General features: G+C 57.1%; 58 protein-coding genes and 4 tRNA genes. 7 read left to right on the forward strand and 55 right to left on the reverse strand.

Features of this window, described 5'->3' with window-relative positions:
• Positions 1 to 409: Lhr family helicase (locus BFP90_RS00085; protein ID WP_141688877.1), on the forward strand; the 409-nt coding region annotated here is incomplete at its 5' end.
• A gap of 111 nt (positions 410 to 520) precedes the next feature.
• Here BFP90_RS00085 and BFP90_RS00090 read toward each other — a convergent pair.
• Positions 521 to 2,602 (reverse strand): mechanosensitive ion channel family protein, encoded by a 2,082-nt coding sequence (locus BFP90_RS00090; protein ID WP_065891613.1) that lies wholly within the window; start codon positions 2,600 to 2,602, stop codon positions 521 to 523.
• A 188-nt stretch (positions 2,603 to 2,790) separates the two neighbouring features.
• Here BFP90_RS00090 and BFP90_RS00095 point away from each other — a divergent pair, with 188 nt between their 5' ends.
• Genes BFP90_RS00095 through BFP90_RS00110 form a run of 4 tightly spaced genes read left to right on the forward strand, consistent with a single transcriptional unit; the run spans position 2,791 to position 6,695 of the window.
• Entirely contained in the window at positions 2,791 to 3,717 is a 927-nt protein-coding gene (locus tag BFP90_RS00095; RefSeq protein WP_065895685.1) for a DUF72 domain-containing protein, read from the forward strand.
• On the forward strand, positions 3,714 to 4,490 hold the full coding sequence (locus BFP90_RS00100; RefSeq protein WP_065895686.1) for an endonuclease/exonuclease/phosphatase family protein: 777 nt from the start codon (positions 3,714 to 3,716) through the stop codon (positions 4,488 to 4,490). The genes BFP90_RS00095 and BFP90_RS00100 overlap by 4 nt, the downstream gene beginning before the upstream one ends.
• Positions 4,487 to 5,749 (forward strand): cardiolipin synthase ClsB, encoded by a 1,263-nt coding sequence (gene clsB / locus BFP90_RS00105; protein WP_065895687.1) that lies wholly within the window; start codon positions 4,487 to 4,489, stop codon positions 5,747 to 5,749. The genes BFP90_RS00100 and clsB overlap by 4 nt, the downstream gene beginning before the upstream one ends.
• The gene (locus tag BFP90_RS00110; protein WP_065888406.1) at positions 5,739 to 6,695 is read left to right on the forward strand and encodes a lysylphosphatidylglycerol synthase domain-containing protein; all 957 of its coding nucleotides are present in this window, start codon (positions 5,739 to 5,741) and stop codon (positions 6,693 to 6,695) included. Before clsB ends, BFP90_RS00110 begins: the two co-directional genes overlap by 11 nt.
• Positions 6,696 to 6,699: 4 nt before the next feature.
• Here the strand turns inward: BFP90_RS00110 and BFP90_RS00115 are convergent, their stop codons facing one another.
• Positions 6,700 to 7,455 (reverse strand): alpha/beta hydrolase family protein, encoded by a 756-nt coding sequence (locus BFP90_RS00115; RefSeq protein WP_065895688.1) that lies wholly within the window; start codon positions 7,453 to 7,455, stop codon positions 6,700 to 6,702.
• On the reverse strand, positions 7,445 to 8,554 hold the full coding sequence (locus tag BFP90_RS00120; RefSeq protein WP_065895689.1) for a DUF3182 family protein: 1,110 nt from the start codon (positions 8,552 to 8,554) through the stop codon (positions 7,445 to 7,447). Before BFP90_RS00120 ends, BFP90_RS00115 begins: the two co-directional genes overlap by 11 nt.
• Positions 8,555 to 8,803: 249 nt before the next feature.
• On the opposite strand from BFP90_RS00120, the gene BFP90_RS00125 reads away from it, so the two are divergent.
• Positions 8,804 to 9,367 (forward strand): cysteine hydrolase family protein, encoded by a 564-nt coding sequence (locus BFP90_RS00125; RefSeq protein ID WP_065891607.1) that lies wholly within the window; start codon positions 8,804 to 8,806, stop codon positions 9,365 to 9,367.
• Positions 9,368 to 9,383: 16 nt separating this feature from the next.
• Here the strand turns inward: BFP90_RS00125 and tam are convergent, their stop codons facing one another.
• From tam to BFP90_RS00140, 3 genes are all read right to left on the reverse strand, one after another.
• A complete protein-coding gene (gene tam, locus BFP90_RS00130) occupies positions 9,384 to 10,145 on the reverse strand; it encodes a trans-aconitate 2-methyltransferase (RefSeq protein WP_065895690.1) in 762 nt (253 codons plus the stop codon).
• Positions 10,146 to 10,238: 93 nt separating this feature from the next.
• Positions 10,239 to 10,754 (reverse strand): single-stranded DNA-binding protein, encoded by a 516-nt coding sequence (locus tag BFP90_RS00135; protein WP_003232445.1) that lies wholly within the window; start codon positions 10,752 to 10,754, stop codon positions 10,239 to 10,241.
• Between the two features lie 9 nt (positions 10,755 to 10,763).
• Positions 10,764 to 12,158, reverse strand: a complete 1,395-nt coding sequence (locus tag BFP90_RS00140; protein WP_065895691.1) for an MFS transporter — start codon at positions 12,156 to 12,158, stop codon at positions 10,764 to 10,766.
• A gap of 178 nt (positions 12,159 to 12,336) precedes the next feature.
• On the opposite strand from BFP90_RS00140, the gene uvrA reads away from it, so the two are divergent.
• Positions 12,337 to 15,171 (forward strand): excinuclease ABC subunit UvrA, encoded by a 2,835-nt coding sequence (gene uvrA, locus BFP90_RS00145; protein WP_065888412.1) that lies wholly within the window; start codon positions 12,337 to 12,339, stop codon positions 15,169 to 15,171.
• 65 nt (positions 15,172 to 15,236) lie between these two features.
• On the opposite strand, the gene bfr is transcribed toward uvrA, so the two are convergent.
• The 49 genes from bfr to birA form a co-directional block, all read right to left on the reverse strand.
• On the reverse strand, positions 15,237 to 15,701 hold the full coding sequence (gene bfr / locus BFP90_RS00150; RefSeq protein WP_003176400.1) for a bacterioferritin: 465 nt from the start codon (positions 15,699 to 15,701) through the stop codon (positions 15,237 to 15,239).
• 155 nt (positions 15,702 to 15,856) lie between these two features.
• Positions 15,857 to 17,305 (reverse strand): catalase, encoded by a 1,449-nt coding sequence (locus BFP90_RS00155; protein ID WP_065895692.1) that lies wholly within the window; start codon positions 17,303 to 17,305, stop codon positions 15,857 to 15,859.
• 235 nt (positions 17,306 to 17,540) lie between these two features.
• Complete coding sequence (gene rplQ / locus BFP90_RS00160; RefSeq protein ID WP_007918448.1) at positions 17,541 to 17,927, reverse strand: 50S ribosomal protein L17; 387 nt, start codon at positions 17,925 to 17,927, stop codon at positions 17,541 to 17,543.
• Between the two features lie 41 nt (positions 17,928 to 17,968).
• The gene (gene rpoA / locus BFP90_RS00165) at positions 17,969 to 18,970 is read right to left on the reverse strand and encodes a DNA-directed RNA polymerase subunit alpha (protein WP_003176403.1); all 1,002 of its coding nucleotides are present in this window, start codon (positions 18,968 to 18,970) and stop codon (positions 17,969 to 17,971) included.
• 22 nt (positions 18,971 to 18,992) lie between these two features.
• Positions 18,993 to 19,613, reverse strand: coding sequence for a 30S ribosomal protein S4 (rpsD, locus tag BFP90_RS00170; protein WP_003210056.1), 621 nt, complete (start codon positions 19,611 to 19,613; stop codon positions 18,993 to 18,995).
• 18 nt (positions 19,614 to 19,631) lie between these two features.
• Complete coding sequence (gene rpsK / locus BFP90_RS00175; RefSeq protein WP_002555466.1) at positions 19,632 to 20,021, reverse strand: 30S ribosomal protein S11; 390 nt, start codon at positions 20,019 to 20,021, stop codon at positions 19,632 to 19,634.
• 30 nt (positions 20,022 to 20,051) lie between these two features.
• Positions 20,052 to 20,408 (reverse strand): 30S ribosomal protein S13, encoded by a 357-nt coding sequence (rpsM, locus tag BFP90_RS00180; RefSeq protein WP_003210063.1) that lies wholly within the window; start codon positions 20,406 to 20,408, stop codon positions 20,052 to 20,054.
• Between the two features lie 129 nt (positions 20,409 to 20,537).
• Positions 20,538 to 20,654, reverse strand: coding sequence for a 50S ribosomal protein L36 (rpmJ, locus tag BFP90_RS26925; protein WP_002555468.1), 117 nt, complete (start codon positions 20,652 to 20,654; stop codon positions 20,538 to 20,540).
• 28 nt (positions 20,655 to 20,682) lie between these two features.
• Positions 20,683 to 22,011 (reverse strand): preprotein translocase subunit SecY, encoded by a 1,329-nt coding sequence (gene secY / locus BFP90_RS00185; protein ID WP_003194637.1) that lies wholly within the window; start codon positions 22,009 to 22,011, stop codon positions 20,683 to 20,685.
• Positions 22,012 to 22,449, reverse strand: a complete 438-nt coding sequence (gene rplO / locus BFP90_RS00190) for a 50S ribosomal protein L15 (protein ID WP_003176407.1) — start codon at positions 22,447 to 22,449, stop codon at positions 22,012 to 22,014.
• Positions 22,450 to 22,452: 3 nt separating this feature from the next.
• Positions 22,453 to 22,629, reverse strand: coding sequence for a 50S ribosomal protein L30 (gene rpmD, locus BFP90_RS00195; RefSeq protein WP_003176408.1), 177 nt, complete (start codon positions 22,627 to 22,629; stop codon positions 22,453 to 22,455).
• A 2-nt stretch (positions 22,630 to 22,631) separates the two neighbouring features.
• Positions 22,632 to 23,132: a 30S ribosomal protein S5 gene (gene rpsE / locus BFP90_RS00200; protein WP_003176409.1), complete on the reverse strand. Its 501-nt coding sequence runs from the start codon at positions 23,130 to 23,132 to the stop codon at positions 22,632 to 22,634.
• A 3-nt stretch (positions 23,133 to 23,135) separates the two neighbouring features.
• Positions 23,136 to 23,486: a 50S ribosomal protein L18 gene (gene rplR / locus BFP90_RS00205; protein WP_017135964.1), complete on the reverse strand. Its 351-nt coding sequence runs from the start codon at positions 23,484 to 23,486 to the stop codon at positions 23,136 to 23,138.
• A 10-nt stretch (positions 23,487 to 23,496) separates the two neighbouring features.
• Positions 23,497 to 24,030, reverse strand: coding sequence for a 50S ribosomal protein L6 (gene rplF, locus BFP90_RS00210; protein WP_003176412.1), 534 nt, complete (start codon positions 24,028 to 24,030; stop codon positions 23,497 to 23,499).
• Positions 24,031 to 24,042: 12 nt separating this feature from the next.
• Complete coding sequence (gene rpsH / locus BFP90_RS00215) at positions 24,043 to 24,435, reverse strand: 30S ribosomal protein S8 (RefSeq protein WP_003176413.1); 393 nt, start codon at positions 24,433 to 24,435, stop codon at positions 24,043 to 24,045.
• A 209-nt stretch (positions 24,436 to 24,644) separates the two neighbouring features.
• On the reverse strand, positions 24,645 to 24,950 hold the full coding sequence (gene rpsN / locus BFP90_RS00220; protein WP_003176414.1) for a 30S ribosomal protein S14: 306 nt from the start codon (positions 24,948 to 24,950) through the stop codon (positions 24,645 to 24,647).
• 13 nt (positions 24,951 to 24,963) lie between these two features.
• Positions 24,964 to 25,503, reverse strand: coding sequence for a 50S ribosomal protein L5 (gene rplE / locus BFP90_RS00225; RefSeq protein WP_003176415.1), 540 nt, complete (start codon positions 25,501 to 25,503; stop codon positions 24,964 to 24,966).
• Positions 25,504 to 25,523: 20 nt separating this feature from the next.
• Positions 25,524 to 25,838, reverse strand: coding sequence for a 50S ribosomal protein L24 (gene rplX, locus BFP90_RS00230; protein WP_003176416.1), 315 nt, complete (start codon positions 25,836 to 25,838; stop codon positions 25,524 to 25,526).
• 11 nt (positions 25,839 to 25,849) lie between these two features.
• Positions 25,850 to 26,218: a 50S ribosomal protein L14 gene (gene rplN, locus BFP90_RS00235; protein WP_002555479.1), complete on the reverse strand. Its 369-nt coding sequence runs from the start codon at positions 26,216 to 26,218 to the stop codon at positions 25,850 to 25,852.
• 23 nt (positions 26,219 to 26,241) lie between these two features.
• A complete protein-coding gene (gene rpsQ / locus BFP90_RS00240) occupies positions 26,242 to 26,508 on the reverse strand; it encodes a 30S ribosomal protein S17 (protein ID WP_003176419.1) in 267 nt (88 codons plus the stop codon).
• Positions 26,509 to 26,510: 2 nt separating this feature from the next.
• Positions 26,511 to 26,702 carry a 50S ribosomal protein L29 gene (gene rpmC / locus BFP90_RS00245; protein ID WP_002555481.1) on the reverse strand — a complete coding sequence of 64 codons (192 nt, stop codon included), beginning with the start codon at positions 26,700 to 26,702 and terminating at the stop codon, positions 26,511 to 26,513.
• Positions 26,702 to 27,115 carry a 50S ribosomal protein L16 gene (gene rplP / locus BFP90_RS00250; RefSeq protein WP_003232424.1) on the reverse strand — a complete coding sequence of 138 codons (414 nt, stop codon included), beginning with the start codon at positions 27,113 to 27,115 and terminating at the stop codon, positions 26,702 to 26,704. The genes rpmC and rplP overlap by 1 nt, the downstream gene beginning before the upstream one ends.
• Before the next feature lie 12 nt (positions 27,116 to 27,127).
• Positions 27,128 to 27,814, reverse strand: coding sequence for a 30S ribosomal protein S3 (rpsC, locus tag BFP90_RS00255; protein WP_003176422.1), 687 nt, complete (start codon positions 27,812 to 27,814; stop codon positions 27,128 to 27,130).
• Positions 27,815 to 27,827: 13 nt separating this feature from the next.
• Positions 27,828 to 28,160 (reverse strand): 50S ribosomal protein L22, encoded by a 333-nt coding sequence (gene rplV / locus BFP90_RS00260; protein WP_003103908.1) that lies wholly within the window; start codon positions 28,158 to 28,160, stop codon positions 27,828 to 27,830.
• Between the two features lie 11 nt (positions 28,161 to 28,171).
• Positions 28,172 to 28,447, reverse strand: coding sequence for a 30S ribosomal protein S19 (gene rpsS / locus BFP90_RS00265; protein ID WP_002555486.1), 276 nt, complete (start codon positions 28,445 to 28,447; stop codon positions 28,172 to 28,174).
• A 16-nt stretch (positions 28,448 to 28,463) separates the two neighbouring features.
• Positions 28,464 to 29,288, reverse strand: coding sequence for a 50S ribosomal protein L2 (gene rplB / locus BFP90_RS00270; RefSeq protein ID WP_003176423.1), 825 nt, complete (start codon positions 29,286 to 29,288; stop codon positions 28,464 to 28,466).
• A gap of 14 nt (positions 29,289 to 29,302) precedes the next feature.
• Positions 29,303 to 29,602: a 50S ribosomal protein L23 gene (gene rplW / locus BFP90_RS00275; RefSeq protein WP_002555488.1), complete on the reverse strand. Its 300-nt coding sequence runs from the start codon at positions 29,600 to 29,602 to the stop codon at positions 29,303 to 29,305.
• Complete coding sequence (gene rplD / locus BFP90_RS00280; RefSeq protein WP_057014518.1) at positions 29,599 to 30,201, reverse strand: 50S ribosomal protein L4; 603 nt, start codon at positions 30,199 to 30,201, stop codon at positions 29,599 to 29,601. Before rplD ends, rplW begins: the two co-directional genes overlap by 4 nt.
• A gap of 12 nt (positions 30,202 to 30,213) precedes the next feature.
• Positions 30,214 to 30,849 (reverse strand): 50S ribosomal protein L3, encoded by a 636-nt coding sequence (gene rplC, locus BFP90_RS00285; protein ID WP_003194649.1) that lies wholly within the window; start codon positions 30,847 to 30,849, stop codon positions 30,214 to 30,216.
• 81 nt (positions 30,850 to 30,930) lie between these two features.
• Entirely contained in the window at positions 30,931 to 31,242 is a 312-nt protein-coding gene (gene rpsJ, locus BFP90_RS00290; protein ID WP_003186070.1) for a 30S ribosomal protein S10, read from the reverse strand.
• 159 nt (positions 31,243 to 31,401) lie between these two features.
• On the reverse strand, positions 31,402 to 32,595 hold the full coding sequence (tuf, locus tag BFP90_RS00295) for an elongation factor Tu (protein ID WP_003176426.1): 1,194 nt from the start codon (positions 32,593 to 32,595) through the stop codon (positions 31,402 to 31,404).
• Positions 32,596 to 32,625: 30 nt separating this feature from the next.
• Positions 32,626 to 34,731, reverse strand: a complete 2,106-nt coding sequence (fusA, locus tag BFP90_RS00300) for an elongation factor G (RefSeq protein ID WP_015886136.1) — start codon at positions 34,729 to 34,731, stop codon at positions 32,626 to 32,628.
• 30 nt (positions 34,732 to 34,761) lie between these two features.
• Positions 34,762 to 35,232 (reverse strand): 30S ribosomal protein S7, encoded by a 471-nt coding sequence (gene rpsG / locus BFP90_RS00305; RefSeq protein ID WP_002555493.1) that lies wholly within the window; start codon positions 35,230 to 35,232, stop codon positions 34,762 to 34,764.
• Positions 35,233 to 35,350: 118 nt separating this feature from the next.
• Positions 35,351 to 35,722: a 30S ribosomal protein S12 gene (gene rpsL / locus BFP90_RS00310; protein WP_002555494.1), complete on the reverse strand. Its 372-nt coding sequence runs from the start codon at positions 35,720 to 35,722 to the stop codon at positions 35,351 to 35,353.
• 216 nt (positions 35,723 to 35,938) lie between these two features.
• Positions 35,939 to 40,138, reverse strand: coding sequence for a DNA-directed RNA polymerase subunit beta' (gene rpoC / locus BFP90_RS00315; RefSeq protein ID WP_065888415.1), 4,200 nt, complete (start codon positions 40,136 to 40,138; stop codon positions 35,939 to 35,941).
• Positions 40,139 to 40,202: 64 nt separating this feature from the next.
• Positions 40,203 to 44,276 (reverse strand): DNA-directed RNA polymerase subunit beta, encoded by a 4,074-nt coding sequence (gene rpoB, locus BFP90_RS00320; protein ID WP_057724824.1) that lies wholly within the window; start codon positions 44,274 to 44,276, stop codon positions 40,203 to 40,205.
• A 219-nt stretch (positions 44,277 to 44,495) separates the two neighbouring features.
• Complete coding sequence (rplL, locus tag BFP90_RS00325) at positions 44,496 to 44,861, reverse strand: 50S ribosomal protein L7/L12 (RefSeq protein ID WP_003176432.1); 366 nt, start codon at positions 44,859 to 44,861, stop codon at positions 44,496 to 44,498.
• 78 nt (positions 44,862 to 44,939) lie between these two features.
• Positions 44,940 to 45,440, reverse strand: a complete 501-nt coding sequence (gene rplJ, locus BFP90_RS00330; RefSeq protein WP_056861893.1) for a 50S ribosomal protein L10 — start codon at positions 45,438 to 45,440, stop codon at positions 44,940 to 44,942.
• A 199-nt stretch (positions 45,441 to 45,639) separates the two neighbouring features.
• On the reverse strand, positions 45,640 to 46,335 hold the full coding sequence (gene rplA / locus BFP90_RS00335; RefSeq protein ID WP_003176434.1) for a 50S ribosomal protein L1: 696 nt from the start codon (positions 46,333 to 46,335) through the stop codon (positions 45,640 to 45,642).
• Positions 46,335 to 46,766 (reverse strand): 50S ribosomal protein L11, encoded by a 432-nt coding sequence (gene rplK, locus BFP90_RS00340; protein ID WP_003210097.1) that lies wholly within the window; start codon positions 46,764 to 46,766, stop codon positions 46,335 to 46,337. The genes rplA and rplK overlap by 1 nt, the downstream gene beginning before the upstream one ends.
• 116 nt (positions 46,767 to 46,882) lie before the next feature.
• Positions 46,883 to 47,416 carry a transcription termination/antitermination protein NusG gene (gene nusG, locus BFP90_RS00345; RefSeq protein ID WP_003176436.1) on the reverse strand — a complete coding sequence of 178 codons (534 nt, stop codon included), beginning with the start codon at positions 47,414 to 47,416 and terminating at the stop codon, positions 46,883 to 46,885.
• 9 nt (positions 47,417 to 47,425) lie between these two features.
• Positions 47,426 to 47,794, reverse strand: a complete 369-nt coding sequence (secE, locus tag BFP90_RS00350) for a preprotein translocase subunit SecE (protein WP_003194658.1) — start codon at positions 47,792 to 47,794, stop codon at positions 47,426 to 47,428.
• 45 nt (positions 47,795 to 47,839) lie between these two features.
• Positions 47,840 to 47,915, reverse strand: a tRNA-Trp gene (locus BFP90_RS00355).
• A 162-nt stretch (positions 47,916 to 48,077) separates the two neighbouring features.
• Positions 48,078 to 48,153, reverse strand: a tRNA-Thr gene (locus BFP90_RS00360).
• Positions 48,154 to 48,179: 26 nt separating this feature from the next.
• Positions 48,180 to 48,253: transfer RNA gene (locus BFP90_RS00365), tRNA-Gly, on the reverse strand.
• Positions 48,254 to 48,276: 23 nt separating this feature from the next.
• A tRNA-Tyr gene (locus BFP90_RS00370) sits at positions 48,277 to 48,361 on the reverse strand.
• 141 nt (positions 48,362 to 48,502) lie between these two features.
• Positions 48,503 to 48,949: a hypothetical protein gene (locus BFP90_RS00375; RefSeq protein WP_065891602.1), complete on the reverse strand. Its 447-nt coding sequence runs from the start codon at positions 48,947 to 48,949 to the stop codon at positions 48,503 to 48,505.
• Between the two features lie 7 nt (positions 48,950 to 48,956).
• Complete coding sequence (locus BFP90_RS00380) at positions 48,957 to 49,706, reverse strand: pantothenate kinase (protein ID WP_065891601.1); 750 nt, start codon at positions 49,704 to 49,706, stop codon at positions 48,957 to 48,959.
• Positions 49,696 to 50,655 carry a bifunctional biotin--[acetyl-CoA-carboxylase] ligase/biotin operon repressor BirA gene (gene birA, locus BFP90_RS00385; RefSeq protein WP_065891600.1) on the reverse strand — a complete coding sequence of 320 codons (960 nt, stop codon included), beginning with the start codon at positions 50,653 to 50,655 and terminating at the stop codon, positions 49,696 to 49,698. The genes BFP90_RS00380 and birA overlap by 11 nt, the downstream gene beginning before the upstream one ends.
• Between the last annotated feature and the right edge of the window lie 211 nt (positions 50,656 to 50,866).

Genomic DNA, 50,866 nt, shown 5'->3' on the forward strand with positions numbered 1-50,866 from the left:
GCGCCGCTATGGCGTGGTGTTCTGGCGCCTGCTGGAGCGCGAAGCGGACTGGTTGCCGAGCTGGCGCGAATTGCTGCGCACCTACCACCGCCTCGAAGCGCGGGGCGAGATTCGCGGCGGGCGGTTTGTCAGTGGCCTGGCGGGGGAACAGTTCGCACTGCCGGAGGCGATCCCGTTGCTGCGTGAAGTACGGCGCCGGCCCCATGACGGCAGCTTGATCGCAGTGTGCGGGGCCGACCCGCTGAACCTTGTCGGCACACTGCTGCCGGGAAGCAAAGTGCCGGCGGTGAGTGGCAATCGGATTGTGTACAAGGATGGCGTGCCGGCGGGGGTGATGGTGGGGGGTAAGCAGCAGGTGTTGCTGGAGGTGGATCAGCAGGCGATTCAGGAGAAGTTGCTCAGGCGGTGAGTTTGAGGGCCTCATCGGGGGCAAGCCCCCTCCCACACTGGATCTGCGAACACCGTTCAAATGTGGGAGGGGGCTTGCCCCCGATCGCGCCAGCTCAGGCACCCCAATCATTCACTCGGCACGCGGCTGCTCGGTCATCTCCACCTCATGCTCCTGCCCCACCCGCTTGGGCAACACAACCTGCTGTGGATAAGTCTGCGCGAAATGCACTTCGTCGCAGTTATCCACAAGCTTCTTCAAGCGCTGGTTAAACGCGCGGCTCACCGCATATTGCCCACCCGACACGGTACGGAACTGCGCCGTCAGTACCACGCCATTGAGGTCCATCTTGTCGACACCGAACACCTCCAGTGGCCCTTGCAGGTTGTACTTGAGGAACACGTCGTCGCGGATCGACTGGCCGGCCTCGCGGATCAGTTCCACGGCTTTGTCCACATCGGTGTCGTAGGTGAACTGCACTGAGAAAAACGCATACGCAAACTGACGCGACTGGTTGGTAACCGCCTTGATCTGCCCGAACGGCACCGAATGCACAAAGCCCTTGCCGTCGCGCAGGCGCAGGGTGCGAATAGTCAGGCCCTCGACCGTGCCGGCGTGGCCGGAGTCGAGTACCACCCAGTCGCCGATCGACAGGGTGTCTTCGATGATGATGAAGAGGCCGGTGATCACGTCCTGCACCAGTTGCTGCGAGCCGAAACCGATGGCCAGGCCGACCACACCCGCACCCGCCAGCAGCGGCGCGACGTTGATGCCCAGGTTGGCCATGGTGGTGATCGCACAAATCACCACCAGGATGATTTTCACGGCGTTGCGCAACAGCGGCAGGATGGTTTTCACACGGGTGCTGGGCTGGCGGCTGGAGCGCTTGTTCACCGGCGGTTTGAGCGCTTCCTGGATCGCCGTATCGAGCACCACCCAGAACAGCCAGGTCATCAGCAGGATCAAGCCGATGCTGCTGAGGGAATCGCTGATCGCCCGGCCCACCGAGTTGCGCTGGGCAAACTCGAACAACGACACGCCCCAGATACGCCCGAGGATTTCGATAAAGGCCACCGCCATGACGATGCGCAATATCGCGTGCAGCAGGCTGAGGAAGCGCTCCTTGTAGGCGCTGCTGCGCTGGATCGCCACTTGGCTGCGAGACTTGAACAGGTGTTGCAGCACGGTGCTGAGAAACACCGTGCCGATCAGCAGGATGGTGGTGAACAAGGCGCAGCGCAGGGCCTTTTGATTGTCGTCGCCGGCACCGATCAGGTTGATTGCCGAGACCAGCACCATCAGCAAAATCGGCCAGTACCAGAGCCCGGAAAATACCCGCAACGACTGCTGCAGCGCCGGATGCTTGAGACGCTGGGCCAGCGGCCGATTGCGGATCAGGTGCGCCACCGGACGGCGCAGACGCACCACCAGCACGCCAAAGATCACCGTCGCGAACAGGCCGGTAAACACCGCGATACTGCTGGTGATATTGCCGCCGAGCTGACGGGCGATCTGCGGGCTGGTCAACGCGTCACTGAGGGCGGCGAGGAAGCCGATCAGGAACAGCGGTTTGGGGCAATAGTCGCGGATCAACCGCACCGCCGGGCGCTTGTGGCCGAGGTTGAACATGACGATGACGCACAGCAGCATCGAGGTGGAGAAGATGCCGCTGCTGGTGGCGTAGGCAAAACACAGCGCCAGCGCCCGGCCCACGGAGGTGGCTAAAAAGTGGCTGACATACAGCGTCAACGGCAGGCAGATAATGGCCGGGAGGGTGTAGGGCACCACATACCCCAGCACCGCCAGCAGGCGCGCCCGGCGCTGGAAAAAACCCCGCAGGCCCAAGCGCCGCACGATAAGGCGGCCCACCAGCGTCAGCACTGCAAAGGCACCGATCCACACGGCCGACAGCAGCAGGAAATCTCCGGCCACGCTCCATGGCGAGCGCGCCGCCGTCTGGTCGACTAGACGCCCGACTTCATTCGCGGCCCGGTCGGCACGCAGGCGCCACTCGTCGATGAAATTCTGATTGAGGTCCAGCTTCTGTTGCACATCATCGATGCTGGAGCTGATGGCCCCGAGCAGGCCGCCCTCCACCAGTAATTCCGGCTTGGCCGGGGCTTCGGGTTCAGGCGCGGTGGCCGCGGCTTGCAGTGCGCCGTTGCCGCATAGCAGCAGCGCGACGAGCAGTAATGCAGTCTTTAAATTCAGCAAAACACCGGGCTCCTTCTGGGGGTCTGTAAGGAACTGACGGGTTTGAGCCGTGATCGTTCCCCTGATTCGCCCGGCCCCTGCCCCACCTCCTGCCCCTCTACCGCCTGTAGGAATGTGGAAACTTTCGGCCAAAGATCGTAGTCATCCCAAAACGCGGGGCAATCGGCCCTGGATCAACGGGAGTAAGCATGGCGGCGATTCACATCGGCATTTCCGGCTGGCGCTATACGCCCTGGCGGGGCGATTTCTACCCCGAAGGCTTGACCCAGAAACGCGAGTTGCAGTTTGCCTCACGCGCCGTCAATGCGATCGAAATCAACGGTTCGTTCTACGCGCTGCAAACCCCCAAGCGCTACGCCGAGTGGTATGCCGACACGCCCGAAGGGTTCATGTTCAGCGTCAAGGCCCCGCGCTATATCACCCACATCCTGCGCCTGCGCGATGTACACAAGCCCATGGCGAATTTCTTCGCCTCCGGGGTATTGGAGCTCAAGGACAAGCTTGGGCCGATCCTCTGGCAGTTCCCGCCCAGTTTCAAGTTCGATCCGCCGCTGTTCGAAGCCTTTCTGGCCGAACTGCCCACCACCACCTTGCAGGCCGCCGCCCTCGCCCATCAGCATGAGCCACGTCTGAATGGCAAGGCGAGCATGAAGGCCTACGGCAAGCAACCGTTGCGCCATGCGGTGGAAATTCGCCACAAGAGCTTTGCGGTGCCTGAGTTTGTGCAGTTGCTGGACAAGTACGGCGTCGCCCTGGTGGTGGCGGACACGGCTGGCAAGTGGCCATATGCCGAAGACGTCACCGCCAACTTCCTGTACCTGCGCCTGCATGGCGACAAGCAGTTGTACGCCAGTGGCTACACCGACGACGCCCTCGCGCGCTGGGGCGAGCGCATCGAGCGTTGGCAGCACGGCAAACAGCCCGCGGATGCGCAGTTGATCGACCCGCAACACAAGCCACGCACGCGCAAACAGCGCGACGTGTTCTGCTTTTTCGATAACGACATCAAGGTGCGTGCGCCTTTCGATGCCCGTCAATTGTTACAGCGTTTGGGTCTGGATGAGCACCTGGCGACAGCGCCGGGGCAACTGCCGGAACCTGGAGTGCTGCCATGACACAGCCGGAGTTGATTCCCATCACACCCACTGCCCCCATTACTCGCTTTACCGTGCTGACGGTCAATATCCACAAGGGTTTCACCGCCTTGAATCGGCGTTTCATCCTGCCCGAATTGCGCGAAGCCGTGCGCAGCGTGGGCGCCGACATGGTGTTCCTGCAGGAAATCCATGGCACCCACGAGCAGCATCCGCAGCGCTACAGCGACTGGCCGAAGATGCCGCAGTACGAGTTCCTCGCAGACAGCATCTGGCCGCAGTTCGCCTACGGGCGCAACGCGGTCTACCCCCATGGCGACCACGGCAACGCGTTGCTGTCGAAATTCCAGATCATCCGTCACGACAACCTCGACATCTCCCAGAGCGGCCACGAAAACCGCGGCCTGCTGCATTGCGTCCTGCGCCTGCCGGGCAGCGGGCAGGAAGTGCATGCGATCTGCATCCACCTGGGCCTGCGTGAAGTGCATCGCCAGCAGCAATTGCGCCTGCTGGAGCAACGCATCAGCGAGATCCCGGCCGACGCGCCAGTGGTGGTCGCCGGCGATTTCAACGACTGGCGCCAGCGTGCCGACCTGAGCCAAAGCGGCCTTGAGGAAGTCTTCATGCAGACCTTGGGCAAGCCGGCACGCACCTTTCCCGCGCGCCTGCCGTTGTTGCCGCTGGACCGCATTTATGTGCGCAATCTGAAGGTGCATAACCCCCGGGTGCTGACCACGCGGCCCTGGTCCCATTTGTCTGACCACGTGCCGCTGTCGGTGGAGATTGAGCTATGAACGTTGCTGTAGAACATATCGCCACCGATCAGCCGCCGGATGATGCCAAGGCGCGCGACCTCGACTACGGCTGGCAGAGCGGCAACCGCATCGAGTTGCTGGAAAATGGCGAGGCCTACTTTCCCAAGGTGTTCGAGGCCATGCGCGCGGCGCAGCGCGAGATTCTGCTGGAGACGTTTATCCTCTTCGAAGACAAGGTCGGCTTTGAGCTCAAAGCCATCCTGATCGAAGCCGCGCAGCGCGGAGTGAAGGTGGTGGCCAGCCTGGATGGCTTTGGTTGCGGCGAACTGAGCACGGCATTTTTGCGCGAGCTGGCCGAGGCCGGGGTGGTGGTGCAGATGTTCGATCCGGCCTCGAAGACGCTGGGTATCCGCACCAACTGGTTCCGTCGCCTGCACCGCAAAATCGTGGTGGTGGATGCCAGCGTGGCGTTCATCGGCGGTATCAACTTTTCCGCCGACCATCTGGGTGACTTCGGCCCTGAAGCCAAGCAGGACTATGCGGTGCAAATCGTTGGCCCGGCGGTGGCCGACCTGCACCACTTCGCCCTGGCGCAAAGTGGTCGCCAGGTGCGTACGCGGCGTGGATGGCGGCGGCGCCAGCAACGTCCTACGCCATGGGCAACGTCTGACGAAGACGGTCTGGTACGCCTGATTTATCGCGACAACGTGCAGCATCGCGATGATATCGAAGAAGCCTATATTCACGCCTTGAGCAAAGCGCGTACGCGCGCCGTGATTGCCAACGCGTATTTCTTCCCCGGTTACCGCCTGCTGCGTGAAATCCGCAACGCCGCGCGCCGTGGCGTGCACGTGCAATTGATCATGCAGGGCCAACCGGATGTGCTGCTCGCCAAGCTGGCGGCGCGCATGCTGTATGACTATCTGCTCAAGGATGGCGTGGTCATTCACGAGTACTGCCAGCGCCCGCTGCACGGCAAGGTGGCTTTGATAGACGATGACTGGAGCACCGTAGGCTCAAGCAACCTGGACCCGTTGAGCCTGGCATTGAACCTTGAAGCCAATGTGCTGATTCGCGACCGGGCGTTCAATCAGCAGTTGTACGAAAGCCTGGAAGCGCTCGCCAGGGACCATTGCCAGACCATGCCGGCAAAACGCAAACCGCGCCTGTGGTTATGGCGCCTGACCGTGGGCTTCCTGGTCTTTCATGTGATGCGTCACTTCCCCGCCCTCACCGGCTGGCTGCCGGCACACAAGCCGCGTTTGAAACCCATTGAGAGTCCGGCCCATGACCTCTGAAAAAAACGGCTCGCGGTTCCAGCGCTGGAAGAAGCCCCTGACCCTTGCGTTCTTTGTGCTGCTTATCGTGCTGTTCACCTTGCTTGCCCGACGCATCGACTGGAGCGAAGTGCTGCAGACGCTGAGTGAATTCAAGGTGCGCACCCTGTTGATCGCGGGCGCGCTGACGGTGTGCAGCTTTATTGTGTATGCCTGCTTCGACCTGATCGGCCGCACCTACATCCGCCAGCCCTTGCGCTGGAAGCAGATCCTGCCGGTGGGCATCATCAGCTACGCGTTCAACCTCAACCTGAGCGCGTGGGTGGGCGGCATCGCCATGCGTTATCGGCTGTATTCGCGACTGGGGGTGAGCACCGGCAATATCGCCAAGATCCTGGGGCTGAGCCTGGCCACCAACTGGTTCGGCTACATGGCGATCTCGGGGGTGATATTCAGCAGCGGCCTGGTCACCATGCCGCCGGGTTGGAAGGTCAGCACTACGGCATTGCAAGGCATCGGTGCGCTGTTGGTGCTGGCAAGCCTCGGTTACCTGGTGGCCTGCCAGTTTTCGAAAAAACGTGCGTGGACGATTCGCGGCATGGAAATCAACCTGCCGTCGCTGCGCATGGCGTGCTTGCAATTGATGTTGGGCGCGCTGAACTGGTCGCTGATGGCGGCGGTGATTTTCACGCTGTTGCCGGCGAAACTGGATTATCCGCTGGTGCTGGGGGTGCTGCTGATCAGCGCGATTGCCGGGGTGCTCACGCATATTCCAGCGGGCCTTGGGGTGCTGGAAGCAGTGTTTATCGGGCTGTTGCAGCATGAGGCGTCGCGCGGCAGTCTGCTGGCCGGATTGATTGCCTATCGGGCGATCTATTTCATTTGCCCGTTGTTGATCGCGCTGGTGATGTATTTGGGGGTGGAAGCGAAGGCCAAGGCGTTGCGGGTGAAGAAAACACCCGCTTAGCGCACTAGCGGGATTGAATGATGCTCAGCCGTTCACCCACCACCATCTCGGTAATCCAGTCCACCAGGATCGAGGTGTAGGCCTGTTGCGACACCGGGTCGCTCAATGAATGGTCGGCGCCATCGATGATGCGGTGGGTCAGGGAATGGGTGTTCTGGCAGGCCGCGCGGTAACTCATGATGGTGGCGTGGGGCACGTGGTCGTCGGTCTCCGATTCGACGATCAGCACATCACCGCTGAATTTTGCGCAGGCATGCAGGGCCCGGTTGGTTTCGGCCTGCACCAGCGTACTGCGGTAATCCATCAGGTCGGCTTTATCCAGGTCACGCTTGGGCTTGAGCCATTCCTGGTCGCGGTACAGCGCGGGCACCCGCAACGCCAGCCAGCGCACCGGGCGCAATGAGGTGAGGATCGCCGCCAGGTAGCCCCCATAGCTGGTGCCCACCACCGCCACCGCCGAGGTGTCGATGGCCGGGTGAGATAACAGCCGGTCGTAGGCGGCCAACAGGTCGCGCAGGTTGTCTTCACGGGTCACTCGCGAAAGCGGGATACCCGTGCCTGCATGGCCGCGCAGGTCGAAAGTCAAACACACGCAACTGAGCCCCGCGATGCCTTTGGCGCGCTCCAGGTCGCGCTCCTGGCTGCCGCCCCAGCCGTGCACGAACAACACGCCCGGCACTTTGGATTTGGGGCTGAGGAAGGTCCCGCTCATCTGTTCGTCGTCAATGTCGATTGCGATGCTCTCGCTTCTAGCCGTCATAAGCGTTAACCGTCACATATTTGAGGAGAAAGTCGCTGTTTTCAGCCGGGCCGCGGTACACCTCGATGGCGTCTGCCGGTAACGTCCGGTCCACATAGGTTTCCACCGAGGCCACTCGGATCGCGCGCAAGCCGGGGTGGTTGACGAAGCTTTGCAGCGCCGCGACTTCCGCGCTGCTGGCCCCGCCCATGCGCCAGGACTGTTCGAGCACGCCACTGCGGCGTTGGCCGTCGCTGTCCAGCCCCTGGGCGATGTCGTAGTTGCGCCGCGAGGCATAGAAGCCGGGGTAGGCTTCATCGGCAGCCTTGTCGAAGACCTGCGCTTGCCTGACGGCTTCGCGTACATCGTCCGGCAGAGCCAGAGCGAGCAAGTCGTCGTAACCGCCGGGCACCACCAGCAGTTTGGAGCCGCCGTAGACCTCTTCGCCCTGCCCGTCCCGGGTCAGGTATTGCTCGCCGCAGTAACTGATGACGTGATCGCCGATAAAGCTTTGGCCAACACTGTGAGTGACTACGTCCTGCAGGTCTTGTTCCAGCACCACCCCATCATTAAACATTGCGGCGGCTTCGGGACGCGCCAGCAGGGCATCGAATTCGTCGAGGCTGCGGATCACCTCTTGCCCGCGCCCCGCGCAGGCGTTTACGGGCTTCAAGCGAATCGGCCCGCTGTAGAGCAAACGGGTCGCGGCTGGCCGTGCATCTTCCAGCGCGAAGACACTCAAGCCATCGAGGACTACGTCGCGCACGCGCTCACAAAACAGCGGCGACCAGCCCTCGGGCGCCTGGGCTTGCGGGCTCAGCAGGCCATGAGTGATGGCTTTGGTACAGATGAACGCATGATCGACATAACCGCCCCACAGGTCTTGCGGGCCTTTGATATCGAGCGCTTGTGCCTGGGCGGCCCCGACCAGCGTTTGTGTGGGAAGCAGGTACAGGTCGTGGCCGGCGTGCTTGAGCGGATCGAAGCTGCCGCCGAATTTTAGCCCCAGTATCTGCGCGAGCCAGCGCGCCAGGGCGCGGTTGGTCTCCACTTCATGCTGGGGTGCGCCGCTGCGCGTTGAATGAGAGAGCACCAGCTTTTTACGTGAAATCGGGGTCATGCATCCCCCTTGGCATCCGGCCATGTGTGTAAAAGAAGCGTAGCAGGGATCAGGCCAAGCTCGCGTTGAGGAAGAGCGCTTGAAAATCAATCAGTTGCCGGACACGCAATAGCAGTTAGCCTGCGCCATTCTGCACGATGCGGCCTCGGGCACGCGGCGTTCTGCACGATTCACGTGTACGGCAGCCGATATCCGACGGCGGCGCCAGCTAAGATACTGGACCTATCAACCCATCACGAGGCAAACCACATGGCCAAGCAAGCACTCATCCTGATCGATATCCAGAACGACTACTTCCCCCAGGGCAAGTGGCCGCTTGACGGTGTGGAGGCCGCTGCGGACAACGCCGCGCAGGTGCTGAAGGCCTTTCGTCAGACCGGCGATGCGGTGATCCACGTGCGTCACGAGTTCGCGGACGATGACGCGCCGTTCTTCACGCCGGGCTCCGAAGGCGCGCAGTTGCATGCCAACGTGCTGAACCAGGGTAACGAGCCGGTGGTGCTCAAGCACTTTGTGAATGCCTTTCGCCAGACCAACCTGCGCGAGTTGCTGGAACGGCGCAGCATTACCGACGTGGTGGTGGTCGGCAGCATGAGCCATATGTGCATCGACGCTGTAGTGCGGGCGGCGGCAGACTTGGGCTACAAGGTCACGGTCATTCATGACGCCTGCGCTACCTGTGACCAGAATTTCAATGGGCAGGTGATTCCCGCCGCGCAGGTGCATGGCGCCTACATGGCCGCGCTGGCCTTCGGCTATGCGAGTGTGGTGTCGACGCAAGACTATTTGAAAGCCCAAGCGGCGGTGGCTTGACCGCCGCTTGGCGCGTTCAGCGCGTGGCGATGATAAACAGGCGTGGGAATGGCAGCAGTACCGTGCCATCCGCCAGGGCTGGATAAGCCTGGGTAATCCGTGCCTGGTACGCCTGCAGGAAAGCGGCTTTTTCGTCATCGTTCAGTGGCGCCAGGAAAGGCCGCAGCGCTGAACCCTTGAACCACTCCACCACTGCCCCGTGGTCTGCCAACGGATGGTGGTAGGTGGTACGCCAGACATCGACGGTGCTGCAATGCCGGTTCAGCAGTTCGAAGTAATAGCTCGCCGAATGCCGCTCGTTATGCTTGACCGCGCCGATCTTCGCGGCCCATGGCCCCTGCGCTGCGACCTCACGGGCGAGCCGGTGGGCAGGCTCGTCGAGGTTGTCCGGCGTCTGCACCGCCAGCGTGCCGCCGGGGGTCAGTTGGTTGACCAGGTGCGGATAGAGCGAGGCGTGGTCAGGCAGCCATTGCAGAGACGCATTGGCGAGAATCACGTCGAAGGGCTGCGCCGGACGCCAGGCGCCGATATCCGCCAGTTCGAAGCTCAAGGCCGGCAGGCGCTTGCGCGCGTCGCGCAGCATGTCATCGGAGCTGTCCATGCCGGTAATGTGGGCGTGTGGAAAGCGTTCGGCCAACACCTGGGTGGAATTGCCGGGACCACAGCCCAGATCAACGGCCGTGCCCACATCGGTATTGGGAATCGCGGCCACCAGGTCGCGGACGGGGCGCGTGCGCTGCTGCTCGAACATCGTGTACTGCTTGGCGGACCACGTCATCGGGTTCTCCTCTCTTGGTGGTTAAGCATCGCCCATAAAAAACCCCCGACGCCAGGGCTATCGGGGGTTTTGTTGTGTCTGGAGGTTTAGGCCTCAGAACGGGATATCGTCATCAAAGCTGTCGAAATCCGGAGCCGGCTGCGGAGCGGCCTGTTGTGGCGCCGGGCGCGACTCGCGCTGAGGCTGCTGGCTTGGCTGCGGACGCGATTGCTGTGGACGCGGTGCCGAGTTGGACATGCCGCCCTGGCCCTGTTGGTCGCCCTGTGGACGGCCGCCCAGCAATTGCATGGTGCCTTGCATGTCGACCACGATTTCAGTGGTGTAACGCTTGATGCCGTCTTTTTCCCACTCGCGGGTTTGCAGTTTGCCTTCGATGTAGACCTGCGAACCTTTGCGCAGGTACTCACCGGCGATCTCGGCCACTTTGCCGAACATCGACACGCGGTGCCATTCGGTTTTCTCGACCTTCTGGCCTGTCTGCTTGTCGGTCCACTGTTCGCTGGTCGCCAGACTCAGGTTCGTCACGGCGTTACCGTTAGGCAGGTAGCGAACTTCGGGATCCTGGCCGCATGTACCGACCAATATGACTTTGTTAACCCCACGGGCCATAACGTTCTCCTAGGCTGGGCGCGCTGTCGGCACTGGGTTGACCAGGTGCTCGAGCGTCGCGCGATCCAATAATTCGGTGTCCAATTTGATGTAAATCGCAGTTTCTTCTGCGACCACTACTGCGTCCGTTACTCCAACGACGGCCTTCAGGCGCTCGGCCAAGCCGGCTTCGCGCATCGCTTCAGGCGATAACGGCAGGCGTAGGCTCGTCACATACGGAGGTTCGCGCATGGTAACAGCAAAGACCAGCCAAAGTGCAGCCAGCCCGGCGCATCCGAGGAACACAACCGACAAACCGCCATGCTGGAACATCCAGCCACCCATGATCCCGCCCAGCGCCGAACCGAGGAACTGGCTGGTGGAATACACGCCCATCGCCGTGCCCTTGCCGCCGGCCGGTGAAACCTTGCTGATCAGCGACGGCAATGACGCTTCCAGCAGGTTGAACGCGGTGAAGAACACCACCGTGCCGATCACCAGCGCCCGCAGGCTGTCGCCGAACTGCCAGAAGAATAGTTCAGTGAGCATCAATGTCGCGACGGCGCCGAGCAGAACTCGTTTCATTTTGCGTTTCTTCTCGCCGTAGATGATGAACGGGATCATGGCGAAGAACGAAACCAACAGGGCGGTCAGGTAGACCCACCAGTGCTGCTCCTTGGGCAAACCGGCTTTCTGCACCAGCGCCAGGGGCAAGGCGACGAAGCTGCACATCAGCATTGCGTGCAACACGAAGATACCTAAATCCAGGCGCAGCAGGTCCGGGTGCTTGAGCGTCGGCAACAGCGCCTTGCGCGCGACGCCGGACTCACGGTGCTGCAGCGTGCCGGTCGAGCGCGGCACCATGAAGGCCACGATCACGATACCGACCAACGCCATGCCGCCGGTGGCCAGGAACAACCCGTGCAGGCCGAAAGCGCGAGTCAGCAGCGGGCCGACCACCATCGCCACGGCAAACGATAAACCGATGGTCATGCCGATCATGGCCATGGCCTTGGTGCGATGTTGTTCGCGGGTCAGGTCTGACAGCAACGCCATCACCGCAGCGGAAATCGCCCCGGCGCCTTGCAGGATACGTCCGGCGATCACGCCCCAGATCGAATCGGACTGCGCCGCGAGCACACTGCCGAGGGCGAACACGATCAGCCCCAGGTAAATCACCGGGCGACGGCCTATACGGTCGGAAATGATGCCGAACGGTATCTGGAAGAGCGCCTGGGTCAAGCCATAGGCGCCAATCGCCAGGCCGATCAATGCGGGGGTCGCGCCTGCGAGATCCATTCCATAGGTCGCCAGCACCGGCAACACCATAAACATGCCCAGCATACGGAAGGCGAACACCAGGGCCAGACCGCTTGCCGCTCGGGTCTCGCCGCTACTCATGCGTTCGCTGTGGGGATCGTGCATGGAAAAACCTCGTGTGAACCGGCGGCGATTCTACCAGTCCCATCGATTGAGAGGGTATATGCGGCGCTTTGCCGCGCAGCTTTCATGTAAGGCTGCAAGCGGCCTTTTGACAGTGTATATTCATCCAGTCTTTAGCCGTATACTCCGGCATTATTTACGCCCGCCGTGCGAGGCCATCTTGGACAAGATCCTGATTCGTGGGGCTAGAACCCACAACCTGAAGAACATCGACCTGACCCTGCCCCGGGACAAACTGATCGTCATCACCGGCCTGTCCGGTTCGGGCAAATCGTCCCTGGCGTTCGACACGCTGTATGCCGAAGGCCAGCGTCGCTATGTGGAATCGCTGTCGGCCTATGCCCGCCAGTTCCTGTCCATGATGGAAAAGCCCGACGTCGACACCATCGAAGGTTTGTCGCCGGCCATTTCCATCGAGCAGAAATCGACGTCCCATAACCCGCGCTCCACCGTGGGCACCATTACCGAAATCTACGATTACCTGCGTCTGCTGTATGCACGCGTGGGTATTCCACGCTGCCCGGACCACGATATTCCGCTGGAAGCCCAGACCGTCAGCCAGATGGTTGACCTGGTGCTGGCCCAGCCGGAGGGCGCCAAGCTGATGCTGCTGGCGCCCGTCATCCGCGAGCGCAAGGGCGAGCATCTCTCGGTCTTTGAAGAGCTGCGGGCGCAAGGTTTCGTGCGCGCCCGCATCAACGGCAAGCTTTATGAGCTGGATGAAGCGCCCAAGCTAGACAAGCAGAAGAAGCACTCCATCGACGTGGTGGTCGACCGTTTCAAGGTGCGTGCCGACCTGCAGCAGCGCCTGGCGGAATCCTTCGAGACCGCGTTGAAGCTGGCCGACGGTATTGCCCTGGTCGCGCCCATGGACGACGAGCCGGGCGAAGAGATCATCTTCTCCGCGCGCTTTGCCTGCCCGATCTGCGGCCATGCCATCAGCGAACTGGAACCCAAGCTGTTTTCCTTCAACAACCCGGCCGGCGCCTGCCCGACCTGTGACGGCCTGGGCGTCAAGCAGTTCTTCGACATCAAGCGCCTGGTCAACGGCGACCTGACGTTGGCGGAGGGGGCGATTCGTGGCTGGGACAGGCGCAACGTCTACTACTTCCAGATGTTGGGGTCGTTGGCGTCGCACTACAAGTTCAGCCTCGAAGTGCCGTTCAACCAACTGCCGGCGGACCAGCAGAAGGTCATCCTCAACGGCAGCGGCTCGCAGAACGTCGACTTCAAGTATCTGAACGACCGTGGTGACATCGTCAAGCGCTCCCACCCGTTCGAAGGCATCGTGCCGAACCTTGAGCGCCGTTACCGCGAGACCGAATCGGCCAGCGTGCGCGAAGAGCTGGCGAAATTCCTCAGCACCCAACCTTGCCCTGATTGCCGTGGCACTCGCCTGCGCCGCGAAGCGCGGCATGTGTGGGTTGGCGAGAAGACGTTGCCGGCGGTGACCAACTTGCCAATCGGCGATGCCTGTGAGTACTTTGGTGTGCTCAAGCTGACCGGCCGCCGTGGGGAGATTGCCGACAAGATCCTCAAGGAAATCCGCGAGCGCCTGCAGTTCCTGGTCAACGTTGGCCTGGACTATCTGTCGCTGGACCGCAGTGCCGATACCCTGTCGGGCGGCGAGGCCCAGCGGATTCGCCTGGCCAGCCAGATCGGCGCGGGACTGGTGGGCGTGTTGTACATCCTCGATGAGCCGTCGATCGGCTTGCATCAACGCGACAACGATCGCTTGCTGGGTACGTTGAAACACCTGCGGGATATCGGCAACACGGTGATTGTGGTCGAGCACGACGAGGACGCGATTCGCCTGGCGGATTACGTGGTCGATATCGGCCCTGGCGCGGGTGTGCATGGCGGACATATTGTCGCCGAGGGCACGCCTGCCGAAGTCATGGCGCATCCGGATTCACTGACCGGCAAGTACCTGTCGGGCCGCGTGAAAATTGCGGTGCCGGCCAAGCGCACGCCGCGCAACAAGAAGATGGCGTTGCACCTCAAGGGTGCTCGTGGCAACAACTTGCGCAATGTGGATCTGGAAATCCCCCTGGGCCTGCTGACCTGTGTGACCGGGGTTTCCGGCTCGGGCAAGTCGACGCTGATCAACAACACGTTGTTCCCACTCAGTGCCACCGCCCTGAACGGCGCTACCACCCTGGAAGCGGCGGCCCACGACAGCATCAAGGGCCTGGAGCATCTGGACAAGGTGGTCGACATCGACCAGAGCCCGATTGGCCGTACGCCGCGGTCCAACCCGGCGACTTACACCGGGCTGTTCACGCCGATTCGCGAGTTGTTCGCCGGTGTTCCGGAATCCCGCTCACGCGGCTACGGGCCGGGCCGGTTCTCGTTCAACGTCAAGGGCGGTCGCTGTGAAGCCTGCCAGGGCGATGGCTTGATCAAGGTCGAGATGCACTTCCTGCCGGATATCTATGTGCCGTGCGATGTGTGCAAGAGCAAGCGCTATAACCGTGAAACCCTGGAAATCAAATACAAGGGCAAGAACATTCACGAAACCCTGGAGATGACCATCGAGGAAGCGCGGGTGTTCTTCGACGCGGTTCCGGCGTTGGCGCGCAAGCTCCAGACATTGATGGATGTCGGCCTGTCTTATATCAAGCTGGGGCAGTCGGCGACCACGCTGTCGGGTGGTGAAGCGCAGCGGGTGAAGTTGTCGCGTGAGTTGTCCAAACGGGATACAGGCAAAACCTTGTATATCCTTGATGAGCCAACCACTGGCCTGCACTTTGCCGATATTCAGCAACTGCTGGACGTGCTGCATCGGTTGCGTGATCACGGTAATACGGTGGTGGTGATTGAACACAACCTGGATGTGATCAAGACTGCCGACTGGCTGGTGGACCTGGGGCCGGAAGGCGGTTCCAAGGGCGGGCAGATCATTGCTGTGGGTACACCGGAGCAAGTTGCCGAGATGTCGCAATCCCATACTGGCTACTATCTGAAGCCGTTGCTGGAGCGCGACCGGGCCTGATTTACCGGGCCCGATAAAAAGCCCCTGTCACCTCATCGGTGGCAGGGGCTTTTTCGTAGCCGGAATCAGAACTGCGATTGCAGGTAGTTTTCCAGGCCAATCAGCTTGATCAGACCCAACTGCTTTTCCAGCCAGTAGGTATGATCTTCTTCGGTGTCATTCAACTGCACGCGCAGGATCTCGCGAGTGACATAGTCGTTGTGCTGCTCGCACAGCTCAATGCCCTTGCAGAGCGCGGCACGGACCTTGTATTCGAGACGAAGGTCGGCAGCGAGCATATCCGGCACTGTGGTGCCCACATCCAGGTCGTCGGGACGCATGCGCGGCGTGCCTTCGAGCATGAGGATACGACGCATCAGTGCGTCAGCGTGCTGCGCCTCTTCTTCCATCTCATGGTTAATACGTTCATAGAGCTCGGTAAAGCCCCAGTCTTCGTACATACGCGAATGGATGAAATATTGGTCACGAGCTGCCAGTTCGCCCGTCAGCAACGTGTTGAGGTAATCGATTACGTCGGGGTGACCTTGCATCGCCCTACATCTCCCTGCTTGAAAGTCTGTAGTTTGAACCATGCTGACCTGAAGGTCACGGGATCAACGGCAGAAAAGCGAAGATTTCCGGAGAAAAGTAGCTGAAATAACGCAAAAACCGCCCAAATGAGGGCGGTTCTGCTTATCGTTTAGAGTCAGTTAAGCGATACACCCAGTGCATTTGCGATTGCTTCTCCATAAGCGGGATCCGCTTTGTAAAAATGCTGCAACTGACGCTGGACCACATAACTGGAAACACCGCCCATCGCACCGGCGATGTTGCTGGTCAGCAGCGCTTTCTGCTCGTCATTCATCAAGCGGAACAGTGCACCGGCGTGGCTGTAGTAATCAGTGTCTTCGCGATGATCGTAACGATCAGCTGCGCCGCTCAAGGCCAGTGCAGGCTCCGCGTACTGTGGCGCCTGCTTTGGCGCATCGCCGTAGCTGTTTGGCTCGTAGTTAGGCGCAGCGCCACCATTACTGCCAAAGGCCATCGACCCGTCACGCTGGTAGCTGTTGACCGGGTTACGTGGAGCATTCACCGGCAGTTGCTGGTGATTGGTGCCAACACGGTACCGGTGAGCATCTGCGTAGGCAAAGACGCGACCTTGCAGCATACGGTCCGGCGACAGGCCAACGCCTGGGACCATATTGCTTGGGCCGAACGCGGCCTGTTCCACTTCGGCGAAGTAGTTCAGCGGGTTGCGGTTGAGTTCCAGCTCGCCCACCTCGATCAGTGGGAATTCTTTTTGCGACCAGGTCTTGGTGACGTCAAACGGGTTTTCGTAGTGAGCGTTCGCTTGAGCCTCGGTCATGATCTGGATGCAAACGCGCCATTTTGGGAAATCACCACGTTCAATGGCGCCAAACAGATCGCGCTGGGCATAGTCAGGATCGGTACCCGCCAGGCGCGCAGCTTCAGCCGGCGCCAGGTTCTTGATGCCTTGCTTGGTCTTGTAGTGCCATTTCACCCAGTGACGCTCGCCGTTGGCGTTGATCAGGCTGTAGGTGTGACTGCCGAAGCCGTGCATGTGGCGGTAGCCATCAGGGATGCCACGGTCCGAGAACAGGATGGTGACCTGGTGCAGCGCCTCTGGGGAGTGCGACCAGAAGTCCCACATCATCTGTGCGCTTTTCAGGTTGCTTTGCGGCAGACGCTTTTGGGTGTGGATGAAATCCGGGAATTTCAGCGGGTCACGGATGAAGAACACAGGCGTATTGTTGCCGACGATGTCCCAGTTGCCTTCCTCGGTATAGAACTTCAAGGCGAAGCCGCGTGGGTCGCGCTCAGTGTCAGCCGAACCGCGCTCACCACCTACAGTGGAGAACCGCAGGAACGTTGGGGTTTGCTTACCCACTGACTCGAACAGCTTGGCGCTGGTGTATTGAGTGATGTCTCGGGTGACGGTGAACGTACCGTAGGCGCCCGAACCTTTGGCGTGTACACGGCGCTCCGGAATATTTTCACGGTTGAAGTGAGCGAGCTTCTCGATCAGGTGGAAGTCGTCGAGCAGCAGCGGGCCACGGGGGCCGGCAGAACGGGAATTCTGATTATCCGCAACGGGTGCACCGCTGGCGGTGGTAAGGACTTTATTCTGGCTCATGCGCAATTTCCTCAGGTCTGGCTTGGAACTGCCGGCTAATCGGCTTGGAGGGAGTATCAATCAACAACATGACACCTACAAATTTATTAAATTGTAGGCTTCAATAGAAAATTACTACCAACCGAGCCAACGTCCATCTCGCCCAGCGTCCCCGGGAAACCTGGACCTAATGCGCTTTTATTACGCGCACAAAAAACCGGGCGCCAGGCCCGGTTCTTCGTTGCAGACTGCCGTGTTACTCGGCGCTTACAGCTTCGCCGGCAGTAGCACGATCAACCAACTCGACGTACGCCATAGGCGCGTTGTCGCCAGTGCGGAAGCCGCACTTGAGGATGCGCAGGTAGCCACCCTCACGGGTAGCATAACGCTTGCCCAGGTCGTTGAAGAGCTTACCAACGATAGCTTTCGAACGAGTACGGTCGAAAGCCAAACGGCGGTTAGCCAGGCTGTCTGTCTTGGCCAAAGTGATCAGCGGCTCAGCAACGCGACGCAGTTCTTTAGCTTTCGGCAGTGTAGTTTTGATCAGCTCGTGCTCGAACAGCGACACCGCCATGTTTTGGAACATGGCCTTGCGGTGCGAGCTGGTACGGCTCAGGTGACGACCACTTTTACGATGACGCATGGTTCATTCCTTACCAAACTCACGTTCGGTGATTACGACGATCAGGCAGTCGCCTTGTCGTCCTTCTTAAGACTTGCAGGCGGCCAGTTGTCGAGGCGCATGCCGAGGGACAGACCGCGGGAGGCCAGAACGTCCTTGATTTCAGTCAAGGATTTCTTGCCAAGGTTCGGAGTCTTCAACAGCTCTACTTCGGTACGCTGAATCAGGTCGCCGATGTAGTAGATGTTTTCCGCCTTAAGGCAGTTAGCCGAACGTACAGTCAGTTCCAGATCGTCAACCGGGCGAAGCAGGATCGGATCGATCTCGTCTTCCTGCTCGATTACCACTGGTTCGCTGTCACCCTTGAGGTCGACGAACGCAGCCAACTGCTGTTGCAGAATGGTTGCAGCGCGGCGGATAGCCTCTTCAGGATCCAGAGTACCGTTGGTTTCCAGATCAATAACCAGCTTGTCCAGGTTAGTACGCTGCTCGACACGGGCGTTTTCCACCACGTATGCGATACGGCGAACCGGGCTGAACGAAGAGTCAAGCTGCAAGCGACCAATGCTGCGGCTTTCGTCTTCATCGCTCTGACGCGAGTCGGCCGGTTCATAACCACGACCACGAGCTACGGTGAGCTTCATGTTCAGGGCGCCGTTAGACGCCAGGTTAGCGATTACGTGATCGGGATTAACGATCTCGACATCATGATCCAGCTGAATATCGGCAGCGGTAACCACCCCCGAACCCTTCTTCGACAAGGTCAGCGTAACTTCGTCACGGCCGTGCAGCTTGATAGCCAGACCTTTAAGGTTCAACAGGATTTCAATTACGTCTTCCTGTACACCTTCGATGGCGCTGTACTCGTGGAGCACACCGTCAATCTCGGCCTCGACTACTGCACAGCCGGGCATTGAGGACAACAGGATGCGGCGCAGCGCGTTGCCCAGGGTGTGGCCAAAACCACGCTCGAGAGGCTCGAGAGTAATTTTAGCGCGGGTTGGACTGACAACCTGCACATCAATGTGGCGCGGTGTCAGGAACTCATTTACCGAAATCTGCATGGATGCACCTATTTTCTAGCCCTTACTTGGAGTAGAGCTCGACAATCAGGCTTTCGTTGATGTCGGCGGACAGATCACTGCGAGCAGGAACGTTCTTGAAAACGCCCGACTTCTTCTCAGTGTCTACTTCTACCCATTCTACGCGGCCACGTTGGGCACACAGATCGAGAGCTTGGACAATGCGAAGTTGGTTTTTTGCTTTCTCGCGAATCGCGACCACGTCACCAGCACGAACCTGGTAAGACGGTACGTTAACGGTTTGGCCGTTTACGCTGACGGATTTGTGCGATACCAGCTGACGGGATTCGGCGCGAGTCGAACCAAAGCCCATACGGTATACAACGTTGTCCAGACGGCATTCGAGCAGTTGCAGCAGGTTTTCACCGGTTGCACCTTTCTTGCCAGCAGCTTCTTTGTAGTAGCCGCTGAACTGACGCTCGAGAACGCCGTAGATACGACGGACCTTCTGCTTTTCACGCAGTTGGGTGCCGTAATCGGACTGGCGACCGCGGCGTTGGCCGTGGATACCAGGTGCTGCTTCAATGTTGCACTTCGATTCGATCGCGCGCACGCCGCTCTTCAAGAAGAGATCGGTGCCTTCACGACGAGCGAGTTTGCATTTTGGACCAATGTAACGAGCCATTCTTTACAATCTCCTGGATTACACGCGGCGCTTCTTCGGCGGACGGCACCCGTTGTGCGGGATTGGCGTCACGTCGGTGATGCTGGCGATCTTATAGCCACAGCCGTTCAAAGCACGGACAGCAGACTCACGACCTGGACCTGGACCTTTGACGTTAACGTCGAGGTTTTTCAGGCCGTATTCCAGCGCAGCTTGGCCAGCACGTTCAGCAGCTACTTGAGCAGCAAACGGGGTGGACTTGCGGGAACCGCGGAAACCCGAACCACCGGAGGTAGCCCAAGAAAGCGCGTTACCTTGACGGTCGGTGATGGTCACGATTGTGTTGTTAAAAGAAGCATGGATGTGGGCGATGCCATCAACCACTGTCTTTTTAACTTTTTTACGAGGACGAGCAGCAGGTTTTGCCATGATAATTTTCCTGTCGATTCGCGTGGGCGATTACTTGCGGATCGGCTTACGCGGACCTTTACGGGTACGCGCGTTAGTCTTGGTACGCTGACCGCGCACTGGAAGACCACGACGATGACGCAGACCACGGTAGCAACCGAGGTCCATCAAACGCTTGATTTTCATGTTGATTTCGCGACGCAGGTCACCTTCAGTGGTGAACTTCGCCACTTCGCCACGCAACAGCTCAATCTGCTCGTCGCTCAGATCCTTGATCTTTGCGGCTGGGTTTACCCCAGTGTCTGCGCAAATTTTCTGCGCAGTAGTGCGACCAACACCATAGATGTAGGTCAGCGAGATAACAGTGTGCTTGTTATCTGGAATGTTAACGCCTGCAATACGGGCCATTCAGTGGGACTCCAATTGACAGCTACCTACGCCCCGGAAGCCAAGAAATAGGGCGCGAGATAATATCGCTGTAATAACAAATAATCAACCCGGCAGCGCACTAGCTGCCGGGCTTCAAGCGGATCACACTCAGCCTTGGCGCTGTTTGTGACGCGGTTCCGCGCTGCAAATTACTCGAACAACACCTTCGCGGCGAATAATCTTGCAGTTACGGCACAGCTTTTTCACCGATGCACGAACTTTCATCACCAACTCCTCGAACCTTATGGGGTACTCAGCGCAACATGCCGCTGCCGTAGCCCTTCAGGTTGGCTTTCTTCATCAGGGATTCGTACTGGTGCGAAACGAGGTGCGATTGTACTTGGGACATGAAGTCCATCACAACCACGACCACGATCAGCAACGAGGTCCCGCCAAGGTAGAACGGAACGTTTGCCGCAACCACCAGGAACTGGGGAAGCAAACAGACGGCCGTCATATATAGAGCACCGAACAGGGTCAAACGAGTCAGAACGCCATCAATGTAGCGCGCAGACTGCTCACCCGGACGAATACCCGGAATAAAGGCACCGGACTTCTTCAGGTTTTCCGCTACGTCTTTCGGATTGAACATCAACGCCGTATAGAAGAAGCAGAAGAAAATAATCCCTGCACTAAACAGCAGAATATTCAACGGCTGACCAGGAGCGATCGACTGAGAGAGGTCCTGCAGCCAGCCCATATTTTCAGACTGACCAAACCAGGTACCCAACGAAGCCGGAAACAGCAAGATGCTGCTCGCGAAAATTGCCGGAATAACGCCGGCCATATTCACCTTCAGCGGCAAGTGGCTGGTCTGCGCAGCAAACACCTTACGGCCCTGCTGACGCTTGGCGTAGTGAACAGCAATACGACGCTGACCACGCTCAATGAACACCACAAAACCGATAATCGCTACTGCCAGCAAACCGATAGCAACCAGGGCGAAGATATTGATATCCCCCTGACGCGCAGACTCGAAAGACTGCCCAATTGCTCTCGGAAGACCGGCGACGATACCTGCGAAAATCAACATCGAGATACCGTTACCAACACCACGCTCAGTAATCTGCTCACCCAGCCACATCATGAACATCGCACCAGCCACAAACGTGGATACCGCGACGAAATGGAAGCCAAAGTCACCAGTGAACGCAACGCCCTGCCCTGCCAGGCCAACGGACATGCCGATAGCTTGAACCAGAGCGAGGACGACAGTGCCGTAGCGGGTGTACTGGCTAATCTTGCGACGGCCAGCTTCACCTTCCTTCTTCAACTGCTCCAGCTGCGGGCTGACGGCGGTCATCAGTTGCATGATGATCGATGCCGAAATGTACGGCATGATCCCCAGTGCAAAGATGCTCATCCGTTCCAGCGCGCCGCCGGAAAACATGTTGAACAAGCTAAGAATGGTCCCCTCATTCTGTCGAAACAGGTCTGCGAGTCGGTCCGGGTTGATACCTGGAACCGGGATGTGTGCGCCTATTCGGTAGACGATAATCGCCAGGAACAGAAAACGCAGACGAGCCCAAAGTTCAGACATACCGCCTTTGCCGAGCGCTGAGAGAGCACCTTGCTTAGCCATTTATTCCTCGAACTTGCCGCCAGCTGCTTCGATAGCCGAACGCGCACCTTTGGTGGCGCCGATTCCCTTGCCGATAGTGACAGCGCGAGTCACTTCACCGGACAGCATGATTTTCACACGCTGTACGTTGACGTTGATCACGTTGGCATCTTTCAGGGTCTGCACAGTAACGATGTCGCCTTCCACTTTAGCCAGCTCGGACAGACGCACTTCTGCGCGGTCCATGGCTTTCAGGGATACGAAACCGAACTTAGGCAGGCGACGATGCAGCGGCTGTTGACCGCCTTCAAAGCCTGGAGCGATGGTGCCACCGGAGCGGGAGGTCTGACCTTTGTGGCCACGGCCACCAGTCTTACCCAAACCGCTACCGATACCACGGCCCGGACGATGCTTTTCGCGACGGGAACCCGGCGCTGGACTCAGATCATTGAGTTTCATCGATTAACCCTCTACACGCAGCATGTAGTAAGCCTTGTTGATCATCCCGCGATTCTCGGGAGTATCCTGGACTTCTACAGTGTGACCGATGCGACGCAGACCCAAACCCTTAACGCACAGTTTGTGGTTAGGAATGCGGCCGGTCATGCTTTTGATCAGCGTTACTTTAACGGTAGCCATGATCAGAAGATCTCCTTCACAGTCAGGCCACGCTTGGCAGCGATGGACTCAGGAGATTGCATAGCTTTCAAACCCTTGAAAGTGGCGTGAACCACGTTTACCGGGTTAGTCGAGCCGTAGCACTTGGCCAGAACGTTCTGAACGCCAGCAACTTCGAGGACAGCACGCATAGCGCCGCCAGCGATGATACCGGTACCTTCAGAAGCAGGCTGCATGTACACCTTCGAAGCGCCATGGGCGGACTTCATTGCGTACTGCAGGGTAGTGCCGTTCAGATCAACCTGGATCATGTTGCGACGAGCAGCTTCCATTGCCTTCTGGATCGCAGCAGGCACTTCACGTGACTTGCCACGGCCGAAGCCAACACGCCCTTTACCATCACCCACCACGGTCAACGCGGTGAAAGTGAAGATACGGCCGCCTTTAACGGTTTTGGCTACGCGGTTAACTTGAACCAGCTTCTCAATGTAGCCTTCGTCGCGCTTTTGGTCGTTATTTGACATAACTTAGAACTCCAGCCCAGCTTCACGAGCAGCATCAGCCAGCGCTTTAACGCGGCCGTGGTACTTGAAGCCAGAGCGGTCGAAAGCCACTTGCGAGACGCCCACGGCCTTAGCACGTGTAGCGACCAGCTGGCCAACCTTTGTGGCCGCGTCGATGTTGCCGGTGGCACCATCACGCAGTTCTTTATCCAAAGTCGAGGCGCTTGCCAGGACTTTGTTGCCGTCGGCCGAGATGACCTGGGCGTAGATGTGCTGCGACGAGCGATACACGCAGAGACGCACGACTTCGAGTTCGTGCATTTTCAGGCGTGCTTTGCGAGCGCGACGCAGTCGAGTAACTTTTTTGTCGGTCATTTGCTATGCCCTACTTCTTCTTGGCTTCTTTACGACGGACGACTTCGTCCGCGTAGCGCACACCTTTGCCTTTGTACGGCTCTGGTGGACGGAAGTCGCGGATCTCAGCGGCCACCTGACCTACCAGCTGCTTATCGATGCCCTTGATCAGGATATCGGTTTGGCTAGGGGTCTCAGCGGTGATGCCTTCCGGCAGTTCGTAATCCACTGGGTGCGAGAAGCCAAGGGCCAGGTTCAAAACCGTGCCTTTTGCTTGCGCTTTGTAACCAACACCGACCAGCTGGAGCTTACGCTCGAAGCCTTGGCTTACGCCTTGGACCATGTTGTTTACCAACGCACGCGTGGTACCGGCCATTGCGCGAGTTTGTTGATCGCCATTGCGAGCAGCGAAACGCAGCTCACCAGCTTCTTCAACGATCTCAACGGACGAATGGATATTCAGTTCAAGAGTGCCCTTGGCACCCTTCACCGAAAGCTGTTGGCCTGCGAATTTGACTTCGACACCGGCTGGCAGCTTAACGGGGTTCTTAGCGACGCGAGACATGCTTATCCCCCCTTAGAACACAGTGCAAAGAACTTCGCCGCCGACACCGGCAGCGCGCGCAGCACGATCCGTCATCACACCTTTGTTGGTGGAGACGATAGACACGCCCAGACCGCCACGAACTTTCGGCAGATCTTCAGCGGACTTGTACTGACGCAGGCCTGGACGGCTAACGCGCTTCACTTCCTCGATGACCGAACGGCCTTCGAAGTACTTCAGCTCGATGGACAGCAGTGGCTTGATTTCGCTGCTGATCTGATAACCCGCAATGTAGCCTTCGTCTTTCAGGACTTTGGCAACAGCTACCTTCAACTTGGAAGATGGCATGCTTACGACGGACTTTTCAGCCATCTGGGCATTACGGATACGAGTTAGCATGTCCGCTAACGGGTCCTGCATACTCATGGGCTAGACGCTCCTAATACAAAAAAATTAGCCTTGCGGCTACATATGTCGCCGAGAATCTTCCGAGCGTAAAAAACACGGGCTCAGGCGAGCCGCGTATTTTAGACACAGTCCGGAAATGAAACAAGCCCCAAAAGGGGCTTGTTCCAGATTCAAGGCCACCGGCGGTCAGTATCTTGCGAAACCGACCACCTTGACGTTGAAAGTACTTACCAGCTGGCTTTAACCAGACCTGGTACGTCACCACGCATTGCCGCTTCACGCAGTTTGTTACGGCCGAGGCCGAACTTGCGGTAAACGCCGTGTGGACGACCGGTCAGGCGGCAGCGGTTACGCATGCGCGAAGCGCTTGCGTCACGTGGCTGCTTCTGCAGAGCAACTGTAGCTTCCCAACGCGCTTCTGGACTTGCGTTCAGATCAACGATGATTGCTTTCAGTGCTGCACGCTTCTTGGCGTACTTGGCAACCGTGAGCTGACGTTTCAGCTCGCGGTTTTTCATGCTCATCTTGGCCATGGTCCTACTCCAATCAGTTGCGGAACGGGAATTTGAAAGCACGCAACAGGGCGCGACCTTCATCATCGTTCTTGGCAGTGGTGGTCAGGGTGATGTCCAGACCGCGGAGAGCATCGATCTTGTCGTAGTCGATTTCCGGGAAAATGATCTGCTCTTTCACGCCCATGCTGTAGTTACCACGACCATCGAAGGACTTGGCATTCAGGCCGCGGAAGTCGCGGACCCGAGGCAGGGAGATCGACAGCAGACGATCCAGGAATTCGTACATACGCTCACGGCGCAGAGTCACTTTGACGCCGATCGGCCAGCCTTCGCGGACTTTAAAGCCTGCGATGGATTTCCGAGCGTAAGTCACAACGACTTTTTGACCGGTGATCTTTTCCAGGTCAGCAACAGCGTGCTCGATGACTTTTTTGTCACCGACCGCTTCGCCCAAACCCATGTTCAGGGTGATTTTGGTAACGCGTGGAACTTCCATCACGTTCGAAAGCTTAAGTTCTTCCTTAAGTTTCGGTGCGATTTCTTTCCAGTAAATCTCTTTTAGTCGTGCCATGGTCTTCTACCTAGCAGTGTTCAAGCATCAACCGCTTTTTGGGTCGACTTGAAGACACGAATTTTCTTGCCATCTTCTACTTTGAAACCAACGCGGTCAGCCTTGTTGGTTTCGCCGTTGAAAATGGCGACGTTAGAAGCGTCCAATGGAGCTTCTTTTTCGACGATACCGCCTTGCACGCCCGACATCGGGTTAGGCTTGGTATGACGCTTGACCAGGTTCAGACCACCGATAACCAGACGGTTATTAGCGAGAACCTTAAGCACCTTACCGCGCTTACCTTTGTCTTTGCCGGCGATCACGATGATCTCGTCGTCACGACGAATCTTTTGCATGTCGGATCTCCTTACAGCACTTCTGGGGCGAGCGAGACGATCTTCATGAACTTCTCAGTACGAAGTTCACGGGTCACTGGCCCAAAGATACGGGTGCCGATAGGCTCTTGCTTGTTGTTCAGAAGAACAGCAGCGTTGCCATCAAAGCGGATAATGGAGCCATCAGCACGGCGTACGCCGTGACGAGTGCGGACTACAACAGCAGTCATCACTTGGCCTTTTTTCACTTTACCGCGAGGAATTGCTTCCTTGACGGTAACCTTGATGATGTCACCGATACCAGCGTAACGACGATGGGAGCCACCCAGCACCTTGATGCACATAACGCGGCGAGCGCCGCTGTTATCGGCCACATCGAGCATGGATTGAGTCTGAATCATATAATTTCTCCGACCCCTAGTCCTTAGACTTCCACAGCGCGTTCGAGAACATCAACCAGTGCCCAAGACTTGGTCTTGGCCAGCGGACGAGTTTCACGAATAGTGACTTTGTCGCCGATGTGGCACTGATTGGTTTCGTCGTGCGCGTGCAGCTTAGTCGAACGCTTAACATATTTACCGTAAATCGGGTGCTTAACGCGACGCTCGATCAAAACGGTGATGGTTTTGTCCATCTTGTCGCTGACAACACGGCCAGTCAGCGTACGGACAGTCTTTTCGGCTTCAGCCATGATCACTTACCTGCCTGCTGGTTGAGCACAGTCTTCACGCGAGCGATGTCACGCTTAACTTGCGAGAGCAGATGAGACTGCCCCAACTGGCCAGTTGCTTTCTGCATACGCAGATTGAACTGGTCGCGCAGCAGGCCGAGCAGTTGCTCGTTCAGCTGCTGTGCGGATTTTTCACGAAGTTCATTCGCTTTCATCACATCACCGTCCGTTTAACAAAGGCGGTGGCGAGCGGCAGCTTTGCAGCAGCCAGGGCAAAAGCCTCACGCGCCAGCTCTTCAGTTACACCCTCGATTTCATACAGGACTTTGCCTGGCTGAATCTGGGCTACCCAGTATTCCACGTTACCCTTACCTTTACCCATACGAACCTCGAGAGGTTTTTTGGAGATCGGCTTGTCCGGGAATACACGGATCCAGATCTTGCCGCCACGTTTTACGTGACGGGTCAGAGCACGACGCGCTGACTCGATCTGACGAGCGGTGAGACGACCACGAGCTACAGACTTCAGCGCGAACTCGCCGAAGCTGACTTTGCTACCGCGCTGAGCCAGACCACGGTTGTGGCCTGTCATCTGCTTGCGGAACTTCGTACGCTTAGGTTGCAACATTTGGCGTACCCCTTACTTAGCAGCTTTTTTACGAGGCGCTGGTGCTTGTGGTTTCAGTTCTTCTTGGCGACCACCAATTACTTCGCCTTTGAAGATCCAAACCTTTACACCGATCACACCGTAAGTGGTGTGAGCTTCGTAGTTGGCATAGTCGATGTCGGCACGCAGGGTGTGCAGTGGCACACGACCTTCGCGATACCATTCAGTACGTGCGATTTCAGCACCGCCGAGACGACCGCTCACTTGGATTTTGATGCCTTTGGCACCAATGCGCATAGCGTTCTGTACAGCGCGCTTCATAGCGCGACGGAACATTACACGACGCTCCAGCTGCTGAGCTACGCTCTGCGCAACCAGCATACCGTCGAGCTCCGGCTTGCGGATCTCTTCGATATTGATGTGCACAGGCACACCCATTTGCTTGGTCAGGTCCTGACGCAGTTTCTCAACATCTTCACCTTTCTTCCCGATAACGATACCTGGACGAGCGGTGTGGATGGTGATACGTGCGGTTTGCGCCGGGCGATGGATATCGATACGGCTTACGGACGCGCTTTTTAGTTTGTCTTGGAGATACTCACGCACCTTCAGATCAGCGAACAAATAGTCCGCATAAGTCCGGCCATCTGCGTACCAGACGGAGGTGTGTTCCTTGACGATTCCCAGGCGAATGCCAATGGGATGTACTTTCTGACCCATCTCTTCGACTCCGTTACTTGTCAGCAACCTTGACAGTGATATGGCAAGACCGCTTGACGATGCGATCAGCACGGCCTTTGGCACGTGGCATGATTCGCTTCAGCGAACGCCCTTCGTTGACGAAAACGGTGCTGACTTTAAGGTCATCAACGTCTGCGCCTTCGTTATGCTCGGCGTTGGCTACGGCCGACTCCAGCACTTTCTTCATGATCTCGGCGGCTTTCTTACTGCTGAAAGCCAACAGGTTGAGCGCTTCGCCCACCTTCTTCCCGCGGATCTGGTCGGCGACCAAGCGGGCTTTCTGGGCGGAGATTCGAGCGCCCGACAACTTAGCGGCTACTTCCATTTCCTAACCCCTTAACGCTTGGCTTTCTTGTCTGCCACGTGCCCACGATAAGTGCGGGTACCGGCAAACTCGCCCAGTTTGTGGCCGACCATGTCTTCGTTAACGAGAACTGGGACGTGTTGACGACCGTTGTGTACTGCGATGGTCAAACCGACCATTTGTGGCAGGATCATCGAACGACGCGACCAGGTTTTAACTGGTTTGCGATCGTTCTTTTCCGCCGCCACTTCGATCTTCTTCAGTAGGTGAAGATCAATAAAAGGACCTTTTTTCAGAGAACGTGGCACTGTCGTATCCCTCTATTTACTTGCGACGACGGACGATCATTTTGTCGGTACGCTTATTACCACGAGTCTTCGCGCCCTTAGTCGGGAAGCCCCATGGCGATACCGGATGACGACCACCAGAGGTACGACCTTCACCACCACCGTGTGGGTGGTCAACCGGGTTCATGGCAACACCACGAACGGTTGGGCGAACGCCACGCCAGCGTTTGGCACCAGCTTTACCCAGCGAACGCAGGCTGTGCTCGGAGTTCGAGACTTCGCCCAGGGTCGCACGGCATTCAGCCAGCACTTTACGCATCTCACCAGAACGCAGACGCAGGGTCACGTAGACACCTTCACGGGCGATCAGCTGAGCCGAAGCACCAGCGGAACGAGCGATTTGCGCGCCTTTACCTGGCTTCAATTCGATGCCGTGTACGGTGCTACCAACTGGAATGTTGCGCAGTTGCAGAGCGTTGCCCGGCTTGATCGGTGCCAAGGCACCTGCGATCAGCTGGTCGCCAGCACTCACGCCTTTAGGGGCGATGATGTAGCGACGCTCGCCATCTGCGTACAGCAGCAGAGCGATGTGAGCAGTACGGTTTGGATCGTATTCAATACGCTCGACAGTGGCGGAGATGCCATCTTTGTCGTTGCGACGGAAATCGACCAGACGATAATGCTGCTTATGGCCACCACCGATGTGACGAGTGGTAATGCGACCATTGTTGTTACGACCACCAGTCTTCGATTTTTTCTCGAGCAGCGGTGCGTGAGGAGCGCCTTTATGCAGCTCCTGGTTGACCACCTTGACCACAAAACGGCGGCCAGGGGAAGTCGGTTTGCATTTAACGATTGCCATGATGCACCCCTTCCTTACTCAGCACTGCTGCTGAAATCGAGATCTTGGCCTGGCTGAAGGGAGATAACCGCCTTCTTCCAGTCATTACGCTTGCCCAGACCGCGAGCAGTGCGCTTGCTCTTACCCAGAACATTCAGGGTAGTAACACGCTCTACTTTCACGCTGAACAGGCTTTCGACGGCCTTCTTGATTTCCAGCTTGGTTGCGTCAGTTGCAACCTTGAAAACGAACTGGCCTTTCTTGTCAGCCAGAACCGTAGCCTTTTCGGAAACGTGCGGGCCAAGCAGAACTTTAAATACGCGTTCCTGGTTCATCCCAGCAGCTCCTCGAATTTCTTCACGGCCGACACGGTGATCAACACCTTGTCGTATGCGATCAGACTAACTGGATCGGAACCTTGCACGTCACGTACATCAACGTGTGGCAGGTTGCGAGCAGCCAGGTACAGGTTCTGATCAACAGCTTCGGACACGATCAAAACGTCGGTCAGGCTCATGTTGGTCAGTTTGCCCAGCAGTTCTTTGGTTTTTGGACTTTCAACAGCGAAGTCCTGAACCACGACCAGACGATCGGTACGCACGAGTTCAGCAAGGATGGAGCGCAGTGCTGCGCGGTACATCTTCTTGTTGAGCTTCTGCGAGTGATCCTGTGGACGAGCTGCGAAAGTGGTACCGCCGCCACGCCAGATTGGGCTACGGATAGTACCGGCACGAGCACGGCCAGTGCCTTTCTGACGCCAAGGGCGCTTACCGCCACCACGTACGTCGGAACGGGTCTTTTGCTGCTTGCTACCTTGACGGCCGCCGGCCATGTAGGCCACGACTGCTTGGTGAACGAGCGTCTCGTTGAATTCGCCGCCAAATGTCAGTTCGGAAACTTCGATCGCTTGAGCGTCATTTACATTTAATTGCATGTCAGCTTCCCCTTAACCGCGAGCCTTGGCCGCTGGACGTACAACCAGGTTGCCGCCAGTAGCGCCAGGAACAGCACCCTTGACCAACAACAGATTGCGTTCAGCGTCGACGCGCACTACTTCGAGGGACTGCACGGTCACGCGCTCAGCGCCCATATGACCGGACATTTTTTTGCCCTTGAATACACGACCAGGAGTCTGGCACTGGCCAATAGAGCCCGGGACGCGGTGGGAAACGGAGTTACCGTGAGTGTTGTCTTGACCACGGAAATTCCAACGCTTGATCGTACCCTGGAAGCCTTTACCCTTGGACTGACCGGTTACATCAACCAGTTGACCAGCGGCGAAGATTTCAGCGTTGATCAGATCGCCAGCCTGGTAGTCGCCGTCTTCAAGACGGAACTCCATGACGGTGCGACCAGCTGCAACGTTTGCTTTAGCGAAGTGACCTGCTTGAGCAGCAGTCACGCGCGAAGCACGACGCTCGCCGACAGTGACTTGCACTGCACGATAGCCATCGGTTTCTTCAGTTTTGAACTGGGTGACGCGATTCGGTTCGATCTCAATGACCGTGACCGGAATGGAGACACCTTCTTCGGTGAAAATACGGGTCATACCGCATTTACGACCGACTACACCAATAGTCATGTTGTAAACCTCATGAGTGTACGGGGCTTTCACCCGCTATGGCCGCCCATTTCAGAGCGTTACACGACTAAGACCCAAGTCTTAGCCGAGGCTGATCTGTACTTCCACACCGGCCGCCAGATCAAGCTTCATAAGTGCATCAACGGTTTTATCCGTTGGCTGGACGATGTCCAGTACGCGCTTATGAGTGCGGATCTCGTACTGGTCACGCGCGTCTTTGTTGACGTGCGGGGAGACCAGAACGGTGAACCGCTCTTTACGGGTAGGCAGTGGAATTGGACCACGCACTTGAGCACCAGTACGTTTCGCGGTTTCCACGATTTCCTGGGTGGATTGGTCGATCAGGCGATGGTCAAAAGCCTTCAACCTGATACGGATTTGCTGATTTTGCATTGGATTTCAGACTCCGGCTGCTATTCCCAGCGAGCGCAATACGCCCGTTAAAAGGAGGCGCAATTCTATAGACGGCCCTGATAGGTGTCAACCCAATAAAAAAGGCCCCCGCTGAGCGGGGGCCTTTTCAAAACATCAGAGCTATCTCAGAAGAGATAATTACTCGATGATTTTAGCTACAACGCCAGCACCAACGGTACGGCCGCCTTCACGGATTGCGAAACGCAGACCGTCTTCCATAGCGATGGTTTTGATCAGGGTGACAACCATTTTGATGTTGTCGCCTGGCATTACCATTTCTACGCCTTCCGGCAGTTCGCAGTTACCAGTTACGTCGGTAGTACGGAAGTAGAACTGTGGACGGTAGCCTTTGAAGAACGGAGTGTGACGGCCGCCTTCTTCTTTGCTCAGCACGTACACTTCAGCTTCGAACTTGGTGTGCGGCTTAACCGAACCTGGCTTGACCAGAACCTGGCCACGCTCAACGTCGTCACGCTTGGTACCACGCAGCAGAACGCCGCAGTTCTCGCCAGCACGACCTTCGTCGAGCAGCTTACGGAACATTTCAACACCGGTGCAGGTGGTGACGGTAGTGTCACGCAGACCAACGATTTCCAGTGGATCCTGAACCTTGACGATACCGCGCTCGATACGACCAGTTACAACAGTACCGCGACCGGAGATCGAGAATACGTCTTCGATTGGCATCAGGAACGGCTTGTCGATAACACGGACTGGATCTGGGATGTAGCTGTCCAGAGTCTCAACCAGTTTACGAACGGACGTGGTGCCCATTTCGTTATCGTCTTTGCCTTCCAGAGCCATACGAGCAGAACCGATGATGATCGGAGTGTCGTCACCTGGGAAGTCGTAAGTGCTCAGCAGGTCGCGCACTTCCATCTCAACCAGTTCCAGCAGCTCAGCGTCGTCTACCAGGTCAGCCTTGTTCAGGTAAACCACGATGTACGGAACGCCAACCTGACGGGACAGCAGGATGTGCTCACGGGTTTGTGGCATCGGACCATCAGCGGCCGAGCAAACCAGGATTGCGCCGTCCATCTGGGCAGCACCGGTGATCATGTTCTTCACATAGTCAGCGTGACCTGGGCAGTCAACGTGAGCGTAGTGACGGATCAGCGAGTTGTATTCAACGTGCGCGGTGTTGATGGTGATACCACGAGCTTTCTCTTCTGGTGCGCTGTCGATTTTATCGAAATCAACGATTGCGGAACCGAATACTTCGGAGCAAACGCGAGTCAGAGCAGCAGTCAGAGTGGTTTTACCGTGGTCAACGTGACCGATGGTGCCAACGTTGACGTGCGGTAGGGAACGATCAAATTTTTCTTTAGCCACGACAATTAACTCCTTGCCTAAAGGACTGAATCAGCCTTGTTTTTTGGATACAGTTTCAGCGATGTGCGCCGGAGCTGTGTTGTATTTTTTGAATTCCATAGAGTAGCTTGCGCGACCCTGGGACATGGAGCGAACGTCGGTCGCATAACCGAACATCTCACCCAACGGAACCTCGGCGCGAATCACTTTGCCGGAAACCGTGTCTTCCATACCCAAGATCATGCCGCGACGACGGTTAAGGTCGCCCATGACATCACCCATATAGTCTTCAGGTGTAACAACTTCTACCGCCATGATTGGCTCAAGCAACTCACCACCGCCCTTCTGGGCCAGTTGCTTGGTTGCCATGGAGGCAGCCACCTTAAACGCCATCTCGTTGGAGTCGACGTCGTGGTAAGAACCGTCAAAAACGGTTGCTTTCAGGCCGATCAGCGGATAGCCGGCAACAACACCGTTCTTCATCTGCTCTTCGATACCCTTCTGGATAGCAGGGATGTATTCCTTAGGAACAACACCACCTACTACTTCGTTCACGAATTGCAGACCTTCCTGACCTTCGTCAGCAGGAGCAAAACGGATCCAGCAGTGACCGAACTGACCACGACCGCCGGACTGACGAACGAACTTGCCTTCGATTTCACAGTTCTTCGTGATGCGCTCACGATAGGAAACCTGAGGCTTACCGATGTTGGCTTCGACGTTGAACTCACGGCGCATCCGGTCAACCAGGATGTCCAGGTGCAGCTCGCCCATGCCGGAGATGATCGTTTGACCAGTCTCTTCATCAGTCTTGACGCGGAAAGATGGATCTTCCTGAGCAAGCTTGCCCAGAGCGATACCCATTTTTTCCTGGTCATCCTTGGTCTTTGGCTCAACGGCAACCGAAATAACCGGCTCCGGGAAGTCCATGCGAACCAGGATGATTGGCTTGTCAGCGTTGCACAAGGTTTCACCGGTGGTGACGTCCTTCATGCCGATCAAGGCCGCGATGTCACCAGCGCGTACTTCCTTGATCTCTTCACGGGCGTTTGCGTGCATTTGCACCATACGACCCACGCGCTCTTTCTTGCCTTTAACCGAGTTGATCACGCCGTCGCCGGAGTTCAACACGCCCGAGTAAACGCGGACGAAGGTCAAGGTACCCACGAATGGGTCGGTGGCAATTTTAAATGCCAGAGCGGAGAACGGTTCTGCGTCGTCTGCATGACGCTCCAGCTCGATAGTCTCGTCATCCGGGTCAGTACCCTTGATGGCAGGAATATCAACCGGTGCCGGCAGGTAGTCGATCACAGCATCGAGAACCAGGGGAACGCCCTTGTTCTTGAACGAGGAACCGCAAACAGCCAGGACGATTTCGCCAGCGATAGTACGCTGACGCAGAGCGGCCTTGATTTCCACGTTGGTGAGCTCTTCACCTTCGAGGTACTTGTTCATCAGCTCTTCGTTGGCTTCGGCCGCAGCCTCAACCATGTTGTTGCGCCATTCGTCAGCCAGCTCCTGCAGTTCAGCAGGGATAGGCTTGCGAACAGGAACCATACCTTTGTCGGCATCGTTCCAGTAGACAGCTTCCATGGTCAACAGATCGATCTGACCCTGGAAATTATCTTCGGAACCGATAGCCAACTGGATTGGCACCGGGGTGTGACCCAAGCGCTGCTTGATCTGACCGATCACGCGCAGGAAGTTCGCACCGGCACGGTCCATCTTGTTTACGTAAACAAGACGTGGAACGCCGTATTTGTTGGCTTGACGCCATACGGTTTCCGACTGCGGTTCAACACCCGAGGTACCGCAGAACACAACGACAGCGCCGTCGAGTACGCGCAGGGAACGCTCAACTTCAATGGTGAAGTCTACGTGGCCCGGGGTATCGATTACGTTGAAGCGGTGCTCATCTTTGTACTGCTTCTCGGAACCCTTCCAGAAGGCGGTAATGGCAGCAGAAGTAATGGTAATACCACGCTCCTGCTCCTGAACCATCCAGTCTGTGGTCGCGGCGCCATCATGCACCTCGCCCATCTTGTGACTTTTGCCGGTGTAAAACAGTACGCGCTCGGTGGTGGTGGTTTTACCAGCATCCACGTGAGCGACGATACCGATGTTACGGTAGCGGCTAATCGGAGTAGTACGAGCCATAAAGCCCTCGCAAAATTAGTGAAGCTAAAATTAGAAGCGGTAGTGCGAGAAAGCTTTGTTGGCTTCAGCCATACGGTGCACGTCTTCACGCTTCTTAACAGCAGCACCTTTACCTTCAGCAGCGTCCAACAGTTCGCCGGCCAAACGCAGAGCCATAGACTTCTCGCCGCGCTTACGGGCGAAGTCTACCAACCAGCGCATTGCCAGGGCGTTACGACGGGACGGACGAACTTCAACCGGAACCTGGTAAGTAGCACCGCCTACACGGCGCGACTTCACTTCGACCAGCGGAGCGATGGCGTCGAGAGCTTTCTCGAAGATTTCCAGGGGGTCGCTGTTCTTGCGTTCTTTAACCTTTTCCAGCGCGCCATAAACGATACGCTCGGCAACGGCTTTCTTGCCGCTTTCCATCACGTGGTTCATGAACTTGGCCAGAATTTGGCTTCCGTATTTTGGATCGTCAAGCACTTCGCGCTTGGCTGCTACGCGTCTTCTTGGCATGGATAAGCCCTCAAACGGTCTTCAGGTTCGCTCGGAATCGGTGCCCTTTCGGGACGCCTCCGACCTTACTCTTATCGACTCAGAAAATAAGATGATTCAGTTTTACAAAAAGCCGCTACTACTTAGGCTTCTTGGTACCGTACTTCGAACGACCCTGGTTACGACCTTTAACGCCGGAAGTATCCAAGGAGCCGCGTACGGTGTGGTAACGAACACCTGGCAAGTCTTTTACACGACCGCCGCGGATCAGTACCACGCTGTGCTCTTGCAGGTTGTGGCCTTCACCGCCGATGTACGAGGAAACCTCGAAACCGTTGGTCAGGCGCACACGGCATACTTTACGCAGTGCCGAGTTAGGTTTTTTCGGCGTGGTGGTATACACACGGGTGCATACGCCACGACGTTGCGGGCAGTTCTGCAGCGCAGGCACGTCGGATTTCTCGACGATACGCTTACGCGGCTGACGTACCAGCTGGTTGATAGTTGCCATCTACTAGCTCCACTGTTGTCTTGCGACGCTATTGTCTTGCAAGAAAAGCAAAATGGCAGGAACGAATTCCCGCCAAATTTAGGGGTACAAGAGTCTAAAGAGGATCTTGTCCCCAGTCAAGGCAAGGCCCCGACCTCCCCTCTCGTCGAATCGGGGCATATATGCCTCGATCCGACGAATGGGGGTGTCAGGGCCCGGCCTCATCTATCGCAGAACTCAGTTACCGCTTGAGTTCAGCGCTTCGGTCAGTGCAGCTTCCACTTCACTGGCGCTCACGCGCAACGGCTTGTCAGCATCACGGCGGCGCTTGCGCTCGCTGTGGTAAGCCAAACCGGTACCGGCCGGGATCAAACGACCCACGACTACGTTTTCTTTCAGGCCGCGCAGGTAATCGCGCTTGCCGGTTACCGCTGCTTCGGTCAGTACACGAGTGGTCTCCTGGAAGGAGGCCGCCGAGATGAACGACTCAGTGGACAACGACGCCTTAGTGATACCCAGCAGCACGCGAGTGAACTTGGAAACGAATTTCTCGTCGTTCGCCAGGCGCTCGTTTTCCACCAGTACGTGAGTCAGTTCCATCTGGTCGCCCTTGATGAAACTGGAATCGCCGGATTCAGCGATTTCAACTTTACGCAACATCTGACGCAGGATGGTCTCGATATGCTTGTCGTTGATCTTCACGCCTTGCAGGCGATAAACGTCCTGGATCTCGTTAACGATGTACTTGGCCAGCGCACTCACACCCAGCAGACGCAGGATGTCGTGTGGATCGCTCGGGCCGTCGGAGATAACTTCGCCGCGGTTTACCTGTTCGCCTTCGAAGACGTTCAGGTGACGCCACTTCGGAATCAGCTCTTCGTACGGATCGCTACCGTCGTTCGGGGTAATGACCAGACGGCGCTTGCCCTTGGTCTCTTTACCGAACGCGATGGTGCCGCTGACTTCAGCCAGAATCGACGCTTCTTTCGGGCGACGCGCTTCGAACAAGTCGGCAACACGCGGCAGACCACCGGTGATGTCGCGAGTTTTCGACGTTTCTTGCGGGATACGCGCGATAACATCACCGATCGCGATCTTCGCACCATCCGCTACACCGACCAGGGCGTTGGCTGGCAGGAAGTACTGAGCGATTACGTCAGTGCCTGGCAGCAACAGATCCTTGCCGTTGTCGTCGACCATCTTCACGGCAGGACGGATGTCTTTGCCGGCAGCTGGACGGTCTTTGGCGTCGAGTACTTCAATGTTGGTCATACCGGTCAATTCGTCAGTCTGACGCTTGATCGTGATGCCTTCTTCCATGCCCACGTAGGTCACGGTACCTTTCATTTCGGTAACGATTGGGTGGGTGTGCGGGTCCCACTTGGCCACGATTGCGCCAGCGTCGACCTTGTCACCTTCCTTGACCGAAATCACAGCACCGTACGGCAGCTTGTAACGCTCACGCTCACGACCGTAGTCATCAGCGATTGCCAGCTCACCGGAACGGGACACAGCGACCAGGTGGCCATCCACTCGCTCAACGTGCTTGAGGTTATGCAGGCGGACGGTACCGCCATTCTTCACCTGAACACTGTCGGCTGCGGAGGTCCGGCTTGCCGCACCACCGATGTGGAACGTACGCATGGTCAGCTGGGTACCCGGCTCACCGATGGACTGGGCAGCGATAACGCCGACCGCTTCACCGATGTTCACCTGGTGACCACGAGCCAAGTCACGGCCGTAGCACTTGGCGCAGATGCCGTAGCGGGTTTCGCAGCTGATCGGCGAGCGAACGATCACTTCGTCGATGCTGTTGAGTTCGATGAACTCGACCCACTTCTCGTCTACCAGGGTGCCGGCAGGAACGATAACTTCCTCGGTACCTGGCTTGAACACGTCACGGGCAATCACACGACCCAATACGCGCTCACCCAGTGGCTCTACAACGTCACCGCCTTCAATGTGCGGAGTCATCAGCAGGCCGTGCTCGGTGCCGCAATCGATCTCGGTTACAACCAGATCTTGTGCAACGTCTACCAGACGGCGCGTCAGGTAACCGGAGTTAGCGGTTTTCAACGCGGTATCCGCCAGACCTTTACGAGCACCGTGAGTGGAGATGAAGTACTGAAGTACGCTCAAACCTTCACGGAAGTTCGCGGTAATCGGCGTTTCGATGATGGAGCCATCCGGCTTGGCCATCAGGCCACGCATACCGGCGAGCTGACGGATCTGCGCAGCAGAACCCCGTGCGCCCGAGTCGGCCATCATGTACATCGAGTTGAAAGACTCTTGATCGACTTCGACGCCATGACGGTCGATGACTTTCTCTTTCGAGAGGTTGGCCATCATCGCCTTGGACACTTCGTCGTTGGCCTTGGACCAAAGGTCGATCACTTTGTTGTACTTCTCGCCCTGGGTTACCAGGCCGGAGGCGTACTGGCTCTCGATCTCTTTCACTTCGTCAGTGGCGGCACTGATGATGCGAGCTTTTTCATCCGGGATAACGAAGTCGTTAACGCCGATGGAAACGCCGGAGATAGTCGAGTAAGCGAAACCTGTGTACATCAACTGGTCAGCGAAGATAACGGTCTCTTTCAAACCAACCACGCGGTAGCACTGGTTGATCAGCTTGGAGATCGCCTTTTTCTTCATCGGCAGGTTGACGACGTCGTACGACAGACCTTTTGGCACAACTTGATACAACAGCGCACGGCCGACAGTAGTGTCGACAATACGGACATTGCTCACGCTGCCGCCATCACGGTCGTTGACGGTTTCGTGGATCCGCACTTTAACCTTGGCGTGCAGTGCGGCTTCGCCGGCACGGAACACACGGTCAACTTCCTGCAGGTCAGCGAATACGCGACCTTCGCCCTTGGCGTTGATCGCTTCACGGGTCATGTAGTACAGACCCAATACAACGTCCTGCGACGGAACGATGATTGGCTCACCGTTGGCTGGCGACAGAATGTTGTTGGTCGACATCATCAACGCGCGCGCTTCCAACTGGGCTTCCAGTGTCAGCGGTACGTGCACGGCCATTTGGTCGCCGTCGAAGTCGGCGTTGTACGCAGCACAGACCAGAGGGTGCAGCTGGATAGCCTTACCTTCGATCAGTACCGGTTCAAACGCCTGGATACCCAGACGGTGGAGGGTCGGTGCACGGTTGAGGAGAACCGGGTGTTCGCGAATCACTTCAGCGAGAACGTCCCAAACCTCTGGCAGTTCGCGCTCGACCATTTTCTTGGCCGCTTTGATGGTGGTCGCCAGACCGCGCATTTCCAGCTTGCCGAAGATGAACGGCTTGAACAGCTCGAGTGCCATCTTCTTGGGCAGACCGCACTGGTGCAGACGCAGGGTCGGGCCTACGGTAATTACCGAACGACCGGAGTAGTCAACACGCTTACCGAGCAAGTTCTGACGGAAACGACCCTGCTTACCCTTGATCATGTCAGCCAGGGATTTCAGAGGACGCTTGTTGGAACCGGTGATAGCACGGCCACGACGACCGTTGTCGAGCAAGGCGTCGACGGCTTCCTGCAACATACGCTTTTCGTTGCGCACGATGATGTCCGGAGCGGACAGATCAAGCAGGCGCTTCAAGCGGTTGTTACGGTTGATCACGCGGCGGTACAGGTCGTTGAGGTCGGACGTCGCGAAACGACCACCGTCCAACGGTACCAGCGGACGCAGGTCTGGCGGCAGAACCGGCAGAACGGTCAGCACCATCCACTCTGGCAGGTTGCCGGAACCCTGGAAGGCTTCCATCAACTTCAGACGCTTGGACAGCTTCTTGATCTTGGTTTCGGAGTTGGTTTGCGGAATTTCTTCGCGCAGACGGCCAATCTCGTGCTCCAGGTCGATAGCGTGCAGCAGTTCGCGGACAGCTTCGGCACCCATGCGGGCATCGAAATCGTCACCGAACTCTTCCAGCGCTTCGAAGTACTGCTCATCGTTCAGCAGCTGACCTTTTTCAAGGGTGGTCATGCCTGGATCGATAACGACGTAGCTCTCGAAGTAGAGAACGCGTTCGATATCACGCAGGGTCATGTCCATCAGCAAGCCGATACGGGACGGCAGCGATTTCAGGAACCAGATGTGGGCAACCGGCGAAGCCAGTTCGATGTGCGCCATGCGCTCACGACGAACCTTGGCCAGTGCAACTTCAACGCCGCACTTCTCGCAGATCACACCGCGGTGCTTCAAGCGCTTGTACTTACCGCACAGGCACTCGTAATCCTTTACCGGGCCAAAGATCTTGGCGCAGAACAGGCCGTCACGCTCAGGTTTGAACGTACGGTAGTTGATGGTTTCCGGCTTTTTAACTTCACCGAACGACCACGAACGGATCATCTCAGGCGATGCCAACCCAATACGGATGGCGTCGAACTCTTCGACTTGACCCTGGTTTTTCAGCAAATTCAGTAGGTCTTTCAAGGCCTTTCCTCCTGGCGGAGCAGAGAGCGGGCCAAACGGCCTCGCTCTCGATTCGCGTCACGTGTTATTCGGTTTCCAGATCGATATCGATGCCGAGGGAACGAATTTCTTTGATCAACACGTTGAAAGACTCGGGCATGCCCGGCTCCATACGGTGATCGCCGTCCACGATGTTTTTGTACATCTTGGTACGACCGTTCACATCGTCCGACTTCACTGTGAGCATTTCTTGCAGAGTGTATGCAGCACCGTATGCTTCCAGTGCCCAGACCTCCATCTCCCCGAAACGCTGACCACCGAACTGAGCCTTACCACCCAGCGGCTGCTGGGTAACCAGGCTGTACGAACCGGTAGAACGAGCGTGCATCTTGTCGTCTACCAAGTGGTTCAGCTTCAGCATGTACATGTAGCCAACAGTAACCGGGCGCTCGAACTTGTTGCCGGTACGGCCATCGAACAGCTGCATCTGGCCGCTTTCCGGCAGGTCCGCCAGTTTCAGCATGGCCTTGATTTCGCTTTCCTTGGCACCGTCGAACACCGGGGTAGCCATTGGAACGCCGCCGCGCAGGTTCTTCGCCAGATCCAGGATTTCCTGGTCGGTGAAGGTGTCCAGCTCTTCGTTGCGACCGCCGATCTCGTTGTAGATCTCGTGCAGGAACTTACGCAGGTCAGCGACCTTGCGTTGCTCTTCGATCATACGGTTGATCTTCTCGCCCAGACCTTTGGCCGCGAGGCCCAGGTGGGTTTCGAGGATCTGACCAACGTTCATACGCGAAGGTACGCCCAACGGGTTGAGGACGACGTCGACCGGGGTGCCATTGGCATCGTGCGGCATGTCTTCAACCGGCATGATCACGGAGACCACACCTTTGTTACCGTGACGACCGGCCATCTTGTCGCCCGGCTGGATGCGGCGACGGATTGCCAGGTAAACCTTGACGATTTTCAGCACGCCCGGAGCCAGGTCATCGCCCTGCTGCAGTTTGCGCTTCTTGTCTTCGAACTTGTCGTCCAGCAGACGGCGGCGATCAACGATATAGGCCTGAGCCTTCTCGAGCTGCTCGTTCAGAGCATCTTCAGCCATGCGCAGTTTGAACCACTGGCCGTGCTCAAGACCGTCGAGGATTTCGTCGGTGATGTCCTGACCTTTCTTCAGGCCTGCGCCGCCTTCAGCCTTGTGGCCTACCAGAGCGGAACGCAGACGTTCGAAGGTCGCGCCTTCAACGATACGGAACTCTTCGTTCAGATCCTTGCGGATCTCGTCGAGTTGGGTCTTCTCGATGGACAGTGCACGAGCATCACGCTCAACGCCGTCGCGGGTGAAGACCTGTACGTCGATGACAGTACCCTTGGTACCGGTAGGTACGCGCAGGGAGGTGTCTTTAACGTCGCTGGCTTTTTCACCGAAGATGGCACGCAGCAGCTTCTCCTCCGGAGTCAGTTGGGTCTCGCCTTTCGGAGTGACCTTACCGACCAGGATGTCGCCTGCGCCAACTTCAGCACCTACGTAAACGATACCGGCTTCGTCCAGCTTGTTCAGTGCAGCTTCACCCACGTTAGGGATGTCTGCAGTGATTTCCTCTGGCCCAAGCTTGGTGTCACGTGCCACACAGGTCAGTTCCTGGATGTGGATCGTGGTAAAGCGATCTTCTTGAACAACGCGTTCCGACAGGCAGATGGAGTCTTCGAAGTTGTAACCGTTCCAGGCCATGAACGCGATGCGCATGTTCTGACCCAGTGCCAGCTCACCCATATCGGTGGACGGGCCATCGGCCATGATATCGCTACGCTGAACGCGGTCACCCTTACGCACCAGCGGACGCTGGTTGATGCAGGTGTTCTGGTTCGAACGGGTGTATTTGGTCAGGTTGTAGATGTCGACACCGGCTTCACCGGTTTCAACTTCGTCATCGGCAACACGAACCACGATACGGCTGGCATCAACGGAGTCGATCACGCCACCACGACGAGCCACGACGCAAACGCCGGAGTCACGGGCTACGTTACGCTCCATGCCGGTACCTACCAGCGGCTTGTCGGCGCGCAGAGTCGGTACAGCTTGACGCTGCATGTTGGAACCCATCAACGCACGGTTGGCGTCATCGTGTTCCAGGAACGGGATCAGCGACGCTGCAACCGACACTACCTGCTTGGGCGATACGTCCATCAAGGTGACGTCTTCCGGCGCCTTGACGGTGAACTCGTTCAAGTGACGAACAGCTACCAGCTCGTCGATCAGGACTTTTTTGTCGTTCATCGTGGCCGAAGCCTGAGCGATCACGTGATCAGCTTCTTCGATGGCGGACAGGAACACGATCTCGTCGGTGACCAAGCCTTCTTTCACCACACGGTACGGGCTCTCGAGGAAGCCGTACTGGTTGGTGCGCGCATAAGCGGCCAGGGAGTTGATCAGACCGATGTTCGGACCTTCCGGCGTTTCGATCGGGCAGACACGACCGTAGTGCGTCGGGTGTACGTCACGGACTTCGAAGCCTGCGCGCTCACGGGTCAGACCGCCCGGGCCCAGTGCCGAAACACGGCGCTTGTGGGTGATCTCGGAGAGCGGGTTGTTCTGGTCCATGAACTGCGAGAGCTGGCTGGAACCGAAGAACTCTTTCACCGCCGCAGCCACTGGCTTGGCGTTGATCAGGTCTTGCGGCATCAGGCCTTCGCTTTCAGCCATCGACAGACGCTCTTTGACCGCACGCTCAACACGTACCAGGCCAACGCGGAACTGGTTCTCGGCCATTTCGCCTACGCAGCGAACACGACGGTTACCCAGGTGGTCGATGTCATCGACGATGCCTTTACCGTTACGGATGTCGACCAGGGTCTTCAGTACCGCGACGATGTCTTCCTTGCACAGCACGCCCGAACCTTCGATCTCGGTACGACCGATACGACGGTTGAACTTCATCCGGCCGACCGCAGACAGGTCATAACGCTCAGGGCTGAAGAACAGGTTGTTGAACAGGGTTTCGGCAGCATCTTTGGTAGGTGGCTCACCAGGACGCATCATGCGATAGATCTCGACCAGCGCTTCCAATTGGTTGCTGGTGGAGTCGATCTTCAGGGTGTCGGAGATGAACGGACCGCAGTCGATGTCGTTGGTGTACAGGGTCTCGATGCGAACGACTTGAGCCTTGGCGATTTTGGCCAGGATCTCGGTGTTCAGCTCGGTGTTGCACTCAGCCAGGATTTCGCCTGTCGCCGGGTGAACGATGACCTTGGCGGTAGTGCGACCCAGGACGTAGTCCAGCGGCACTTCCAGCTCTTTGAGACCGGCTTTTTCGATCTGGTTGATGTGGCGCGCGGTGATACGGCGGCCGGCTTCAACAATGACCTTGCCCTTTTCATCCTGGATGTCCAGGACGGCAATTTCACCACGCAGACGCGAAGCGATCAGCTCCAGCTTGAGGGTTTCATCCTTCAGGCTGAATACGTTGGTGGTGTAGAAGGCGTCCAGCACTTGCTCAGTGGTATAGCCGAGCGCGCGCAGCAGTACCGAGGCCGGCAGCTTACGACGACGGTCGATACGCACGAACACGCAGTCTTTCGGGTCGAACTCGAAGTCCAACCACGAACCGCGGTACGGAATGATCCGCGCGGAGTACAGGAGCTTACCGGAGCTGTGCGTCTTGCCGCGGTCGTGGTCGAAGAACACGCCCGGGGAACGGTGCAGCTGGGAAACGATTACGCGCTCGGTACCGTTGATAACGAAGGTACCGTTCTCAGTCATCAGGGGGATTTCACCCATGTAGACTTCTTGCTCTTTGATGTCCTTGATCGCTTTGTTCGACGACTCTTTGTCGAAGATGATCAGACGGACTTTTACCCGCAAAGGTACGGCGTACGTAACACCGCGCAACACGCATTCTTTGACATCAAATGCCGGTTCGCCCAGGCGATAACCGACGTACTCCAGCGCAGCATTGCCGGAGTAGCTGATGATCGGGAAAACGGATTTGAAGGCCGCATGCAGGCCCACGTCGCGGAACTGATCTTTGGTCGCTCCCGCCTGCAAGAATTCACGATACGAATCCAGCTGGATAGCCAGAAGGTACGGGACATCCATGACGTCCGGCAACTTGCTAAAGTCCTTGCGGATACGTTTTTTCTCAGTATATGAGTAAGCCATCAGCGTTCCCCAGCTTGGTCACCTGCTTGTTTGGCCCTCCCGACGGGAGCAGCCAGAAAATCTTGCAAACCCCATGGTTTGCACCACCGCATCGGGTGGCTACAGCGCGTTAATGGCGGCGACCGAGTCGACAGCCAAGAACGGAAAAAGGCCGGTGGCAAGAGCCACCAGCCATCAGCCTTCAGCTTAAAGCTTGGGCTGGAGACGCAAGGTCGATGCTTACTTCAGCTCGACTTTAGCGCCTGCTTCTTCCAGAGTAGCTTTGGCTTTGTCAGCAGCGTCTTTCGACACAGCTTCCAGAACCTGGGCAGGAGCGCCGTCAACTACAGCCTTGGCTTCTTTCAGGCCCAGACCGGTCAGTTCACGTACTGCCTTGATCACGTTTACTTTCTTCTCGCCAGCTTCCAGCAGCATGACGTTGAATTCGGTTTGCTCTTCAGCAGCGACAGCAGCAACAGCTGGGCCAGCGGAAGCAGCGGCAGCGGAAACGCCGAATTTTTCTTCGAAAGCTTTGATCAGCTCAACAACCTGCAGAACCGACATTTCAGCTACGGCGTTGAGGATATCGTCTTGGGAGATAGACATTGCTGTATTTCCTGAATTGGGGGACGGCCTACGCGGCCATCGAAATAAACAAAAATACGCGAAAGAATTTGCTCAGCCTTAGGCTGCGGCAGCTTCTTTTTGCTCGCGAACTGCAGCCAGAGTACGAGCCAGCTTGCTGGTAGCGCCTTGAATCACGCTCATCAGCTGCGAAATAGCTTCGTTACGGGTCGGCAGTGTTGCCAGTACGTCGATTTGGTTAGCTGCGAGGAACTTGCCCTCGAACGCAGCTGCCTTGATCTCGAACTTATCCTGACTCTTGGCGAATTCCTTGAACAAACGGGCAGCAGCGCCTGGATGGTCCTTGGAGAACGCGATCAGAGTCGGGCCGGTGAACACGTCGTTGAGAACACTGTATTCAGTGTCAGCAACAGCGCGCTTGAGCAGGGTGTTACGTACAACACGTACGTACACGCCAGCTTCACGAGCCTCTTTACGGAGTCCGGTCATAGCGCTTACTGTCACACCACGGGCATCAGCCACGACAGCGGACAGAGCAGCTTTGGCAGCCTCGTTGACTTCAGCGACGATGGCCTTCTTGTCTTCGAGATTAATTGCCACGGGTTTAACTCCTGCTTGTTACCGTTTCATCCGGCCTAGGCCTGATGTCGTTTTGGTGTCTGATTCGGTAAGGAACCGGGAGCACCATCTGCGTAGGCTTGTTGGTTTAAGACTTGCGTCGCCTACGGTCTTGGATAGCCCCCGCCAGGCAGGGACCCCAATCTTTCAATTGACGCAATCGCTCGCGCCAACCTGTGTCTTATACGTCCAGCGAGCCTTGGTCGATGACCAGACCTGGGCCCATAGTGGTGCTCAGGGTAACGCGCTTGACGTAGATACCTTTCGAGGAAGCAGGCTTGATACGCTTCAGATCAGCGATCAGGGCTTCAACGTTTTCCTTCAGCTTGACGGCATCAAAGCCGACTTTGCCAACGGAGGTGTGAATGATGCCGTTTTTGTCGGTGCGATAACGAACCTGACCAGCCTTGGCGTTTTTAACCGCGGTAGCTACGTCTGGCGTTACGGTGCCGACTTTAGGGTTAGGCATCAGGCCGCGTGGACCCAGGATCTGACCCAACTGACCTACAACGCGCATTGCATCCGGGGAAGCAATAACAACGTCATAGTTCAGGTCGCCGCCTTTCATTTCGGCAGCCAGGTCGTCCATGCCAACGCGATCGGCGCCAGCGGCCAGAGCAGCTTCGGCGGCCGGGCCTTGGGTGAAGACAGCAACACGTACAGTCTTGCCAGTACCGTGTGGCAGCACAGTAGCGCTACGAACGACCTGGTCGGATTTACGTGGGTCAACACCCAGGTTCACAGCAACGTCAACGGACTCGCTGAACTTGACAGTCGACAGCTCGGTCAGCAGGGCAGCAGCGTCTACAAAGTTGTAGGACTTGCCCGCTTCGATTTTGCCGGCGATAGCCTTTTGGCGCTTGGTCAGCTTAGCCATTACACACCCTCCACGTTAAGGCCCATGCTACGAGCAGAACCGGCGATGGTACGCACGGCTGCATCCATATCAGCTGCAGTCAGATCCGCGTTTTTGGTTTTCGCGATTTCTTCCAGCTGAGCACGAGTTACGGTGCCAACCTTAACGGTGTTCGGACGAGCGGAACCGCTAGTCAGACCAGCAGCTTTCTTCAGAAGAACCGAAGCCGGAGTCGACTTGGTTTCGAAAGTGAAGCTACGGTCGCTGTATACAGTGATGATCACTGGAGTCGGCAGACCTGGTTCAATACCCTGAGTACGGGCGTTGAAGGCCTTGCAGAATTCCATGATGTTCACGCCGTGCTGACCCAGAGCTGGACCGACGGGTGGGCTAGGGTTGGCCTGAGCGGCCTTCACTTGCAGCTTGATGTAAGCGGTAATCTTCTTGGCCATGAGGCACTCCAATTACGGGTTCAAGCGCCTCGAAAGGCTCCCCGGTTACTTGCGCGTTTATCCCAGTGACGACAAAACCCCACAGCCTAGGCTGTGGGGTTGGGATGCTTGCTCAGCTAGACCTTCTCGACCTGGCTGAACTCCAACTCTACCGGAGTAGAGCGACCGAAAATGAGCACCGCCACTTGGATCCGGCTCTTTTCGTAGTTAACTTCTTCGACAGTGCCGTTGAAATCAGCAAACGGACCATCTGTGACACGAACAACCTCGCCTGGCTCGAACAATGTCTTCGGCTTAGGCTTGTCGCTACCGTCAGCAACACGACGCAGAATTGCTTCCGCCTCTTTATCGGTGATCGGTGCAGGCTTGTCGGCAGTACCGCCAATGAAGCCCATGACGCGAGGAGTGTCCTTGACCAAGTGCCAAGTACCTTCGTTCATGTCCATCTGCACCAGCACGTAGCCAGGAAAGAACTTACGTTCACTCTTGCGCTTCTGGCCATTCCGCATTTCAACCACTTCTTCAGTGGGAACCAGAATTTCGCCGAAGCCATCTTCCATGCCTGCCAGCTTTACGCGCTCCAGCAAAGAGCGCATAACATGCTTCTCGTAACCCGAGTAAGCATGCACAACGTACCAACGCTTAGCCACGGGACACCCTTAGCCAACAATCAAGGAAACAAGCCAGCCGAGCAGGGAATCGAGCCCCCACAACAGCAACGCCATAACCAGAACAACAGCCACGACAATCAATGTGGTCTGTGTGGTTTCTTGGCGAGTCGGCCAAACGACTTTACGAATTTCAGTGCGAGCTTCCTTTACCAGGACCGCGAAGGACTTGCCCTTGGCAGTCTGCAGGCCTACAAAGGCGGCTACAGCAGCAAGGGCGAGCAAAGCGAGAACGCGGTACAGGATCGGCGAAGCAGAATAGTACTGATTGCCAACAACGCCTACGACCACCAAGGCGACTACTGCGAGCCACTTGACCAGATCGAAACGAGAGCTTTGAGCTTCAGCCTTAGGAGTCATCTATGAAGATCCTGTGAAAAGAAAGCCAGACACACCACGTGAATCTGGCAGGTCAGGAGGGAATCGAACCCCCAACCTACGGTTTTGGAGACCGTCGCTCTGCCAATTGAGCTACTGACCTAAAACAAAATCAGGCCGGCCATTATGCAGGCCTGAAAAAGACTTTACAACAACCAACCCCAACAGACTTGAAATCACTGACATCCAACGCCAGAAACAGCACGATACAAGCCGAGGCAGCTGTTAAAACAAAGGCAGATATTTTCATATCTGCCTTGTTATATGGAGCTCTTGAGCGGATTTGAACCGCTGACCTCACCCTTACCAAGGGTGTGCTCTACCAACTGAGCTACAAGAGCAAAACACCTTGCACAACCTGCAAACTTGGAGCGGGTAGCGGGAATCGAACCCGCATCATCAGCTTGGAAGGCTGAGGTTCTACCACTAAACTATACCCGCGGAGCTTGCAGCTCACGCTAAAATGGTGGAGGGGGAAGGATTCGAACCTTCGAAGTCGTAGACGTCAGATTTACAGTCTGATCCCTTTGGCCGCTCGGGAACCCCTCCTAAGCGAGCCGGCATTTTACATCACGCCGACCTTCTGTCAAGCATTTTCTCATTTAAATTATGAGGTTAGCTGCGTTGACGTTGCTTCGCATCAAAAGCCTTAAAGGTCTTCACTGCGAAGCGGGCGCCATTCTATGCAAACTATTGGAGAGTTGCAATGCCTTCGCACAGCATTATTTTATGTTTTAACTCATTGAATTCCTTAGCAAGGTTTTCAAAGGGCAGATCATCCGCCAGGCGCCTGCTTTCAGGGGACACTCGGAGCCAATAACCGGTTGCTTCAGGCATGTTCAGCAATTGGACCTTGACCTTTATATCCAGGCTCGTGAGGCGCTGTTCCAAGGATTGCGCCTGGCGCTGATCGGCAAACCCGCCAATGTACAAGCAGGTATTTTGCGTGTCGGACGATTTCGCACGATCCCTGCGAGCCACCGAATCGGAAGATTCACTCAGCAGTTTTATATCCTGCTGGGAGCCACGATAAAGACTCAGAGGAGTGACATCCTTGGCGCGCAACGGCGCCTCTTGCTGATGCCATATGTAATAGAAGACATTAAGAATCAGTAGAAGCAGAAACAACCAACGCATAAGCACCTCAGGGCAAAGGGCACGCCATTGCCAGGCCAATAAATACCAGATCCGGCACAAGCCGTGCCTGCGGCACAGCGTCAAAGACCAGGTCAGCATCTCCGCCAGTCAGGAATACCGTGAAGCTATCTCCCCAATAACTCCTGGCGAGCTCGATCTGGGTGAGCACAAACCCTCTCAGCATCAGCGTACAGCCACGCTCGACCGCCTCGACCGTTGTACGCCCGGGCGACAGGCGCTCCAGAGCGCGCTCAGCGGACGCATCGTCGTAGCGTATCTTGCGCGTATGGGTACGCAACTGGTTGCGCATAAGCGGCAGGCCAGGACAAATGAAGCCTCCCAAATGCTTGCCATCGGCATCAATGAAATCTGCAGTCGCCGCCGTGCCAAAATCCAACACCAGGCAGGGGCCGGACGCTAGCTTGTACCCTCCAAGGATCGCCAGCCAACGGTCCAGGCCAAGCCGCTCGAAGTCCTCATAGCCATTGCGAACGCCCGCCATTTCCACCGCGGACGTCGCACACGAGACCGTAATGCCAAAAGCGTCAATCAACGTCTCGACCAGCTTGTCCGTTTCCTCCAGGGCGCGAACACTCACCAGTCGACAACGCGTCAGTGCCATGTCCGGCACCGCATTCAAACTCTCAATCAATGCCACATTCGAACCGACCACGCCCTCCGCAAAGGCGCTCACCCTGTCGAGATTCAGCACTCGCCATTTGATAAAGCTATTCCCACAGTCGAGCTCAAGAATCATCACGCAACCTCAGGCTTAACTCACCACCGCTGTATGTTTTTTCGACACCGTCTACGTCCAGGCGCAACGCTCCTTGACGATCAACACCGAGCACTACTCCATCAACACGATTCACACCCGCGATAAGTGATACCGCGCGCCCTTGCCACGCATGATTTTGCTCCCATTCCTCCTGGAGGGCCGCAAAGCCAGATACCCTGTGTCGATCGAGGTAGCGCTGCAGTTGCAGGCTGACCTGGGCCACCAGAGCATTACGGTCAGCAGCAGATCCAGTCTCGAGCTGCACCGATGTCCATTGCTGATCAACCTCGGCAGCCCTCTGCATATTCACGTTGATCCCGATACCGATTACCACGTGACAGATATCCGCCGGATCCCCAACCAACTCCAGCAATATCCCCGCGATTTTCTTGCGCCCGACCAATACGTCATTGGGCCATTTCAAGACGGCATCCTGAACACCCGACTCTCGCAGAGCCTGAATGACCGCCAAGCCAACAACAAGACTTAGCCCTTCCAGTTGCCGGAGGCCATCCTCAATACGCAGTACCAGGCTGTAATAGATGTTTTGGGCGAACGGGCTGACCCACTTTCGGCCGCGCCTACCGCGCCCAGCCATTTGCTGCTCAGCTAATACCAGGAAAGGCACAGCCCGCGCGACATCAACCATGCGCAACGCCTCTGCGTTGGTGGAATCAATCGAGTCGTAGATATGGATGGGCCAGGACAACGACGCTGCACTTCGCGTAATCCCTTCAGCATTCAGAAACACCAATGGCGACGCTAACTGGTACCCCTTACCACGCACCTTATGAATAGGTAGATTCAATTCGGCCTCAAGAAGCTGAAGCTGCTTCCACACGGCACTGCGACTAACGCCCAGGGCGGCACCCAGCGCCTCTCCGGAATGGAATCGGCCATCTTTCAGAAGTTCTAACAGCGTAAGCATGCAGGTATCGCCTCACAATGAGGCACGCATGATAGCCATGCGAAGAGGCATTGCATAGAAAGGCCGCACTTCCCCAGGCCGCGGTGAGCGCTCTTATCATTTTCGACCGCCCAAAACAAAACCCCAACTGCTTTCGCAATTGGGGTTCTGGAATTTAATCTTGACGATGACCTACTCTCACATGGGGAAACCCCACACTACCATCGGCGAT

This window comes from Pseudomonas sp. 24 E 13 (assembly GCF_900004715.1).
Classification (GTDB): Bacteria; Pseudomonadota; Gammaproteobacteria; order Pseudomonadales; family Pseudomonadaceae; genus Aquipseudomonas; species Aquipseudomonas orientalis_A.

Bases quoted from the DNA above. Each gene is read 5' to 3' on its own strand.
- rpoB (WP_057724824.1), bottom strand. From the start codon at position 44,276: ATGGCTTACTCATATACTGAGAAAAAACGTATCCGCAAGGACTTTAGC.
- rpsC (WP_003176422.1), bottom strand. From the start codon at position 27,814: ATGGGTCAGAAAGTACATCCCATTGGCATTCGCCTGGGAATCGTCAAG.
- BFP90_RS00115 (WP_065895688.1), bottom strand. From the start codon at position 7,455: ATGACGGCTAGAAGCGAGAGCATCGCAATCGACATTGACGACGAACAG.
- BFP90_RS00110 (WP_065888406.1), top strand. From the start codon at position 5,739: ATGACCTCTGAAAAAAACGGCTCGCGGTTCCAGCGCTGGAAGAAGCCC.
- rplA (WP_003176434.1), bottom strand. From the start codon at position 46,335: ATGGCTAAGCTGACCAAGCGCCAAAAGGCTATCGCCGGCAAAATCGAA.
- rplC (WP_003194649.1), bottom strand. From the start codon at position 30,849: ATGACTATTGGTGTAGTCGGTCGTAAATGCGGTATGACCCGTATTTTC.
- rpmC (WP_002555481.1), bottom strand. From the start codon at position 26,702: ATGAAAGCGAATGAACTTCGTGAAAAATCCGCACAGCAGCTGAACGAG.
- rplX (WP_003176416.1), bottom strand. From the start codon at position 25,838: ATGCAAAAGATTCGTCGTGACGACGAGATCATCGTGATCGCCGGCAAA.
- rplF (WP_003176412.1), bottom strand. From the start codon at position 24,030: ATGTCTCGCGTCGCTAAGAACCCCGTTAAGCTGCCAGCCGGTGTCGAA.
- tam (WP_065895690.1), bottom strand. From the start codon at position 10,145: ATGACGTGGTCCGCCAAGCAGTACACGATGTTCGAGCAGCAGCGCACG.
- rplQ (WP_007918448.1), bottom strand. From the start codon at position 17,927: ATGCGTCATCGTAAAAGTGGTCGTCACCTGAGCCGTACCAGCTCGCAC.
- rplN (WP_002555479.1), bottom strand. From the start codon at position 26,218: ATGATTCAGACTCAATCCATGCTCGATGTGGCCGATAACAGCGGCGCT.
- rpsQ (WP_003176419.1), bottom strand. From the start codon at position 26,508: ATGGCTGAAGCCGAAAAGACTGTCCGTACGCTGACTGGCCGTGTTGTC.
- fusA (WP_015886136.1), bottom strand. From the start codon at position 34,731: ATGGCTCGTACTACTCCGATTAGCCGCTACCGTAACATCGGTATCGTC.
- rplK (WP_003210097.1), bottom strand. From the start codon at position 46,766: ATGGCCAAGAAGATTACCGCTTACATCAAGCTGCAAGTGAAGGCCGCT.
- BFP90_RS00120 (WP_065895689.1), bottom strand. From the start codon at position 8,554: ATGACCCCGATTTCACGTAAAAAGCTGGTGCTCTCTCATTCAACGCGC.
- BFP90_RS00125 (WP_065891607.1), top strand. From the start codon at position 8,804: ATGGCCAAGCAAGCACTCATCCTGATCGATATCCAGAACGACTACTTC.
- rpsE (WP_003176409.1), bottom strand. From the start codon at position 23,132: ATGTCAAATAACGACCAAAAGCGCGACGAAGGCTACATTGAGAAGCTG.
- BFP90_RS00375 (WP_065891602.1), bottom strand. From the start codon at position 48,949: ATGCGTTGGTTGTTTCTGCTTCTACTGATTCTTAATGTCTTCTATTAC.
- BFP90_RS00100 (WP_065895686.1), top strand. From the start codon at position 3,714: ATGACACAGCCGGAGTTGATTCCCATCACACCCACTGCCCCCATTACT.
- BFP90_RS00140 (WP_065895691.1), bottom strand. From the start codon at position 12,158: ATGCACGATCCCCACAGCGAACGCATGAGTAGCGGCGAGACCCGAGCG.
- rplO (WP_003176407.1), bottom strand. From the start codon at position 22,449: ATGAAACTCAATGATCTGAGTCCAGCGCCGGGTTCCCGTCGCGAAAAG.
- rpsH (WP_003176413.1), bottom strand. From the start codon at position 24,435: ATGAGTATGCAGGACCCGTTAGCGGACATGCTAACTCGTATCCGTAAT.
- rpsL (WP_002555494.1), bottom strand. From the start codon at position 35,722: ATGGCAACTATCAACCAGCTGGTACGTCAGCCGCGTAAGCGTATCGTC.
- rpsJ (WP_003186070.1), bottom strand. From the start codon at position 31,242: ATGCAAAATCAGCAAATCCGTATCAGGTTGAAGGCTTTTGACCATCGC.
- rpsM (WP_003210063.1), bottom strand. From the start codon at position 20,408: ATGGCCCGTATTGCAGGCGTTAACATTCCAGATAACAAGCACACTGTT.
- rplP (WP_003232424.1), bottom strand. From the start codon at position 27,115: ATGTTGCAACCTAAGCGTACGAAGTTCCGCAAGCAGATGACAGGCCAC.
- rpmD (WP_003176408.1), bottom strand. From the start codon at position 22,629: ATGGCTACCGTTAAAGTAACGCTGATCAAAAGCATGACCGGCCGCATT.
- BFP90_RS00135 (WP_003232445.1), bottom strand. From the start codon at position 10,754: ATGGCCCGTGGGGTTAACAAAGTCATATTGGTCGGTACATGCGGCCAG.
- rpmJ (WP_002555468.1), bottom strand. From the start codon at position 20,654: ATGAAAGTTCGTGCATCGGTGAAAAAGCTGTGCCGTAACTGCAAGATT.
- BFP90_RS00155 (WP_065895692.1), bottom strand. From the start codon at position 17,305: ATGAGCCAGAATAAAGTCCTTACCACCGCCAGCGGTGCACCCGTTGCG.
- rplL (WP_003176432.1), bottom strand. From the start codon at position 44,861: ATGTCTATCTCCCAAGACGATATCCTCAACGCCGTAGCTGAAATGTCG.
- rplB (WP_003176423.1), bottom strand. From the start codon at position 29,288: ATGGCAATCGTTAAATGCAAACCGACTTCCCCTGGCCGCCGTTTTGTG.
- secY (WP_003194637.1), bottom strand. From the start codon at position 22,011: ATGGCTAAGCAAGGTGCTCTCTCAGCGCTCGGCAAAGGCGGTATGTCT.
- rpsG (WP_002555493.1), bottom strand. From the start codon at position 35,232: ATGCCAAGAAGACGCGTAGCAGCCAAGCGCGAAGTGCTTGACGATCCA.
- rpoA (WP_003176403.1), bottom strand. From the start codon at position 18,970: ATGCAGATTTCGGTAAATGAGTTCCTGACACCGCGCCACATTGATGTG.
- rplD (WP_057014518.1), bottom strand. From the start codon at position 30,201: ATGCAATTAAATGTAAATGACGCTCAAGCGATCGAAGTTTCCGAACTG.
- rplE (WP_003176415.1), bottom strand. From the start codon at position 25,503: ATGGCACGACTAAAAGAGATTTACTGGAAAGAAATCGCACCGAAACTT.
- secE (WP_003194658.1), bottom strand. From the start codon at position 47,794: ATGACTCCTAAGGCTGAAGCTCAAAGCTCTCGTTTCGATCTGGTCAAG.
- rplV (WP_003103908.1), bottom strand. From the start codon at position 28,160: ATGGAAGTAGCCGCTAAGTTGTCGGGCGCTCGAATCTCCGCCCAGAAA.
- birA (WP_065891600.1), bottom strand. From the start codon at position 50,655: ATGCTTACGCTGTTAGAACTTCTGAAAGATGGCCGATTCCATTCCGGA.
- BFP90_RS00380 (WP_065891601.1), bottom strand. From the start codon at position 49,706: ATGATTCTTGAGCTCGACTGTGGGAATAGCTTTATCAAATGGCGAGTG.
- rplW (WP_002555488.1), bottom strand. From the start codon at position 29,602: ATGAACCAGGAACGCGTATTTAAAGTTCTGCTTGGCCCGCACGTTTCC.
- clsB (WP_065895687.1), top strand. From the start codon at position 4,487: ATGAACGTTGCTGTAGAACATATCGCCACCGATCAGCCGCCGGATGAT.
- rpsD (WP_003210056.1), bottom strand. From the start codon at position 19,613: ATGGCTCGTTACATTGGTCCAAAATGCAAACTCGCTCGTCGTGAAGGC.
- rpsN (WP_003176414.1), bottom strand. From the start codon at position 24,950: ATGGCCAAGATGAGCATGAAAAACCGCGAGCTGAAACGTCAGCTCACG.
- BFP90_RS00095 (WP_065895685.1), top strand. From the start codon at position 2,791: ATGGCGGCGATTCACATCGGCATTTCCGGCTGGCGCTATACGCCCTGG.
- bfr (WP_003176400.1), bottom strand. From the start codon at position 15,701: ATGCAAGGTCACCCCGACGTAATCGATTACCTCAACACGTTGCTGACG.
- rpsK (WP_002555466.1), bottom strand. From the start codon at position 20,021: ATGGCAAAACCTGCTGCTCGTCCTCGTAAAAAAGTTAAAAAGACAGTG.
- rplR (WP_017135964.1), bottom strand. From the start codon at position 23,486: ATGACCGACAAAAAAGTTACTCGACTGCGTCGCGCTCGCAAAGCACGC.